Here is a 56519-nt window from a genome sequence, read left to right on the forward strand (position 1 = left end):
CATCCACGCCATGGTCGTAGAAGCAGCTCGCACGACACGCTCGCTCGCCATGAGGGGTGGATTCCGACGTGACCGACACCGCAGGCGCGCCCTCCGCGCCGGCCCGAGCGCTCGGGCCGGGGGTGGGGGCCTCCGCGACCGGTGGGGGGCTGATACGGCGGCGCCGGCGGCGGTGGGTGCGAGGGACCGGGGTCGGGGTCGTGATCGTCCTGCTCGCGGCCGGCGGGGCCGGGTGGGCCGTCTACGCGAAGCTGGACGGGAACATCACGTCGGACAACGCGGCGGCGGCTGAGCTGGCGCGGTACGAGGGGGAGCGGCCGACCTCGCTGGTGCGGGGGGCGCAGAACATTCTGGTGATCGGGTCGGACTCGCGGTCCGGGGACGCGAACCGGCGCTACGGGCGGGATTCGGGGACCGAGCGGTCCGACACCACGATCCTTTTGCATCTGGCGGCGGGGCGGGGCAGTGCCACCGCCGTGTCGCTGCCCCGGGATCTGATGGTGGACGTGCCGAGTTGCCGGCGGCCCGACGGCAGCCGCACCGAGCCCATGTTCACGATGTTCAACTACGCGTTCCAGGTGGGGGGTTCGGCCTGCACGGTCCGGACCGTGGAGCGGCTGACGAACATCCGTGTCGACCATCACATGGTCGTCGACTTCCACGGGTTCAAGGACATGGTCGACGCGGTCGACGGCGTCGAGGTGTGCCTGGCCGAGCCGATCCGCGACAAGGCGGCCAAGCTGAGGCTCCCGGCGGGGCGGGTGACGCTCGACGGCGAGCAGGCCCTCGGGTATGTGCGGGCCCGCAAGTCGCTGGGCAACGGCAGTGACACCGACCGGATGGAACGCCAGCAGCGGTTCCTCGGGGCGTTGGTCCACAAGGTGCAGAGCAATGACGTACTGCTGAATCCGGTGAAGCTCTATCCGGTCCTTGACGCGGCCACTTCTTCGCTGACGACCGACCCTGATCTGGCGAGCTTGCGTGGTTTGTACGAACTCGTCCGCGGACTGCGCGACATCCCCACCGAACGTGTGCAATTCCTTACGGTCCCGAGGGAGTCGTACGTCTACAACGCCAATCGTGACCAGCTCGTGGAACCCGAGGCGGAGAAGTTGTTCGAGCGGCTGCGCACGGACACGCCCCTGGAGGTCGCGGAGAACGTTCCGCGGAACTCGGCGGACTCGGCGCCGAAAAGCCGCAATTCGGCCGAGAACGACGGGGAAAGCGACGAGAGTGGGGGCGAGGAGGGGGACCGCGAGGCGGGCGGTGAGCGGTCCGGCGACCCTTCTGCCGTCAATTCGCCCGCACCCACGTTCAGCGGGAACACGGCAGCCGAGGACACGTGCGCGTAAAGCGTTCCCCAAGGTGACCCACAGGCTCCGGGCAAATGGGCGGATTGCCCAGTTGTAGTGACGTGGAATTAATCACCGGCGTCGCTCAGAGCCGAACAAGGCAGTTAGTGTGAGCGATCCGGTGCATCCGACCAGAGGCCTGTCCTGCGGTCGAGCACTGCGTGACCGAGACCCGAGCGCCTTTGGAGGGGAAAGGCGCCGCGTGGCCCCGACGGAGGGTTCAGACAACCGTGGACGCGCAAGGCCGTGGGCGGGCGGACGACATCGACCCCGCAGACCAGTGGGTGCTCAACCCGAACACCGGCGAATACGAACTGCGACTGACCCCTTCCGCACCGCAATCATCGCGGTCGGCCGTTCCCGGTCCTCGTAGATCGGTCAGCGACAGGGCGGGTGCCCCGCCACGCGGTCGTACGGCGGCCCCCGCGGCCCCTGCGACCCCCGGCCGGGCGGTGCCGCCGCCACGCAGACGGCGGGGCGTGCCCGAGGAGCCGCCGCCGGGGCGCCGCGGCCGCCGGCCGGTCAAGACGAAGTCCAAGGCGAAGAAGATCCTGCTGTGGACCGGCGGCACGATGGCGTTCGTGCTGGTGGCCGCGGCGGGCGCCGGGTACCTCTACATAAAGCACCTCAACGGCAACATCACGTCCGTCGCCGACGACGGCGCGAGCACCGGTGGCTTCCAGAAGGACAAGGCCATCAACATCCTGGTGATCGGCACGGACAAGCGCACCGGCGCGGGCAACGAGGGCTACGGCGACTCCGGCAGCGTCGGCCACGCGGACACCACGATCCTGCTGCACGTCTCCAAGGACCGCTCGAACGCGACCGCGCTCAGCATCCCGCGCGACCTGATCGTCGACGTCCCCGACTGCCCGACCACGCAGGAGGACGGCTCGCAGAAGGTCATCCCGGGCACGACCGACGTCCGCTTCAACACCAGCCTCGGCCAGGACGAACGTACGCCCAGCTGCACGATGCGGACCGTCACCGAACTGACCGGGGTCACCCCCGACAACTTCATCGTCGCCGACTTCAACGCGGTCAAGACCCTGACCACGGCGGTCGGCGGCGTCGACGTGTGTCTCGCCAAGGACATCAACGACCCGGACTCGCACCTCGACCTGAAGAAGGGGACGCAGCACATCTCGGGCGAGACGGCGCTGGCGTTCGTGCGCACCCGGCACGCGGTCGGGTTCGGCGGCGACCTGAGCCGGATCACACTGCAGCAGCAGTTCCTCAGCGCGCTGATGCGCAAGCTGAAGTCCAACGACACGCTGACCAACCCGGCAAAGATGATCAAGCTGGCCGAGGCGGGGACGAAGGCGCTGACCGTCGACTCCCAGTTGGACAGCATCACGAAGCTGAAGGACCTGGGTCTGGAGCTGGGCAAGCTCAACGTCAAGAACCTGACGTTCACCACGGTGCCGGTGATCGACAACCCGGCGGAGAAGGTCAAGGCGACCGTCGTGGTCAACCCGTCGTCGGCTCCCCAGGTCTTCGACATGATCAAGAACGACGTGTCGTTCACCGAGGTCAAGGCGCAGAAGAAGAAGGAGGCCGCCGCCGTGGCCGCCCGTCTGAAGGGCACCAAGGCGGACGCCTCCGAGGTGCGGGTGCGCGTCCTCAACGGCGGTGCGCAGGCGGGCAGCGCGCAGGCGGAGCTGGAGTACCTGCAGAACGAAGAGGGCGTGCTGAAGTCGGAGAACGCGGGCAACGCCGATGCCGAGGTGGCGAAGACGACCCTCGAGTACGCTCCCGATCAGGCCGACCAGGCACGTCGGCTGGCCGCCATCATGGGCCTGTCCGGTTCGGCGATGAAGCCGGGCGAGAGCGTGGACAACTCCCAGGGGCTGCCGACGATGACGCTGACCCTGGGCAAGGACTTCAAGGGCGCGGGCGTGTCGCTCACCGCTCCGACGAAGGCGCCGGAGGGAGTCCAGCAGTCCACCGCGGACAAGGTCGAGTGCGCCAAGTGACCTGAAGGGCCTGCTTTGCGTCTGACAGGGCGCAAAGCAGATCCGTCGATGGCGCGAGGGTGGGGTAACGGAGATGGCGCACAGCAGTGTGCACGGGGAGGGGACGCGACCGGGCGTCCGGCAGGCGAGTGGGGCGGGACGGGAAGACGGCCGTCGTGGGGACGACGGGGACGGCTCCGGCAGACCCTCCGGCGGCGGGCACGGCGGACGGCGCGGCCGACGGCGGCAGGCCAAACGCAGGCACCGAGTGCTGCGATGGTCCGCGACGACCCTCGCGGTGCTGATACTGGGCACGGCCGGCGCCGGATACCTCTACTACCAGCACCTCAACGGCAACATCGAGAAGGGCCAGCGCAGCAGCGGCGACTCCAAGGCGCGCAAGACCGAGCCGAACTCCGCCGGGCAGACGCCGCTGAACATCCTGCTGCTCGGCTCCGACAGCCGTGCGTCCGACGCGAACGTGGCGCTCGGCGGCGGCAAGGACACCCGCGGCAACCCGCCGCTGGCCGACGTGCAGATGCTCATCCACCTCTCCGCGGACCGCAAGAGCGCCGCTGTGGTGAGCATTCCGCGGGACACCCGGGTCGACATCCCCGCGTGCAAGGACCCGGACACCGGCAAGACGTACCCGGCCACCAACGAGATCATCAACACGACGCTGGGCCGCGGCGGAGCCGGCTGCACGCTGGCCACCTGGGAGAACCTCACCGGGATCTACATCGACCACTGGATGACGATCGACTTCGCGGGCGTGGTGAGCATGGCGGACGCCATCGGCGGCGTCGAGGTCTGTGTGAACCAGAACGTGTGGGACCGCCCGCTGCCGGGCGTGCCCGGCGGCTCCGGCCTGAAGATGACGGAAGGCACGAAGAAGGTCAAGGGCAAGCAGGCCCTGCAGTGGCTGCGCACCCGGCATGCCTGGGGCAGCGACCCGCTGCGGGCCCGCGCCCAGCACATGTACATGAACTCGATGATCCGCACCCTGAAGAGCCAGAACGTCTTCACCGACGGCGGCCGGCTGATGGACCTGGCCGAGGCGGCCACCAACTCCCTGACGGTCTCCGAGGAGATCGGCACGGTCAAGGAGCTCTACGACCTCGGCATGCAGCTCAAGACGGTGCCGACGGACCGCATCACCATGACGACGATGCCGACCGTCGAGGACACCGAGAACGCCAACCACCTGCTGCCGGCCGGGGCCGACGCCGAGAAGATGTGGGCGATGCTCCGCGACGACGTGCCCTTCGACGACAAGGGCGCCGAGTCGGACGCCAAGACGGCGAGCCCGGCAAGCACGGCGAGCGCCGGCAAGACCACCGACGACCCCGCCGCGGCCGACGACGAGATCGGCGTCCTGGTGCAGAACGCCACCCGCTCCTCCACCCTCGGTCCGGTCAGCGGCCGGGCGCGAGACATCGCCCGGGAACTCGTGGGCAACGGATTCGCCAAAGCGACGACGGACAACTCGGCGGCGCTCGCCGAGGCGCGGACCCTCGTGCGCTACCCGAGCGCCGAACTGGCGGGCGACGCCCAGGCGGTGGCCAAGTCGCTGGGAATTCCGGTGAGTTCGGTGCAGAAGTCGACGGACGTCTTGGGCGTCACCGTCGTCGTCGGCGCCGACTGGCGTTCCGGCACGGCCTATCCGAAGGAGAAGACGCCCAAGGCCGGGGATCTGCCCAGCAATTCCGACGCCATCAACGGCTCCGACACCGGACAGTGCATGGACGTGTACAAGCCGTATCGCTGGTAGAGCCCTGCCTCGTGGTCGGGCCTCATGGCCGGGCCGCGCGGTCGAACTCCCTTTCAAGGGAAACCGGGGAAACCTTCACTCGTCGCCGAATCGTGCGGATAGTGTGAGCGATCCAGTGGGGAAGGCGCCGCGTGGCCCTGACGGAGGATTCGGACAACCTTGGACGCACCAGGCCGTGAGCGGGCGGAGCACGTCGACCCCGCAGACCAGTGGGTACGCAATCCGAACACCGGCGAATACGAACTGCGGCTGACGCCCTCCGCGCCGAGAGCGGTCGTCCCCCAGCCGCGCAGTGGCCGTACGGCGCCTCCCGCGGCCCCCGGCCGTGAGGTTCCGCCCCCGCGCAGGCGCAGGACCGCCCCCGAGGAACCGCTGCCGGGCAGGCGCGGCCGTCGGCCGGTCAAGACGAAGTCCAAGGCGAAGAAGGTCGTGTTATGGACCGGCGGCAGCATGGCGTTCGTCCTGGTCGCCACCGTGGGCGCCGGCTACTTCTACCTCAAGCACCTTGAGGGCAACGTCAAGACGAAGGACGTCGGCGACGCGGGCGCGAGCAGCTTCAGGAAGGACGAGGCCTTCAACATCCTCGTCATCGGCACCGACAAGCGCACCGGCGAGGGCAACGAGGGCTACGGCGACTCCGGCAGCGTCGGCCACGCCGACACGACGATCCTGCTGCACGTCTCCAAGGACCGCTCCAACGCGACCGCGCTGAGCATCCCGCGTGACCTGATCGTCGACATCCCCGAGTGCCCGACCACGAAGGACGACGGCACCGAGGTGTCCGTGTCGGCGCAGCAGGGCGTCCGCTTCAACAGGAGCCTCGGCGAGAGCGGCCGGGACCCGGGCTGCACCATGCGGACGGTGAAGGAGGCCACCGGCATCCAGCCCGACCACTTCATGATGGCCGACTTCAACGCGGTCAAGACGCTGACCACAGCGGTGGACGGCGTCGAGGTGTGCGTGGCGAAGGCCGTCAACGACAAGGAGTCCAAGCTCGTCCTGCCCAAAGGCGAATCCAAGGTCGAGGGCGAGCAGGCCCTGGCCTTCCTGCGCACCCGCAAGAGCTTCGGCAACAGCGGCGACCTCGACCGCATCAAGGTGCAGCAGCAGTTCCTGGGCTCGCTCATGCGCAAGATGGCCTCCGGCGACACCCTCACCAGCCCCACGAAACTGCTGAAGCTGGCCGAGGCGGCCACCAGCGCACTCACCGTGGACTCCGCCATCGGCAAGGTCGACACGCTCAAGGACATGGCCCTGGAGCTGAAGAAGGTCCCGACGAAGAACATCACCTTCACCACGATCCCCGTGGTGGACAACCCCGCCGAGACGGTCAAGGTGACCGTGGTCGTCGACAAGACCAGAGCACCCCAGGTCTTCGACATGATCCAGAACGACATCTCGTTCACCGAGGTCAAGGCGCAGGAGAGGAAGGAAGCCGCCGCGGTGGCGGCCCGCCTCAAGGGCACCAAGGCCGACGCCTCTCAGGTGCGGGTCCAGATCCTCAACGGCGGGGCCACCTCCGGCAGCGCGCAGAAGCAGCTGGACTGGCTGCAGAACAGCGCGGGCGTCAGCAAGTCGGAGAACGCGGGCAACGCGGACGCCGACCAGGCGAAGACGACCCTCGAGTACGCGCCCGACCAGGCCGACCAGGCCCGCCGGCTGGCGGACATCATGGGCCTGTCCGGCTCGGCCATGAAGCCGGGCGAGAGCGTGACCAACTCCCAGGGACAGCCGACGATGACCCTGATCCTGGGCAAGGACTTCAAGGGCGCGGGTGTGAAGCTCAACGGCGCCTCGGTCGAGCCGCCGGACGTGGAGAAGTCCACGGCCGACAAGGCCGAGTGCGCAAGTTGACCGCTCGTGTGGGCAAGTTGACGAAATAGAGCAACCTGACGGGCCCGTCGTATGTCTCCAGGACGTACGGCGGGCCGCGCCATGGCGCGAGGGCGGGTGGGTCGGGGAGGACTCGAAGTGACGCGGAACAGTGTTCGGGAGGCCGAACCGGCCGCCGAGAAGGTCGGCACCACCGGCGGCAGCCGGCACGGCGGGCGCCGGTCACCACGGGGGCACCGGCTGCTGCGCTGGTCCGCGACGACGCTCGCCGTGCTGATACTGGGCTCGGCCACCGCCGGTTACCTCTACTACCGGCACCTGAACGACAACATCAGGAAGGACGAACTCAACCTCGGCGACAACAAGGTCGCCGAACCGACGCCGAACGCCGCCGGTCAGATTCCGCTGAACATCCTGCTCATCGGCTCCGACGCCCGCGACACCGAGGAGAACCAGCAACTCGGCGGCGCCCGCGAGACGTTCGGCTCGACGCCGCTGGCGGACGTGCAGATGCTGGTGCACCTGTCCGCCGACCGCTCCAACATGTCGGTCGTCAGCATGCCCCGCGACACCCTCGTGAAGATCCCGAAGTGCACCGACCCGGACGACGACGAGGTGTACCCGGCGAGCGACGGCCGCGTCATGACCAACCAGAGCCTCGGCCACGGCGGTCCCGGCTGCACGGTGGCCACCTGGCAGGAGCTCACCGGCATCCACATCGACCACTTCGTGATGGTCGACTTCTCGGGTGTGGTGTCGATGGCGGACGCCGTCGGCGGGGTCCCGGTGTGCGTGGACGCCAACATCCTCTCGCGCGACAGCCAGGGCCACGGCTCCGGTCTGAAGCTGGAGGAGGGCACCACCTCGGTGAAGGGTGAGCAGGCCCTGCAGTGGCTGCGGACGCGTTACGGCTTCGAGGACGGCAGCGACCTCGCCCGCGCCAAGGCCCAGCACATGTACATGAACTCGATGGTCCGGACACTGCGCGAGAACGCCACCCTGAGCAGCCCGAACAAGCTCCGCAAGCTCGCCGAGGAGGCCACCGAGGCGCTCACGGTCGACACGGGCCTCGACACCGTCAAGAAGCTCTACGACCTCAGCAACGAGCTGCGCCAGGTCGAGCCGGAGCGCATCACCATGACCACGATGCCCAACCGCTACGTCGGCGCCCGCGTGGAGCCGACCAAGGACGCCGAGAAGCTGTTCCGCCTCGTCCGGGAGGACATCGCGCTGGACGGCAAGGACGAGAAGAAGGCGACCCCGACTCCCTCGGCGACCGCCTCCGGCGACCCGGCCGCCGACGACGACAAGATCGGCGTCCTCGTCCAGAACGGCACCCGCACCGACACCCTCCGCGCCGCGTCAGGACGTGCGAGCACCGTGACCGGGCTGCTCGTGGAGAAGGGCTTCACCAAGGCGGCCGCGGACACCTCGTCCGCGCTGAGCGAGGATCGTACGGTCGTCCGCTACCCGAGCGCCGAGCTGGAGGGGGACGCCCAGCGCGTCGCCAAGTCCCTCGGGATTCCGGCGAGTTCGGTGGAGCGGTCGACGGACGTCTCCGGGGTCACGGTCGTCGTGGGCGCCGACTGGCGCGAGGGCAGGACGTACAAGGCGCCCGAGGAGGACGACAAGACCCCGGAGTCCGCCGAGGCGCTCAACGGCGCCGACGAAGACGCCTGCATGCATGTGAACCCGGGGTTCACATGGTCCTGATGCCCGGCTGACCCTCAGTGCGCGTCGGCGCCCGCGTGCACCGCGGGGCGCCGGCTCGCGATCACCTTGCGGGCGAGCGAGCGCGGGCTGGTCAGGAAGCCCCAGCCCCACGACATGTGCATGGTGGCGAGGGCGACGGGGATCTGCAGTCGTGCCTTCAGTGGCAGCCCCTTGCCCGCGGGCAGGGACCCGAGGGCGATCGCCGCGAGGTAGCCGCCGGGGATCACCAGGCCCCACGGGGTGAGCAGAGCGCCGATGGCGATTCCCGCGGCGATCGCGCACACCGCGGTCGGCGGGGCGAGGTAGCGCAGGTTGATGGAGCCCTCGTGGTAGCGGGCGACGACGTGCCGCCAGCGGCCGTAGTCCTTGTACTGCCTGGCGAGGGCGCGCACGCTCGGCCGGGGCCGGTACGACACCTTCAGCTCGGGCGAGAACCAGATCAGCCCGCCCGCCTCCCGGATGCGGAAGTTGAGCTCCCAGTCCTGGGCGCGGATGAACTCCACGTTGTAGCCGCCCTGCCGCTCCAGCGCCTCGCGCCGGAACACGCCGAGGTAGACGGTCTCGGCGGCCTGGGCCTCGCCGCCCGTGTGGAAGGCGGCGTTGCCGACGCCGATCCTCGAGGTCATGGCGGCGGCGACCGCGTGCTCCCAGTCGTTCTCGCCCTCGGCGTGCATGATGCCGCCGACGTTCTGCGCGCCGGTCTCCTCCAGGAGCCGTACGGCGGTGGTGATGTAGTTCGGCGAGAGCATGCCGTGGCCGTCGACGCGCACGACGATCGGGTGGCGGGACGCCTTGATCGCGGCGTTCAGCGCGGCCGGCGTACGACCGGTGGGGTTCGGCACGGTGTGCACACGGGGATCTTCCGCGACGAGTTCGGCCGCGATCTCGTCCGTACGGTCCTTGGACGGACCGAGGGCGATCACGACCTCCATCTCGCCGGCGTACTCCTGCGCGAGGATCGCTTGGACGGCTCCGCGCAGGTGCCGCTCCTCGTTGAGGACGGGCATGATCACGGACACGGCGGGGAGCTGCACGTCGGGCTTGGCGTTCATAGGGCGCAAACGTTACCGCGAATGGGGGACACCGATGCGCCCCGCCCGGGGCGGTGCACCGGGCCGCAGATCGTATCGGCCTACGGTGCTCCCGATCCCACGTACGGCCCCTGGGGCCGGTTCGGCGGATCCTGCCGGGGTCGCGGGCTCTGGCACGCCCATCTGCTGCGTTGTCGTCCTGGCCGACTCCCTCCTCCGCCTTGCAGCTGGACGCACCGGACCCCGCTCACCTCGGTTGACAGCAACCGTCCATCCGATCCGGCCCGATCCGCCGGACCGGCCCCAGCGGAGGTGTCCCCCATGCCCACGCCGCCCCGCTCCCCAGCCGCCCGACCCCGGCGCCGCCCGCAATCGCCGCGGTCGGCGCGACCCCCCGTACGACGGAAAAAACCGCGCTGGGCCATGCGGGCGGTGACGACCCTCTCCGTGGTCGTGCTCGCCTCGGCCGGAATCGGCCATGCGGTGATCACCAGCCTCGACGCGGACATCGCCCGGGTCGACCCCTTCAAGGACATGAAGAACCGCCCGAGGGCGGGCCACGGCATGAACGTCCTGCTCGTCGGCACGGACGGCCGCGACAAGATCGCCGAGGCCGAGCGGCAGAAGTACCGGCTCGGCGGCGCCCCCTGCCGCTGCACCGACACGATGATGCTCGTGCACATCTCGGAGGACCGGGAGCGGGCGAGCGTGGTGAGCCTGCCGCGCGACTCGTACGCCGTGACCCCGGAGCACACCGACCGGACCACCGGGAAACGGCACCGGGGCCACCCCATCAAGATCAACGCGGCGTACGCGGAGGGCGGCCCGCAGCTCACCGTCCGGACCGTCGAGAGCATGACCCACGTGAAGATCGACCACTACCTGGAGGTCGACTTCGCCAGCTTCATGAAGACGGTCGACGTGCTCGGCGGGGTCGAGATCTGCGCTGCCGAGCCGCTGAAGGACACGTACACCGGCCTCGACCTCCCGCCCGGCACCCATACCCTCCAGGGCGGCCAGGCCCTCCAGTACGTCCGCTCCCGCCACGTCGACGGCGCCTCCGACCTCGGCCGGATGCAGCGCCAGCAGCGGTTCCTGGCCGCCCTCATCGACCGCACGACGTCCTCCGGGATCCTGCTGAACCCGATGAAGTTCCGTGACATCACCCGGGCCGTGCTGGGCTCCGTACGCGCCGACAAGGGCTTCGGCACGGACGAGCTGCTCGACCTCGGCCGGGCGATGCGCAACTTCTCCCCGTCCTCCTCCGAGTTCACGACGGTGCCGATCGGGCAGATGGGATACGCCGTGAAGGGCGTCGGTTCCACCCTGAAATGGGACGCCCGAAAGGCCGGCCGCCTCTTCCGGTCCCTCCGCGACGACAAGCCCCTGTCCGTGCGCAAGCCGCAGGCCAAGGCCCTCCGCGTGGACGTCGCCCCCCAGCAGATCCGCGTCCAGGTGGAGAACGCCACGGCCACGGCTGGCCTGGGCAAGCGCGTGGACACGGCGCTCGCGGCGACGGGCTTCCGCACGACCCGGCTCCCGGTGAACGCCGCCGACCGCACCCTCAAGCGCACGGTCGTCGCCTACGACCCCCGCTGGGACCGCTCCGCGAAGTCCCTCGCGGCCGCGCTGCCGGGCAGCGAGCTGCGGGCGGTGAAGGGGCTCGGCGCGACGCTGAAGGTGATCGCCGGGGCGGACTTCCGGGAGGTGCGGAAGGTGCGGGCGATGGATCCGCCACAGGGGAAGTCAGGGGTGGTGCGGGGGAACGAGGTGTTGTGTCAGTAGGGGTTCGGTCGTCGCCCTCGCAGGTGCGTTGCCCTACCGCGTCCGGCACGGGGCCTCGGGGCAGCGCTCAGTCCTCGAAGCCCTCGGCCGCCCGCCGTTCCCGCAGCTCCATGATCGCCCGTCGCCGCGCCAGCCGGTGGGTGCGGCGGATCTGGGCCTCCTGGTAACGCCGCTTGTCGCGCTCGGTCTCCGGGAGCACCGGCGGCACCCGGCGCGGTTTGCCGTCGGCGTCGACGGCGGCGAAGACGAGGTAGGCGGAGCCCACCTGGGTGGCCGGGTTCGACTCGTTCCACCGCTCGGCCAGCACGCGCACCCCGACCTCCATCGAGGTCCGGCCGGTCCAGTTGACCTGGGCCTTCACATGGACGAGGTCGCCGACCCGGACCGGTTCCAGGAACGCCATCTCGTCCATGGACGCGGTGACCGCCGGCCCGCCGCTGTGCCGGCCGGCCACGGCGCCGGCCGCGTCGTCGACCAGTTTCATGATCACGCCGCCGTGCACGGTGCCCAGGAGGTTCGTGTCGGCGTTGGTCATGATGTGGCTGAGCGTGGTCCGGGACGCCGAGGTCGGCTTGCCCGGGATATCCGGAGTCTCCGATTCCGCGGCGGAGGCCTGATCTGTCATGGCCTCCACCTTATGCCGAGGTGACAAGCCGGGATTTTGTGTCAGCTTCGCAACAGCAGTGCCCTTATTTTCCGACGAACCTTGTGAGGGACATGGCAGTGCCCTGCACACTGGGGCCCATGAACGATTGGCCCGAGGCATGGTCCGACGACAACCGCGGCAGCCGGTACGGACGCGGCAGCGCAGGCTCACAGCCCGAGAGCGCCCGTGTCATGCGGCAGGTCCGCCGCGGCCAGGCGGCTCCGCCCGGGCAGGGCGGGTACGGGGGCCCCGGCGCCCCGGCCCCGCCGTACGGCGGTGTCCCGCAGCAGCCGTCGTACGTCAACGGCGGTGACGACACCGTCTACGACGACGGGTACGACAGCGGCTACAACACGGGCCACGTCTACGGCGGCGGTGGCCCCGGCGGTCCCGCCGACGGCGGCCGTGGCCCGCGCCCCGCGCCGAACTGGCGCCGGCGGATCAAGCTGACCACGATCACCGTGCTGGTGGTGCTGGTCGCGACGACCGTCGGCACGTACTTCTGGGCCGACTCCAAGCTCAACCGCGAGGTCGACCTGTCCAAGGTCATCGACCGGCCGGAGACGGGCGAGGGCACGAACTACCTGATCGTCGGCTCCGACAGCCGTGCCGGGCTGTCCGACGAGCAGAAGAAGAACCTGCACACCGGGTCCGCCGAGGGCAAGCGCACCGACTCGATGATGCTGCTGCACGTCGGCAGCAACGGCGACACGCTGATATCCCTGCCGCGTGACTCGGACGTGGAGATCCCGACGTACAAGGGCTCCGACTCCGGCAAGACGTACCAGGGCACGGGCCGGCACGTGAAGCTGAACGCGGCCTACGCGGAGGACGGCCCCGAGCTCCTCGTCCGCACCGTCGAGTACAACACCGGCCTGCACATCGACCACTACGTGGAGATCGGCTTCGCCGGCTTCGCGAACATCGTGGACGCGGTCGGCGGCGTCGAGATCGAGATCCCGAAGGGCGGCATGAAGGACACCAAGTCCGGCGCCGACTTCGAGGCGGGCAAGCAGACCCTGAACGGCGAGCAGGCGCTCGCCTTCGTCCGTACCCGGTACGCGCTGGCGGGCTCCGACCTGGACCGTACGAAGAACCAGCAGAAGTTCCTCAACGCCCTCGCCAACCAGGTCGCGACCCCGAGCACGATCCTCAACCCCTTCAAGCTGTACCCGACCATGGGCTCGGGCCTGGACTCGCTGATCGTCGACAAGGACATGGGTCTGTACGACCTGGCCTCGATGTTCTGGGCGATGAAGGGCGTCAACGGCGGCGACGGCACGTCGATGAACATGCCGATCTCCGGCTCCTCCGGGGGCAACCTCGTCTGGGACAAGGCGAAGGTGAAGACCCTGGTCGAGGAGCTGAACAACGACGAGAAGGTCACGGTCTCGAGTGAGTGACCCTTCCCGACCCGGCAGAGCACCGTTCGACGCGGTGCTCTGCGACGTCGACAACGTGATCCGCTTCTACGACCCCTCCCGGCTGCACGCCCTGGAGCGTGCCGCCGGGCTGGCCGAGGGCACCACCATGAAGGTCGCCTTCGCCCCGGAAACGGTTCTGCCCCTCGTCCTGGGCCGGATCGACGGCCAGGAGTGGGTGCGTGCGATCGCCGAGCCCCTGACCGGCCAGGTCCCCGAGCAGACGGCCTGGGAGCTGGGCACGGCCCTCCTGGAATCCCCCTTCCGGGCGGACGACGAGGTCGCCTCCCTCCTCCGCCGCGCCCGTATCCGCGTCCCCCTCGTCCTGGTCACCAACGCCACCCTCCGCCTGGAGGACGACCTCACCACCCTCGGCCTGACCGACCTCGCGGACCACGTCGTGAACAGCGCCCGAGTCGGCCTGGTCAAGCCGGACCCGCGCATCTACCACCTCGCCGCGTCCCTGGCCGGCGTCCGCCCCGACCGCTGCCTGTTCGTCGACGACAGCGAGGAGAACGTGGCGGCGGCGGCAGCCCTGGGGATGCGGTCGGTGCACTTCCGCGAGGCCGCGGATCTGGAACGCGCCCTGGAGCCGCTGTTCGCCTAGGCGGGCGCACACCTCTCCACCGGCCCCGCCCCACCCCGCCCAAGACGGACCAAGGGCACCCGGCCGGGTGCCCTTGAAGCCCTCAGGCCGACGTCACATCGTGGCGCCCGCCATCGCACGGCAGGTCTGGGCGCAGCGGCGGCAGGCCTCTGCGCAGGCCGTCATCTGGGGGTCGTCGGGCATCGACATGCAGGCCTCGGCGCACATGTCGCAGGCCTTGGCGCACAGGGCGCACATGTCGGCATGCATCGGGGAGCGGCGCATCATCATGTCCGAGCAGATGCGGGTCGTCTCGGAACAGTCGATGAGGGCCCGCATGATCTGCATCTGGGCCTGTCCGCCCTTCTGCATACAGGAGCTCATCGTCTCCTCACATGCACTGTGACAGGACATGCACGCCTCGATGCACTCCTGCATCTCCTTGCTCAGCTGGGTCGTGGTGGGCTGCTGCATGGTTCCTCCTCCGGTGGCGGGAACCGCGGGGTCGGCACCCGCACTTCCGTCCTACGCCTGCCCGGGCGGGTTCGCCACGGGGCGGACCGGAGGAAAAAATCCTTCGTCGCGCGTCGCCCTCCGCCCGAAGACCGGGCGGAGGGCGACGGGACACCACGGACCGAGCGTGCGTTACGGCAGGTTCCGCGCCATCACGATGCGCTGGACCTGGTTCGTGCCTTCACAAATCTGCGTGCCTTATAGGCCATACGGCTCTGACCTGCACGGACACCCACCTTGGCAAAGCCCTCCCCAGCATTTCCCCATGATCGTCAGGAGTCTGCCCAGGCCGGCGCGGTACCGGCGGCAGCCTCTCAGACCGGTCGGAGGAGCGGCAGGCTCCGGGGAGGTTACGCGGTTTCCCGTTCCGTCAACCGTGATCGCTTGACCCGCGCGCCCTGGCCTCGGGAGCATCAACCCAGATGCGGGGTACTGGCAGCACGGGAGAGGGGAACCCAGACCATGAAGGTCACCAAGCTGGTCAGCACGTGCGACATCAAGGACTGCCCGACGATCTACGCGACGGATCGCTGCACGCTCTTGGTTCAGGGGGAGACTCCGACCGACCACGGGCTTCAGATTCCCGCTCACGAAACCCTGGTCGAGATCCCGATGGAACTGATCCAGAAGGCCATCCGTGACAACCTCATCTAGGACCCTCGGCGACCTCTTCGACACGTTCCAGCGTGAGGCGTTCCGGCTCGAAACCCTCGACGACTACAGCAAGTCGGGGAACGTCGACGCCTATCACGCGTTCCTGGCCGGGGAGCCACAGCCGGACGACTACAACGCGGGCTGGGTCGAAGAACTCCGCTCACACACGGGAAAAGGGAAACGAGTCTACCGGGTTCACATTCTGCGCCGCCCGCTCACGGACTATCTTAGGTTCGAACTCGGGTGGGGATACCCGAAGAACATGTCCGGGGGTGAGGAGTTCTTAATTCTGGACATCACCGACAGGCCGAACCCCCTGCAGAACGCGCCTGACTTCTGGCTCTTCGACTCAGAGTCCGTGGCCGTGATGAACTACGACGGCGCCGGGAAGTACCTGGGCTCGGAAGTCCTGTCATCGGAACGAACGGCGGAATTCGCCGGGCACCGTGACGCGGCACTCACCCACGCGGAACCGTTCACGGAATGGTGGGCCAAGTACGGGGCGTGAACAGAGCACAGCTTGGGGCCGCGCTGCGGGCCCTGCGAGTAACTTCCGGAAAGGAGGCCAAAGCGGTGGCCCGCAGCGCCCTCATGTCTCCGTCCAAACTGTCCAAGATTGAAAACGCGAAGCTCGCGGCCAGCGCGACGGACGTAGAGCGCATCCTGACCGCCATCGGTGTCTCGGATGAGGTCAAGGCGGAGTACACCGAGGCTGCGCGGGCATCGGCAACGGAGGCAACGGCATGGCGCCTGTTGAAGCGCATCGGAGTCCACAAGGGTCAGCAATCCGCCAAGGCCCTTGAAGCCCAGATGTCCACGCTTCGGCTGTTCCAACCGGCCCTGGTGCCGGGCTTGCTCCAGACGCCGGAGTACATCCGTGCCGTTCTCCAACGGCACAATCTGAGCGAGGACTCTCTCTCCCGGACGATCAACGGCAGGCTTGAACGTCAAGCGGTCCTCTACGACAGCGCCAAGTCGCTGCGCTTCATAATCACAGAGCCTGTCCTGCGGTGGCGCATTGTCCCGCCACAGATGATGGCGGCACAGCTCGACCGAATCTTTTCCATTTCTCGCCTGCCTCATGTGGACATCCGCATAGTCCCGTTGAGGATTCAGCAGCGCGACATTGCGAATCATGCGTTCGTCATCCGCGACGACCGAATGGTCACGGTTGAGACCGTCCACGCTGAGGTAGTCGTAACAGATCCACGGGACATTGGTCTCTACGTCGAGAAGTTCGAGGGATTCGAACGAGTGGCATTGTCTGGTGACCAAATGCGGGGCCTGGTCGAAGGTATCCGCGACGACTTTTTGCGGGAACAGGAAACAGGCTAGAGCCGCATCCGTGGCCCGTCGAAGATGGCGCCATGGAGAGCGAAGAGAGAACTTCCGATCCTGGAACCCACACGACAGCACGGACGTGCCTGCCGGAGCCACCTCGCGAGCCGTCACCCAAACCCGGTTGCGCTGACTGCCTGTCCATATCGGTAGCCCGCGAGAACGCCCGCTCCACGTTCGACTACAGCGCCGTATCCGACGCCAACGTACGGATGCGCCAGCACCACGCAGAGGCGCACGCGTCATGAGCAAGGGAACGGGCTCAAGGCTCTTCGCCGACCGCCCACTGATGACCATGCGGGTCTCTCGCGACTCAGGGCAGACCTGGGGGCCGGAGCAAGCCGTTGCCACGACGGACGATCTTCCGCCGCTGCTCACAAGCGCTTGGCCGCCATGCGAGTGCTGGCGCTGCACGGAACGCGGCCAAGGTTCCAGGCGCTGAAGTCTCTCCCTCCCCTCCATGAACTCCCGCCCGACATGGGCGGCGGCGGTCACCCATGGCCGCGATCAGTTGAGCAGGAAGCAGCGATGCAGAACGGAACCGACCTGTACGCGCTCGACGTCGACGGGGCCTCCTTCGTGAAGGCGTGCGGCGGCCCTTGCACTGAGGGATGCGTGACCCTGGCCCGCATCGGTGACGACGCGTGGGCCCTGGGTGACAGCAAGCGGCCGGACGCGCAGCCGCTTCGGTTCACCACGGCGGAGCTGGACGCGGCCGGTATCGACCCGGCGCGCTTCGGCCTGTCCGTCTGACCCTCCCTCCCCCCTCAGGCCGGTCCCGGTTCCCCGTGGAACCGGGACCGGCCACCTTCGACCCTTCACAACCGAACAGGAACGACTGGTGCACCATCACGGCTATCTGTGGGTTGGGCCAAAAGAGCGTTTCGATCAGGAGGCTTTACGGCGGCCTCCGCATCCTGATCCGCCTCCGGCCGGAAGCAGGCCCGAACTGATCCAGCGGTACCGCGAGGTGGCGGCGGAGTTCCCCACTGTTGATCTGCCGCCCCTGGAAACCGCGTACTGGCTCATCAAGCCGCGTTCGTTGGTTCGTGGCACGTGGGATGAGGCAAAGCAAGCGGCGGCCTGGCTCGGGGAACAGTTGGCCGAGCATGCGCACCGGTTCGCCTCCGAGAGGAACCGTGACACCACCCGTCTGACCATGCTCGTCAACTCCGCTGCTGAGCGGCTGGACTCGGGGGACGATGTGTCGCTCGGCTTCTACCTTGAACGCCCCTCGTATCTCTCCCTGGCTTTGGTGGCGTGTTCGCCGAACCGCTCGATGCCGGAACTGGCCTGCCCTGTCCGGTAGTCGAAGCAACAAGCCCCGACTATTTCGCCGGGGCTTTATTTGGTTCGTTAGAGCAGTGCGCGGAAGGGGTTGGCGTCTCCGAACGGTTCCGACCGCTTCGGTTCGGACGCGGGCTCCGGGGGCTGCGTGGGTTCCGGGCGGTAAGCGTCCAGGCGGACAACCGTTGGGCGGTTCTGCTCACGCTCCGCGCTGGCCGGCTGCGGCACAGAGTCAAAAGAAGGGAGAGAAGCTCGCCGTAATGGTCGGGTTCCTCCGCGCCGGGACGCTCCTGCATGAGGGACTCCGGGTCTCGACGGCTCAACTCCGGATCGAAACTGGGCAATGCCGCCACGATGGGAACCCAACTCAAAGAAACCATCCCGGTATGCGCCGCCGCTATTCTCTCAAACTCCGCCTCTTCCCGCTCCGGCCAGAGCCCCGGCCACTCCTTCCAGCCTCACCTCCGACCGCTTCCAGAAGTGCATCCGCCTGGCACTCCAGCTTCTCCCTGGCACCCTCGCCATACGGCGGAATGGTCTTGGTCACGTGATCCTCTCGGCAAACAAAAAGGCCCCCGCGTTTGGCCTTTCCGGAACGGAATCTGTTCGGCCTTCCAGTTCCCGTACACCCACGACCGGGGCTTGTCCAGGTAACCGGCCACGTCGTCAACGGTCATCAACTTGGCAAGCGCCATTCGTCCTCCAAGAAACAAGAAAGCCCCCGAAGACCCTCGGGGGCTCAATGCATATGAAGTTCCAGGGAATTCAGCCGCTTTGGCTACCCGCTTCGGCCATTTCCTCAAGTACCGCTTTTGACTTGCCCGTCAACTCCCCTCCCGCCTTACCGGCAACTGTGGTCAGGAAGCCATCCCTTCTGGCCCGCTTCAGGTGGTCCTTCACCGTCTCAGGCCGACGACCGATGAGCCGGGATAGCCACGGCACAGGCGCAGGAGCCCCGAAATCAGCCATGGCGGTGTACGTGGCTGCAAGCAAGGTCAAGTACCGCTCTGAGACCCCTTCGCCCTCCAGAGCGAGCCCTGCCGCCTCCCCCATCCCATTCAGCCTCCCTGCCACCTCGTCCAACGTTCGCTGGGCTTCGGGCGCCTGCTTGGCCAAGTTCAGGGCTGCGGCCACGTCGAGCCTGCGCAGGACAGTGGTCGAGATACCCCGCGCCACTTCACGAGCAGGGGCATCCTCGGCCGCCTCGATGGTGATCCGCTGCGGCCCCCCGTTGATCGGCCCTACGGGCCACCACATTCGGACCACCCACGCGCCTTGCTGCTGAGTGATCTCGAACCCGCTGTCATCCGCTTCCATGTCCCTCAATGTAGCACACCCAGGGTGACCCACCCTGTGTTGACAACCCAGGGTGACCCATGAGCAAACTTGAGAAGCCGGGGAGCGACCGGCGCGACAGCGGGACAGTCCCGCACGTCGGCAGCAGCAGGAGGGGGCCGCCTCAGTGGCGAGAGCATGGGTTGCACGGTCCAAGGACGACCCGAAGAAGTGGACGACGTTCTGGTACGACCCGGACGGCAAGCAGCGACAGAAGACGTTCGAGACCAAGAAGCGGGCCGACGACCAGCGCAAGCGCAAAGAACAGGAGCTTGACGCCGGGACCTACCTGGACGACCGGCTGGGCAAGCAGCCCGTGACGTCCGTGTGGGAGCAGTGGACGAATCAAAGGAAGCTGGAGAACAGCACCAAGAAGCAGTACCGGTCGATCCAGAGGACGACCCTTGAGCCGTTCTTCAAGGCCCGTTCCATCGTGTCCTTGAAGGTCGCTGACGTTGAGCAGTGGCTCCTGTGGATGGAGCAGGATCGGAAGCTCTCGGCCCGCACTCGGCGTCAGCGGTTCTCGTTCTTCTCCGGGATGATGGACTGGGCCGTCGTCAACGAGATTATCGGCCGGAACCCGTGCAAGAAAGTCAAGGGTGCCGGGAGCCGGGCCAAAGAGATCAGGGAGCACAAGAGCACCGCGCGGCGACTCGCGACGCGGGAAGTCCTGGCGATGCTGGATGCCGCTCCTCCGCGATACCGCGCAATGCTGTGGCTCATGGCCGGGTGCGGTCTGCGGCTGGGTGAGGCCATGGCGGTATCCCGCGATCAGATCGACTTCAAGGCCGAGACGCTTCGCGTCGACTTCCAGATTGCGGAGGACGGAGACACCGAGTCGGGGAAGAACAGCGCCATCCAGCGTCGGCACATCAAGGCTCGTGACGAAGGGGAGCCAGGGCGAACCGTCCCCCTCCCGCCGAACGTCGCCTTCGAGCTTCGGCGACACATCAAGAACCACGGGGTATGGGGGCCGGAACGACTCCTCTTCCCCAACGTGACGCGGACCGGGTACCTCTACGCGTCGTACTTCTACCCGAAGATCTGGATGGAGGCTCTGGGCAAGGGCCAGGTGAAGTACTGCAAGGCTCACTCTCTCCGGCACTACTACGGGTCGCGGCTGTTGTACGCCGGAGTCCCCGAGAACGACGTGGCCGACTGGATGGGCCACAGCAGCACGGATGTACTGAGGGAGCACTACCACTACATCTTCGAAGGGGCTGAGCAGCGCGGCAGGGCCGCCATCGCGACGATGCTGACGCCCGGCGCGGACGACCCCACGGAGGCGTCAGAGGTCGCCTGATCGACGTACGGCAACAGCCCCCGGCATCACGCCGGGGGCTGTGTTGTTTGTGCAGGTCAGCGGCCGTTTCCAGTCCGGCATCCGCCCAGGATTCCCCCAGCATGACGCCCTGGAACGGTCCTGATCGGGCAGCAACGGACAGAAAGCCAAAGCAGTCCTCTCGAACCCTCGAAACAGCCTCTGACCTGCAAAAACACTGCTAGGGAAGGTTCCTTGCCATCACGATGCGCTGAACCTGGTTCGTGCCTTCATAAATCTGCGTGATCTTCGCATCGCGCATCATGCGCTCCACGGGGTAGTCCCGCGTGTAGCCGTACCCGCCCAGCAGCTGCACCGCGTCCGTCGTGACCTCCATCGCCACGTCCGACGCGAAGCACTTCGCCGCCGCGCCCTGGAAGGTGAGGTCGGCGTCGCCGCGCTCGGACTTGGCCGCCGCCTGGTACGTCAGGGCGCGGGCGGCCTCGATCTTCATGGCCATGTCCGCGAGCATGAACTGGATGCCCTGGAAGTCGGCGATGGGCTTGCCGAACTGCTTGCGCTCCTGGACGTAGCCCTTGGCGTAGTCGAGAGCACCCTGGGCGATGCCCAGAGCCTGCGCGGCGATCGTGATGCGGGTGTGGTCCAGGGTCTTCATCGCCGTGGCGAAACCGGTGCCCTCCTCGCCGATCATGCGGTCCGCCGGGATGCGGACGTTGTCCAGGTAGACCTCGCGGGTCGGGCTGCCCTTGATGCCGAGCTTCTTCTCCGGGGCGCCGAAGGAGACCCCGGGATCCGACTTCTCGACCACGAAGGCCGAGATGCCCTTGCTGCGCTTGGTGGGGTCGGTCACGGCCATCACCGTGTAGTACTCCGACACCCCCGCGTTCGTGATCCAGCGCTTCACGCCGTTCAGCACGTAGTGGTCGCCGTCGCGGACCGCCTTCGTCTTCATGCCGGCCGCGTCCGAGCCCGCGTCCGGCTCGGAGAGGCAGTACGAGAACATCCCGTCGCCCTTGGCGAGGGGGGTCATGTACTTCTTCTTCAGGTCCTCGGAGCCGGAGAGGATCACCGGCAACGAACCCAGCTTGTTCACGGCCGGGATCAGGGAAGAGGACGCGCAGACCCGCGCCACCTCCTCGATCACGATCACCGTGGCCAGCGCGTCCGCGCCCGCGCCGCCGTACTCCTCGGGTACGTGCACGGCGTGCAGGTCGCCTGCGACCAGGGCCTCCAGCGCCTCCTGCGGGAAGCGGGACTCCTCGTCCACCACGGCGGCGTACGGCGCGATCTTCGCCTCGGCCATGGAGCGGACGGCGTCGCGGAGCATGTCGTGCTCCTCGGACGGGCGGTACAGGTCGAAGTCAGCCGATCCGGCCAAGGTGACTCACGCTCCAAAGACGCTGTGATGCTGGCGCTAATTACCGTTAAGTAACCCAAATTTTAGGGGCCTGCTCACGGGAGGGATACGTGAGCTTGGCGACAGGGCAAAAGACAGCAGGAAAGTTGCCCGTCGGGGGCCCTTCCCATGCCCCGACTATGCTCTTCCCGCGCACCCGACACACCCCCGGCCGTCCCCCTGGAGCACCGCATGAGCCTCAAGATCACCGTGATCGGCACCGGCTACCTCGGCGCCACGCACGCCGCCGCCATGGCCGAGCTCGGGTTCGAGGTGCTGGGGCTGGACGTCGTACCGGAGAAGATCGAGATGCTGCAGCGGGGCGAGGTCCCGATGTACGAGCCGGGGCTCGAGGAACTGCTGCGCAAGCACGTCGCCGGTATCGAGGGGTCGAGCGGGCGGCTGCGGTTCACCATGGACTTCGCCGAGGTGGCGGCGTTCGGTGACATCCACTTCGTCTGCGTGAACACCCCGCAGCGGCACGGCGAGTACGCCTGCGACATGTCGTACGTCGACGCCGCCATCGCCTCGCTCGCGCCCCATCTCACGGGTCCCGCCCTGGTCGTCGGCAAGTCCACCGTCCCCGTCGGCTCCGCCGACCGGCTGGCCCGCTATCTCGCCGAGAACTCCCCGGTCGGCGAGGACGCCGAGCTGGCCTGGAACCCGGAGTTCCTGCGTGAGGGCTTCGCCGTCCAGGACACGCTGCGCCCGGACCGGATCGTGGTGGGCGTGCGCAGCGAGCGGGCGGAGAAGCTGCTGCGCGAGGTGTACGCGACGCCGGTCTCCGCGGGCACGCCCTTCGTGGTCACCGACTTCCCGACCGCCGAGCTGGTGAAGACGTCCGCGAACTCCTTCCTCGCCACCAAGATCTCCTTCATCAACGCGATGGCGGAGGTGTGCGAGGCCGCGGACGGGGATGTGGCCAAGCTGGCCGAAGCCATCGGGTACGACGACCGGATCGGGAAGAAGTTCCTGCGGGCCGGGATCGGGTTCGGGGGCGGCTGCCTGCCGAAGGACATCCGCGCCTTCATGGCCCGCGCCGGTGAGCTGGGTGCCGATCAGGCGCTGACCTTCCTGCGTGAGATCGACTCGATCAACATGCGCCAGCGCGGGCAGATGGTGGAGCTGGCCCGGGAGGTGCTGGGCGGCGGTTCCTTCCTGGGCAAGCGGGTCGCCGTGCTCGGCGCCACCTTCAAGCCCGACTCGGACGACGTCCGCGACTCGCCCGCGCTGAACGTCGCCGGGCAGATCCACCTCCAGGGCGGCCAGGTGACGGTGTACGACCCGAAGGGCATGGGCAACGCCCGCCGGCTCTTCCCGACCCTCGGGTACGCCGACTCCGCGGTCGAGGCCGTCCGGGGCGCCGACGTCGTGCTCCATCTCACCGAGTGGCGCGAGTTCCGCGAGCTGGACCCGGCGGTGCTCGGCGAGGTCGCGGCGGACCGGGTGATCCTGGACGGGCGCAACGCCCTCGACCCGGAGCTGTGGCGGCGGGCCGGGTGGCGGTACCGGGCGATGGGGCGGCCGACGGCCTGAAGGATTCCCGTCGCCCTTTTGGCCGCGCGCGGTCGAAGAGCCGCCGGGCCGAGTTCCGTGAATTCCCGACGGGTTTGACGGAGCTCCGGGAATTCCCGCAGGTTCGGTGGAGGCCCGGCAGCACGGACTACCTCACCGACAACTGCTGACGCGATCCACGACACAGGGACGCCGCTCCGGCCGGGGCTCAGCCGGCCGGAGCGGCGCGCTCCCCATTCTCCACACCTTCGCCACGCTTCGGGAACCGCATTCCAAGGAGTCCGGGATGACGACCGTCACCCTGCGCACCGTCCCTCCCCCTCCGGAGTCGCGCGCCGGCACCGGCCGACTGCTGCCCCTGCCCGGCCGGTACACGGTCGCCCCCGGCCGCTCGCTCGTCGAACTCACCGCCTGGTAAGGCCCGTTGCCGACCCGGCGCCGCCGCGTCCGGCTCGCCGGGGCGTCCCTCGTCGTGTCCGACCCCCGGTCCGACATCGATACGGGGACCCTTCTCACCGAAGCCGAACACCCCCTCTTCCGCTTCGAGTTCGACGACCCCCATCTCAAGGCCGCGCTCGCCTCGGAGCGGATCGGCGAGTCCCACGGCCGTCTCCAGCTCGCCGGCGACCTCGATCTGAACGGCGTCGCCTTCCCCGTCCTGCTGCGGCTGCGCGTGGTCGAGCGGGCCGACGACCGGCTGCTCGTCGTGGGCACCGCCCGGCTGCCGTACCGGCTACTGTGCCGCGCCACCGGGTTCGCTGCCGGTCGGGTCCCGGGCGGCGGCGTCCCGCGGGGAGGAGGCGGAGGTGGAGGCGTAGGTCAGTCCTTGGCCCGGTAGCGGCGCATCTTCGCGCGGGCGCCGCACACCTGCATCGAGCACCAGCGGCCGCGGCCGGCCGGGCTGCGGTCGTAGTACGCCCAGTGGCAGTCGACGGCCTCGCAGGCCTTCAGCCGGATCCAGGTGCCCTCGACGAGGGCCTGGGCGACGGCTGCCGCGACCCGGGAGAGCAGCGGGCCCTCGTCCGCCGGGGCGAGGGCGGCCGAGCCGTCGCCCGGGTCGACCGTCACCACCAGGGGTGCCCGCGCGAGCAGCTCGCCCAGCGGGGTCACCGTGCGGTGCGCCGGGTGGCCCGCGTGGGCGAGCAGGGCCGCGCGCAGGGACTCGCGCAGCTCACGGGCCTGCTCCAGCTCGTCCTGTGCGATGCCGAACCGCGCCCGGCCCTCCACCCCGTCCAGCGAGTCGGCGCCCGACTCGATGTCCAGCGTGTTCACCAGGGACTGGACCAGGGCCAGGCCGCCGGGCGCGGGCGATCTCTCACTCATGCCTGCGACGTTACTGCCAAAAGGGGTGCATGCAGTAACCGTTACTGGTTACTCTGCTCTAGAGGTAACCGAAGGCAGGTAACTCCGATTTCGAGGAGGAAGTCATGGCTCTCGCCAAGCTGGGTGCCGTCGTCCTGGACTGTCCCGACCCGCGCACCCTCGCCGGTTTCTACGCCGACGTGCTCGGCGGCACCGTGGTGGACGAGGGAGAGTGGGTGGACCTGAAGCTGTCCGACGGCCAGACGCTGGCCTTCCAGGCCGCCCCGGGGTACGTACCGCCGAAGTGGCCCGCGGCCGACCAGTCGCAGCAGTTCCATCTGGACCTGACCGTCGAGGACCTGGACGCCGCCGAGGCCGAGGTGCTGAGGCTCGGCGCGAAGCCGCTGGAGGTGGAGGACCGTTCGCGGAGCTTCCGGGTTTACGCGGACCCGGCAGGGCACCCGTTCTGTCTCTGCGCCGGCTGATCGCCGACCGGGTCGAGCCGGGAGGATTCTCATGGCACCCGTGGCACGCTTCCGTTCCGTGGTCGTCGACTGCCCCGACCCGCACGCGCTCGCCGCGTTCTACGCCCAGGTGGGCGGCGGCACGCCGGAGGCAGAGGACGACGACTGGGTCGTACTCCGGATTCCCGACGGGCCGCGGCTCGCCTTCCAGCGGGCCTCCGGGTTCACCCCGCCACAGTGGCCGCGCGCGGACCGCAACTCGCAGCAGTTCCACCTCGACTTCGACGGCGGGTCCACCTGGGAGGAGATCGACACGGCCGAGGAGAAGGTGCTGGCCCTGGGGGCACGCGTCCTGGACCGGGAGGACTTCGAGAAGAAGGACTTCCGGGTGTACGCCGATCCGGCGGGCCACCCCTTCTGCCTCTGCCGGATCGACCCGTTGTAGATCCTCTATCCGTCCAGGTCGGCGATCTTCGCCGTCGACGGCTCCCGGCGCTGCTGGGCCGCGCGGGCGGTGAAGTCGGCGCCGCGCAGGACGCGCTGGAGGTTGCCCCAGGCCAGCAGGGCGATGTCTTCCTCGGGCCAGGCGCGGCGCAGGAGTTCGGCGATGAGGTGCGGGTAGCAGGAGGCGTCGCCGAGCTCCTGCGGGTGGGCGGTGCCGGCGTCGTAGGTGCCGGACAGGCCCACGCACTCCGCGCCCGCGACCTCGCGCACATGGTCGAGGTGGTCGGCGACGTCCCGGACGGTCGGGCCGGTCTGCTCGGCGGTCAGCGGCACCATGCACAGCCCCTTGGCCTCGCCCAGTTCCGCAAGGAGGTCGTCGGGGAGGTTGGCCGGGTGCGGGCGCAGGGCACGGGCGGCGGAACGGGTGCACAGGACCGGCGCCTTGGAGACCGCGAGGACGCGTCGGACGGTGTCGGCGGAGGCACCGGAGAGATCGGCGAGGACGCCGAGGCGGTTCATCTCTCGCAGCACCTCCTCGCCGAACCGGGTCAGTCCGGCCTCGCTCGCCCAGGACGCGCCGGTCAGGGTGAGGGCGCGCAGGCCCAGGGCGTGCAGGGAGCGCAGGATGCCGAGGGAGTCGCCGAGTGCGGCGGCTCCGGCGGGGCCGAGCAGCACGGAGACGCGGCCGCAGTTGCGCACGTCGGTGGTCTGGCCGGCGGTGTAGGCGAGGCGCAGGCCCTCGGGGTGGTTGCGCACGACCGTCTTGACCAGGTCGAGCTGTTCCAGGGTGGCACCGACGGCCCGGTCGCCGTCGAGGCCCCCGGGCAGGTGCAGCGACCACATCAGCGCACCGACATGGCCCTCGCGCAGCCGCGGCACATCCGTGTCGACGGCGGTCTCGCCGAGTTCCAGGTCGTACCAGGGCAGGTGGCGCAGCGCCCAGGGGAGCCCGCTGTAGCCGTCGGCGACGGGGTACGCGTCGAGGATCGCGCGGGCCCGCTCCAGCGGTGAGGTGCCGGGGTCGGCGACGGGGGTGTACGGCTCCGCCGGGACGGGCTCCGGGAGCGGCTCGGGCAGGTCGTCGAACTCGCCGACCTCTTTGGTGGTGTGCAGTTCGTCCTGGAGGTCTGCCATGGCCGGCTCCGTCCTGATCGCAGTACGGTCACCGTTGCACGGAGCCGGAGGGCCTTCCTGGTGGGCGGGGCGTTCGGAGTACGGGGTGCGGGCACCTTTGGCCAGGGATCTTCGTCCTTCAGTACGTGAACGTTCAAAGACCGGTCCGGGTCCTCGTCGTGGACGCCGACCCAGGTGCCCGCCCCCTGATGGCAACGCTCGGCGAACTCGGCTTCGAGGTGTACGCGGCCAGCCGCGGCCGGTTCGCGATACCCGTCGGCCGCTCCGTACGACCCGACCTGGTCGTCCTCGACATGGCCCTGCCGGACGACGACGCCGTCGAGACGTACGGCGGACTGCGCGCCGCCGGCGTCCACGCGCCCGTGCTGTTCCTGACCGCCGGCGACGACACCGTGACCGGGGCGCAGGCGCGCCGCGTGATGACCGACGCGGACGACCACGTCGCCAAGCCGTTCGAGCTCGCCGAAGTGGTCGCGCGCGTCCGTGACCTGCTGGCCCGCGACCGGGCCGACGAGAGCCGGCTGCTGCGTCACGGGGACCTCGCGGTGGACGCGGGGCGCCGCGAGGTCTGGCGGGACGGAACCCGGGTCGAGCTCTCGACCCGGGAGTTCGAACTGCTCGGCTACCTGCTGGACAACGCGGGCCAGGTCCTGACGAAGAGCCAGATCCTGGACCGGGTCTGGGGAGCGCCGTTCCGTGCCGGGACCGTCGAGACATACGTCTACTACCTGCGCCGCAAACTGAATGACGACGACCAGTCGCTGATCAGGACGGTGCGCGGTGTCGGCTACACCATGCCCCGCGGCTGACGCACGGCTCAGCGCCCCTGTGCCACCTCGATCACCTCGTCGAGCGTCTCCCTGGAGCGGACCAGGTCGGCGATCATCCGGTCGATGCGCTCGCGTTCCTCGGTGAGGTAGGCGACGAGTTTCGGCGTGGCGACGACGGAGGGACCGCCGTCGGCGTCCCGCATACAGGGCAGCAGCTGCGCGATCTTCGAGCTGTGCAGTCCGGCCGCGAACAGCTCCTGGATCCGGACGACCCGGTCGACGGCCGCCTCGGGAAAGTCGCGGTGCCCGCCGGCCGTACGCCCGGCGGCCAGCAGCCCCTGCTGCTCGTAGTAACGCAACGACCGCTCGCTCACGCCGGTACGCCGGGCCAGTTCACCGATCCGCACGGTTGCCTCCCTCGGCACTGGGACTTGCAGCGGCACTGGGACTCGTATCGGCACTCAGCCGTCGAGCGACTCGATCGTCGCGTTGGACGGCCCTCGCGCGGCCTGGAGGCCACGCGCCACGTCCTCCGCCGCGCCCAGCACCCGTACCGCGTTCTGCCAGGTCAGCTTGGCCAGGTCGGACTTCGACCAGCCGCGGTCGAGCAGTTCGGCGATCAGGTTCGGATAGCCGGAGACGTCGCTCAGGCCGTCCGGGGTGAAGGCGGTGCCGTCGTAGTCGCCGCCGATGCCCAGGTGGTCGATGCCCGCGACCTCGCGCATGTGGTCGAGGTGGTCCGCCACCGTCGAGACCGTCGCGACGGGACGCGGGTTCCGCTCCTCGAAGGCACGGTGCACCTTCATCGCCTCGGGGGTGGTGGCGAGGTGGTGGAAGCCGTGGGCGCGCATGTTCTCGTCGGCAGCCGAGGTCCAGTCGACGGCGGCCTGGAGCACGAACTTCGGCACGAACGTCACCATCGCCATGCCGCCGTTGGCGGGCAGCCGCTCCAGGACGTCGTCCGGGATGTTGCGCGGATGGTCGCACACGGCCCGCGACGAGGAGTGGGAGAAGATCACCGGCGCGGACGTGACGTCCAGCGCGTCCCGCATGGTCGTGGCGGCGACGTGCGAGAGGTCGACCAGCATGCCCTCCCGGTTCATCTCCCGCACGACCTCCCGGCCGAAGGCCGACAGCCCGTCGACACCGGGCTTGTCGGTCGCGGAGTCCGCCCACGCCACGTTGTCGTTGTGCGTGAGGGTCATGTAGCGGACCCCGAGGGCGTACAACCCCCGAAGCGTGGCGAGGGAGTTGGCAATCGAGTGGCCGCCCTCCGCACCCATCAGCGAGGCGATACGGCCTTCGGCGCGCGCCGCCTCCATGTCCGCGGCCGTCAGCGCGGGCCGCAGGTCGCCCGGGTGACGCGCCAGCAACTGCCGTACGCAGTCGATCTGTTCCAGCGTCGCCGGCACCGCGTCGGGCAGGTCCGAGCGGACGTACACCGACCAGTACTGCGCGCCCACCCCGCCCTCGCGCAGGCGGGGGATGTCGGTGTGCAGGTGGGCACCCTGGTCGGTGGCGATGTCGCGGGCGTCGAGGTCGTAGCGGACCTGTTCACGCAGCGCCCAGGGCAGGTCGTTGTGCCCGTCGACCACGGGGAACTCCCGCAGCAGCTCCCGGGCTTCCTCCAGCGAAGGGGAGGTCATGGCCGTCACTTCCCGAAACCGAAGCCGTTGCCCGCTCCCTCGACCTTGGCGCGCAGGCGCTTGCCCTTCTCGGTGGCCTGGTCGTTCAGTTCCTGCTGGAACTCCCGCATCCGGCCGAGGAGTTCCTCGTCGTGGGCGGCGAGGATGCGCGCGGCGAGCAGACCCGCGTTGCGGGCGCCGGCGACGGAGACGGTCGCGACGGGCACGCCGGCCGGCATCTGCACGATCGACAGCAGCGAGTCCATGCCGTCCAGGTACTTCAGCGGCACGGGCACGCCGATCACCGGCAGCGGGGTGACCGAGGCGAGCATGCCCGGGAGGTGGGCGGCGCCCCCGGCGCCCGCGATGATCACCTTCAGGCCGCGCTCGGCGGCCTGCTCGCCGTACGCGATCATCTCGCGCGGCATGCGGTGTGCGGAGACGACGTCGACCTCGTAGTCGATCTCGAACTCGTCGAGGGCCTGGGCCGCGGCCTCCATGACGGGCCAGTCGGAGTCCGAACCCATCACGATGCCAACAACGGGGCTCATTCGGTGATCGTGCCTCTCAGGTAGCCGGCAGCGTGACGGGCGCGCTCCAGCACGTCGTCCAGGTCGTCGCCGTAGGTGTTGACGTGGCCGACCTTGCGGCCGGGCTTCACGTCCTTGCCGTACATGTGGATCTTCAGCTGGGGGTCGCGGGCCATGCAGTGCAGGTACGCGGAGTACATGTCCGGGTAGTCGCCGCCGAGGACGTTGACCATGACCGTCCACCTGGTGCGCGGGCGCGGGTCGCCGAGGGGGAGGTCCAGCACGGCCCGTACGTGGTTGGCGAACTGGCTGGTGATCGCGCCGTCCATCGACCAGTGGCCCGAGTTGTGCGGGCGCATCGCGAGCTCGTTGACGAGGATGCGGCCGTCGCGGGTCTGGAACAGCTCGACGGCGAGGTGACCGACGACGTCCAGCTCCTTGGCGATCGACAGGGCCATCTGCTCGGCCTTCAGTGCCAGCGCCTCGTCGAGGTCGGGGGCGGGCGCGATGACGGTGTCGCAGACGCCGTTCACCTGCTGTGACTCGACGACCGGGTAGGCGACGGCCTGGCCGTGCGGCGACCGTACGACGTTCGCGGCCAGCTCCCTCACGAAGTCGACCTTCTCCTCGGCGAGGACGGGAACGCCCGCGCGGAAGGGGTCCTCGGCCTCCGCCACGGTGTCGACGACCCACACGCCCTTGCCGTCGTAGCCGCCACGGACGGTCTTGAGGACGACGGGGAAGCCGTCGCCCTCCTCCGCGAAGGCGGCCACGTCGGCCGGGTCGCTCACGATCCGGTGCCGTGGGCACGGCACCCCGATCGCGTCGAGCTTCGCCCGCATCACGCCCTTGTCCTGGGCGTGCACGAGCGCGTCGGGGCCCGGGCGGACGGGGATGCCGTCCGCCTCCAGAGCCCTGAGGTGCTCGGTGGGGACGTGTTCGTGATCGAAGGTGATCACGTCACAGCCCCGCGCGAACTCGCGCAGCGTGTCGAGGTCGCGATAGTCGCCGACGACGACATCGCTCACGACCTGCGCCGCGGAATCCTGGGGAGTGTCACTGAGGAGCTTGAACCTGATGCCGAGCGGGATGCCTGCCTCGTGTGTCATACGAGCGAGCTGACCGCCGCCGACCATGCCGACTACCGGGAACGTCACGCCCCTAGGGTATCGGCCACGCCGCAGTGGCCTGTTTCACCGTCCACGGGCAGTTCCTTTGCCCGGCTATGAGCTCGTCCACAGGCGATCACGAAGGGGGGTGGTTAGCATGGCTGGGTTGACGAATCCGACAGACGGGGGCCTGGACAGCCATGGAAAGTGGTTTCTCGGGGTCCCGTACGGCGCCCCCGGCGCCCCGCAGTGCGGCGCGACAGCGCGTCGACCGGCTTGTGCGCGAGGTCGCCAAGTTCGGTGCGGTGGGCGGGGCGGGGGTCCTGGTCAATCTCCTCGTGTTCAACCTGGTGCGGCACACCACCGACCTCCAGGTCGTGCGGGCCAGTGTCATAGCGACGGTCGTGGCGATCGTCTTCAACTACGTCGGGTTCCGCTACTTCGCCTACCGTGACCGCGACAAGACCGGCCGCACCAAGGAACTCACCTTGTTCCTGCTGTTCAGCCTGGTCGGGCTGGTCATCGAGAACGGCCTGCTCTACGTGGCGACGTACGGCTTCGACTGGGACAGCCCGCTGCAGAGCAACATCTTCAAGTTCGTCGGCATCGGCATCGCCACGCTCTTCCGCTTCTGGTCGTACCGCACCTGGGTGTTCCGCACACTTCCGGCCAAGGAAGCGCTGGCCGACGCGGAGTCGATTCTGGCCACGGCGGCGAAGAAGCCGCGCTCCAGGCAGCGCGTGCCGTAGGCCTGCCTGTCCCAGGGGTCTGCCCCGGCCGCGTGTCCTAGCGGACCGTCGGCTCCTCGTCCGGCATTGACGACTTCCGCAGCGGCGTACGCGACAGGAACAGTCCGAACACCGGCGGCTGGGTCTGGAGCATCTCCAGGCGGCCCCCGTCGGCCTCCGCGAGGTCCCGGGCGACCGCGAGGCCGATGCCCGTGGAGTTGCGGCCGCTGATCGCGCGCTCGAAGATGCGGGCGCCCAGGTCGGCGGGGACACCCGGTCCCTCGTCGGTGACCTCGATGACCGCCTGGTTGCCGGTGACCCGGGTGCGCAGCGCGACCGTGCCGCCACCGTGCATCAGGGAGTTCTCGATCAGCGCGGCCAGCACCTGTGCGACCGCCCCCGGCGTACCGACCGCCCGAAGGTGCCGCTTGCCGGAGCTGACGATGGCACGGCCGACACCGCGGTAGGCGGGCCGCCACTCGGCGAGCTGCTGCTGGATGACCTCGTCGAGGTCGAAGGTGACGGCGGAACCGGTGCGCGGGTCACGGGAGTTCGTGAGCAGCCGCTCGACCACGTCCGTGAGGCGCTCGACCTGCGTGAGCGCGATGGTGGCCTCGTCCTTCACCGTGTCCGGGTCGTCGGTGAGGGTGATCTCCTCCAGGCGCATCGACAGCGCGGTCAGCGGCGTACGCAGCTGGTGGGAGGCGTCGGCGGCCAGTCGGCGTTCCGCCGTCAGCATCCGCGCGATGCGCTCGGCGGAGGAGTCGAGGACGTCGGCGACCCGGTCCAGCTCGGGGACGCCGTACCGCTTGTGGCGGGGGCGCGGGTCGCCCGACCCGAGGCGTTCGGCGGTCTCCGCGAGGTCGGTGAGCGGCGAGGCGAGCTTGTTGGCCTGGCGGATCGCCAGCACCACCGCGGCGATCACCGCGAGCAGCGCCACGAGCCCGATGATCAGCAGCGTACGGCCGACCTCCCGGGTCACCGACGACCGCGGCTCCTGGACGACGACGGTCTCGCCCTCCTCGCCCTCGGCCTCCCCCCGGATGACGTCACCGGTGGGCTGGTTGCCGACCTCGATGACCGGCTCCCCCGGAATCCGGATCACGGCATAGCGGTCCGCCGTGATCTGGTCCTTGAGAACCTCGGCATCGACGCTCCCGGCGCCGAGCAGCCTGCTGTCCACGATGCTGGCCAGCCGGGCCGCCTCCAGCTCCACCCGTTCCTGGGCGCTGTTGCTGATGGTGCGGGTCTCGACGATGACGAGGGACACCCCGAAAACCGCGATGACCACGAGCACGACGGCGAGGGTGGACTGGATCAGACGGCGGCGCATGTCCTCTTACCTGTTCGACGCCTGCCGGGCGGGTGCGGGCTCAACTCTTCTCGAAGCGGAAGCCGACCCCGCGCACGGTGGCGATGTACCGAGGGTTGGCCGCGTCGTCGCCCAGCTTCTTGCGCAGCCAGGAGATGTGCATGTCGAGGGTCTTGGTCGACGACCACCACGTGGTGTCCCAGACCTCCCGCATCAGCTGGTCCCGCGTGACGACCCGGCCCGCGTCCCGCACCAGCACCCGCAGCAGGTCGAACTCCTTGGCGGTGAGCTGGAGTTCCTCGTCGCCCATCCACGCCCGGTGCGACTCCACGTCGATCCGCACACCGTGCGTGGCCGGCGGCTGCGCCGGCTCGGAGGCACCGCGCCGCAGCAGCGCCCGGACGCGGGCGAGCAGTTCGGCGAGCCGGAAGGGCTTGGTGACGTAGTCGTCGGCGCCGGCGTCGAGACCGACGACGGTGTCCACCTCGTCGGCGCGCGCGGTCAGGATGAGGATCGGGACGGCGAGGCCCTCGGCGCGCAGCCGGCGGGCCACCTCCAGGCCGTCCATACCGGGCAGACCGAGGTCCAGCACGACCAGGTCGATGCCGCCCTGGATGCCGGCGTCGAGCGCGGTGGGGCCGTCCTCGCGCACCTCGACCTCGTAGCCTTCCCGGCGCAGTGCGCGGGCCAGCGGCTCCGAGATGGACGCGTCGTCCTCGGCGAGCAGTACACGGGTCATGAGGTGATGGTAGACCGCCCGTGACCAGTGCTGGGGTGTGATCGGCGGTGAGTGATTCTTACCTTTGGGCGTACTGGCACGAACCTCTGTGTGTGGGGTGTGAACTGTGTAGGGACCTTCGAAAAGGTGTGTACGGTTCCCCTGTCACCTGTGATTCGGGTCTCAAGTCCTTCCATTTCAGGCAGTGTCCTGACGTATGGTGAATGGGCGCCTGCAGCACCGTGGGGACCTTTGGCGAGGATTTGACGCTGAAGGTCTCTTTTGCGTGTACCCCCACCCCATACCGGGCGCGTCCCGAGCAGCAAGGAACGACCATGGCGTCCAGCCTGACGAAGGACTCGGTGACTCCGGGCACCCCCGGTTCCGAGACCTCCTTCTTCGGCCACCCCCGCGGACTGGCCACTCTCTTCATGACCGAGATGTGGGAGCGATTCTCCTACTACGGCATGAGGGCCCTTCTCCCGCTGTACCTGGTCGCCCCGGGCGGCCTGCACCTGAACGCGGCGACGGCGACGGCGATCTACTCCGTGTACGTGTCGCTGGTGTACCTGCTCGCCATGCCGGGCGGCTGGTTCGGCGACCGCGTCTGGGGTCCGCGCAAGACCGTCGCCGTCGCCGGCGCGGTCATCATGCTCGGCCACCTCACGCTGGCCCTGCCGTCGTCCGGGACGTTCTACGCCGGCCTCGGCCTGGTCGCGATCGGCTCGGGCCTGCTGAAGGCCAACATCTCGACGATGGTCGGCCACCTGTACTCCGGCCCGGACGACCCGCGCCGTGACGGTGGCTTCACCGTCTTCTACATGGGCATCAACCTCGGTGCGTTCGCGGCGCCGCTGATCATCGGCACCATCGGCGAGAACGTCAACTGGCACCTGGGCTTCGCGCTCGCCGCGCTCGGCATGGCGCTGGGACTCGTGCAGTTCCTCATCGGCAGCCGCCACCTGGCGGAGCGCTCCAGCGTCGTCCCCACGCCGCTGTCCGCCGAGGAGAAGTCCTCGACGCTGCGCAAGGCCGCGATCTGGGCCGGCATCGCCGTCGTCTTCTACGCGATCGTCGGCTTCACCGGCCACTACACGCTGAACTGGATCCTGGTCCCGCTGACCCTGCTCGGAGTGATCATCCCGGTGATGGTCCTCACCCGCATCAAGCGCGACAGGGACCTGGACCGCACCGAGCAGAAGTCGATGTCCGCGTACATCTGGTTCTTCGTGGCCGCGGCCGTGTTCTGGATGATCTACGACCAGGGCGGCTCGACCCTGTCGATCTTCGCCGACTCCTCCGCCGAGAACACCGTCTTCGGCTGGGAGTTCCCGGTCTCCTGGTACCAGTCGGTCAACCCGGTCCTGATCATGGCGCTGGCCCCGGTCTTCGCCTGGTTCTGGCTCGCGCTGAACCGGCGCGGCAAGGAGCCGAGCACGATCGTGAAGTTCTCCTCGGGTCTGGTCCTGGTCGGCGCGTCCTTCTTCCTCTTCCTGGCCCCGCTGTCGATCGCCGAGGGCGGTCACAAGGCGGCCGCGATGTGGCTGGTGGCGATCTACTTCGTCCAGACCGTCGGCGAGCTGCTGCTCTCCCCGGTCGGCCTGTCGGTCACCACGAAGATGGCTCCCGCCAAGTACGCCTCCCAGATGATGGGCGTCTGGTTCCTCGCCGTCACCGCCGGCGACGCCACGACCGGCCTCCTCTCCATCGCCGGCGTCGACCTCAACAAGACCGGCGTCGTGGCCCTGGAGGCCACCCTCGCCGTGATCGCCGGTGCGGCGGTCTGGATGTACCGCAACAGGGTCAAGGAGCTCATGGGCAGCGTCCGCTAGAGACCTGACCGACCCGGCCTTGCCGACGGAGGGCCGCCGCACCACACGGTGCGGCGGCCCTCCGGGTTTTAGACGCATCGGTACATAAAAATGAGAACGCCAATTGCGGCGGGCGCTCAACACCGTTACCGTCTGGGAATTCGACCCAAGGCCCGCACGCCGGGTCCACCTCAGGAGATGTCATGGACATGAAATACAGGTGGCCGAGAAAGGTCCGCCAGGGCCTGTTAACCGCGGCCACGCTGACCTTCTCGCTGCTGCTCGGAACCACTTCGGCGGTCGCCGCGCCCGCAGCGGCGAGCCCCACCGTCACCGGTCCGGTGACCGGCGGAAACGGCGCCGTCGTGTTGCAGGGAACGACGTTCGGCCTCGGCAGCGTGGGATACACGCAATCCGAGTTCCTCCTGTCCGGAAACGCCGCGTCCTACGTACCGGAAGCGCCCCTCGACTCCGACGGGCGCTGGCAGGTGACCCCCGCGAGCACCGCGCCGTACACCACCCGGCTCGTCGTGAACCGGCCGGTCGATCCGGCCCGCTTCAACGGAACCGTCGTCGTGGAATGGCTGAACGTCTCCGCCGGCCTCGACGCGGCACCGGAGTGGATCTACGCCCACAACGAGCTGATCCGCGAGGGCTACGCCTGGGTCGGCGTATCCGCGCAGGCCGTCGGGGCGAACGCCACCCGGACCACGGATCCGGTGCGTTACGCGGCCCTGTCCCACCCCGGCGACAGCTACTCCTACGACATCTACTCGCAGGCCGGCCAGGCCGTACGGGACTCCGCCGCCACGGTCCTCGACGGGCTTCGCCCACGCACCGTGCTGGCCAATGGCGAGTCGCAGTCAGCGTTCCGCCTCACCACGTACATCAACGCGATCCATCCCCTGGTGTCCGTGTACGACGGTTTCCTCGTGCACAGCCGCCGGGACATCGGCGCGCCGCTGTCGCAGGCACCCCAGGCGGACGTCCCGACTCCGCCGGTCGTCCGGTTCCGCCCTGACCTGGACGCGCCGGTACTCACCGTGCAGACCGAGAACGACGTGATGACCCTCGGTTCCCTGTCGGCCCGGCAGGCCGACTCGTCCCGCCTCCGGCTCTGGGAGGCGGCCGGCACCGCGCACGCCGACGCCTACATCGGCCTCGGTGCGGGTGACGACGGCAGCGGGACCGCGGGCCTCCAGGGGCTGAACGCCATGCTGAATCCCCCGACCCGGACCGGCTGCGGCTCGCCGATCAACACCGGCCAGGCGCACTATGTCCTGGACGCCGCCGAGCACGCGTTGAACCGATGGGCCACCACCGGTGTCGCCCCGGCCAAGGCACCCCGGCTGCAGGTGGGCACCTCCGGTTCCGCACCCGTCTTCGTCCTCGATGCCCACGGCAACGTCAAGGGCGGCCTCCGCACACCGGCGGTCGACGTGCCGGTAGCCACTCTGTCCGGCCTCGGGCAGTCCGGGGCGTCGTTCTGCTTCCTGTTCGGCACGACCACCCCCTTCGGCGCCGAGAAGCTGGCGACTCTGTATCCCAGCCATGCCGCGTTCGTCGCGAAGTGGTCGGCGAGCACCGCTCAGGGTGCCGCCGCGGGATTCATCCGCCCGGCCGACGCGGCCGAGCTGGTCAGGGCAGCCGCCGACTCCGGCATCGGCGGCTGACCCCGCCCCCGCCCGCCGACCCCGATGGGCCGCACCGCATGCTCGACCGTGCGGTGCGGCCCGTTCTCTCGCGCGGAGGCGGGTGTGCGGACCGCCTCGGACAGACCCCGGGCAGACCCCGGGCAGACCCCGGGCAGACCCCGGGCAGACCCCGGGCAGACCTCGGACAGACCCCGGACAGACCCCGGACAGCCTCGGACGGACCTCGGGCAGAGAAGGCGGAGCCGACAGAGCAGCTCAGCGCAGGCGCCGCCTCCCCGGCATGAACGTGAACACCGCGCCGCCCAGCAGGATCGCCGTGCCGGCGACCAGGCCCAGGGCCTTGAGTGCACCGTTGTCCTCGGCGCCGGTCTCGGCCAGGCCGCCGCCCGTCGACGAGCTCGAGCCGCCCGCCGTGCCCGAAGCCGCGGAACCACCGGCCGCGCCGCTCGCCTGCTGCGTGGTGTCCAGGGTGAGGGAGACCATCGACTCGGTCGGCGTGCAGGTCGTGGTCGTGCCGAGGGCGTTGATCGTCAGGACACCCGGCGACAGGGTCGACTCGCCCGTGGCGCCCGGCTTGTAGGTACCGGTGAGGTCCGGGATCTCGATCGGGTCGCCGGACTTGATGTCCTCGGCGTTCGTGGGGCCCTCCACATGGACGGTGCCCTTGTCGGCGCCGCCGAGGGCCACCTCCATCGACGGCTTGACCGAGCCCTTGGGGATGTCGGCCGGGCTGTCCATCACCGACTTCTTGAACTGGACGGTGAGGTCGTAGCTCCCGCCGTTCTTCTTGGCGTCGATCTGCACCGGCGAGGTCGCGTCCTTGTCCCCGATGGGCGTCTTGCAGGCGTACGGCACCTGGACCTCCTTGCCGGTGAAGTCCGTCTGGCCGTCACCGCCGCCGGTCCCACCGCCGCCCGTGTCCGTGCCCTGGCTCTCGGTGGCCGAGGCGCTCGGTGTCGCCGTCGGGGTCGCGGACGCGCTGTCCGTCGGATCCGGCGACTGAGTGGGCGTCGAAGTCCCGTCCCCCGCCGCCACGTTGATGGTCGCCGCCGGCTGGACGGCCTGAGTCGGCGCGCACTTCGTGTCCGTCGACATGACGTTGATGTCGTACGCGTCCGGCGTCAGCGTCACCTCCCCCGGCGCCGTCAGCTTCAGCGTGCCCTTCATGTCGGACAGCACCATCTCGCCGCCCTTGGGAATGGCGGGGTTCTCGCGCGGTCCCTGCATCGCGACGTCGGCGGTCTGCGCACCGGCCGCCTTGAGGGTGCCGGACGGCTGGACGGAGTCGGCCGGCAGGTCGATCAGGTCCGGGTTCTTCGAGGCGGCCTGCACGAACTTCCACACCACCTCGACCTCGTCGCCGACCGTCGCCGTGGCCGGCGCGGTGATCTCCACCTCGGTGGTGCCGTCGACAGGGGGCAGTCCGGCGGCCGCGGGCGGCACGCACCGGGTCGCGTACGCCACCTCGGCGGCCTGGGCGGGCACGGCGGCGACGCCGAGCACCAGGGCGACGCCCGCCGCCCCCGCCCCCACTCTTCGTACACCGAGTACGCCGACCGGTGTGACTCTCCTTCGCATGCTCACGGGGGTCCCTTCCTGGTGGGAGTCGTTGGACTCGTCGGGTTGTCGTCGTGCGGTGCGGAGAGCCGACCGGCCGTCCCCGGATCGGCGTCCGGGGTGAACCACGGCAGGGTCGAAGCGGCGGGGGGCGGCTGGGCCGAGGGGGACCTCAGCCCCGGCAACCCCGGCAGCCGCAGGGCGAGTTCGGGCATCCGAAGTCCTGGGCGGCCACCGCGGGCCCCGCCCGGGCGTCGCGGCCGTACCCGGTCCACCACCGCCATCCCGGCGCGGAACACCGCGGCCGGCACGACCAGGCAGACCAGAACCCAGAACAGGGTCACGCCCCAGGGCCGCCCCACGCCCCAGGGCTGCTCGGCGAGGACCTTCCCGCCGTATTTCAGCGACACCGTGTAGTCGCCGTGCGCGCCGCCCGTCAGCTCGACGGGCAGCTCGATCCGTGCCTTCTTCCCCGGCCGGATCGTGCCGCGCCACTGCTGTTCCTCCCACTGCGGGGCGAACACGCCGTGGGAGGTACCGACCTGGAAGACGGGGTTCTTGACGGCGGACGTGCCGACGTTGCCGACGGTGAAGACCAGGGTGCGGGCGGGCGGTGCCCCGAACCAGGTCAGCAGCCCGCTCGACCCGTCGAGCCGGGTGTCGGTGAGGACCGACAGCCGTCCGCCCGACGGCTCGGCGGGCAGCGGTTCGACCGCGTGCCCGGCGACCTGGAAGATCGCGTCGGCCTCGGCCTTCGCCCCCTCCACCGTCGCCACGTGCACCACGCACGGACATGGCACCGGCGGCTCGGCGACCGGCAGCTTCCGGCTGAACCGCCCCTCGGCGTCGGTGGTCACGGCCCGGCCGTCCGCGTTGGCGCAGGAGTTGGTGCCGCCGACCACACCCCGCGACGGTACGGACTGCCCGCAGACCAGGATCATCAGCAGCGCCCGCGCCCGCCAGCCGTCCCCGGTGACGGTGATCGAACCCCCCGTCCCCGCCTGCGACTTGGACAACCTCACACTCGGCCCGTCCGCTGCCGCACCCGTGCCCGTGCCCGCCGAGGACAGCAGGAGCAGCGCGAGCACCATGACCAGCACCGGAATCCGCCGCACCTTGCCGCTCACGTCATCGCTCCCGTCAACTCGACGTCCGTACGCGGAGATTCGGCCGGCTCGCCGCTACGGCGCCCAAGCCGTCGTACGACGACGAAGGCGCCGAGCAGAGCCGCCGCCGCACCCCCGGCCCCCGCCACCGCACCCCACGGCACGAACCGCGCCGAGGCCTCCCCCGTGTCGTGCGCCCCGTCCGCCGCCGTCACCGTCAGCCGTACGTCGACCGCGTCCAGGGCGGGCCGGTCGGGCCACCGCTCGAAGAGGCGGACGCGGCGGCCCGGCGGCAGTTCGACGGGGAGGGTGCGAGGGGCGCGGTCCAGGACCGGACCGAACAGGCCGTCCGCGCGCACGGCGAGCTTCGGCACGAGGGCCGTCGTGCCGCGGTTGACCAGCTCGTACGTGATGCGGTCGCCGTGGACGGCCACGTCCTCGACGGTCAGCGCGGACAACCGCGGCACGGTGACGCGCAGTTGGAGACCGACGCGCCGGGTGCCGCCGTCCGCGTCGCGCGCGACGATCTCGGCCCTGCGGTCTCCGGGCGGGACTCTCACCGTGAAGGGGACGTCGGCGCGGGTACGGGCGGGGACGCGTACGGCGGTCTCGGCGAAGGCGACCGGGACGCCGGTGCCGTGAAGCCGTACGGTGATCGCCCCGGCGCCCCGGTTCGTCACGGACACCGTGTCCTGCAGGACGCTCCCGGGGGTGCCCTCGCCGTAGAAGGACGGGCGCCCGCCGCCGGAGGGCGCGAGGGACCACCCGTCGGCGGCGGCGGCCGTGGGGACGGGGCTCAGCAGGACCAGCAGCGACAGACACAGGACACGGGTGGCGGACGGCATCGGCGGCTCCGTCAAGGAGGGGCGGCGCGCTGGGGGTGCCCCCAGTCGTTGAGCACTGGGGGAGCCTCGTCGGGTGGCCGGGCGAGGGGCGGGCGTACGGCTGCATCCGTCAGCGGCGCGCCGCCTGGTTCCTCCGCGTCAGCCACAGCGCGCCCGCCGCGCCCGCGAGCAGCACCGTGCCGCCCAGGGTGCCGAGGGCGATCGCGGAGTCCTCGGGGCCGGTCTGCGGCAGGTCGGTTCCGGAGTCGCCCGAGTCGGAGCCGCTCTGCGGGACGCCACCGCCCGCCGCCGTGACGTCCAGGCTCAGCGACGGCCCGGGACTGTTCGTCGGCGTGCAAGTCGTCGTCGTACCCAGCGCCTTGATGGTGAGCACACCCGCGGTGAAGGTGACCTTGCCGGTCTTCTTCGGTGTGTACGTGCCCGACAGGTCGTTGATCTTGATGGGAGTGTTCGCGGGGATCGCGGCCTGGTTGGCGGGACCGGTCACCGCGAGGGTCCCGCTGTCGGCGCCGCCCAGTTTGACGGTGGCACTCGGGTTCATCGCACCCTTGCCCAGTTCGACGGGGCTGGAGGAGACGCCCTTCTGCCACGACATGGTGACCTTGTAGCCACCGCCGCTCTTGACGGCCTCGATGTCGATGGGCGAGACGGCGCTCTTGTCGCCGATCGGCGTCTTGCACTGGTAGTTGACGTCGACGACCTCGGCGTGGGCTGCGGGGGCGGCCATCAGCACCGCCGAGCCGGCCAGGGCCGCGGCGGACGCGAGCGCGGCGGTTCGTTTCTGGTACGTCCGGTTCGACACCTCGGGGCCTCATTCCTGACGGCACATCAGATCGGCCGTCAAGGTACGCCCGGGGTCGTGGAGAGGGAAGACAAAGTGCGCGTCGGATCTGTGGTGATCCGACGCGTGCGACGTGACGTACGAAGAGCGATTCGAACCGCGGGTAACCCCTGTTGGCGGGTTACGCGGGTGCCCCCAGCTCGGCCCAGACCCGCTTGCCCGAGACCCCGGGGGTGCGAACGACCCCCCAGTCCAGGCACAGCCGCTGCACGATGAACATGCCGTGGCCGCCGGGGCGGCCGGCGCGATGCGGGGTGCGCGGGGACGGCTGGCCGGTGCCCTTGTCGGAGACCTCGACCCGGATCACCTTCCTGTCGCAGGTGATCCACATCTCGTCCGGGCCCTCGGCGTGCAGACAGGCGTTGGTGACCAGTTCGGAGACCACGAGCAGCACGTCCTCGGCGGCGGCCCGCTGGTCGGCGGTCGCGGCGGGCAGCCAGCCCCACGCGTACAGCGCCTGGCGGGTGAAGTCACGGGCGAGCGGGACGACACCGCTCTCGCCTTCGAAACTCAGCCTGCGGACCTGACGCCCACGCCCCCCCGACGACACGACCACATCCCCGTCTGACGCCCCGGACTCGGGCGCGCCCCTCTCGGACGCCCCGGTCTCGGGCGCGCCCCTCTCGGACGCTCCGGAAGCGCCGCTGGGCTCCGGGCGGCGGTCGCCCGGCGGGTAAGGCCGGGTGGTGCTCATCAGCGCTTCACCTCACCGATTCACCAGTTCACGATTCAAAAGTCCCGCGCAGTCCGTCCCTGCGCAGTCGGTCACCGAACAGTCAGTACGGGAGTCTCCTGCCCGACCGGACCGGTAGAACACCCCTGCATTCGGCACGAAAGCCGTGACACCTGAAAGGCGCTGGTCACAGGGGGACGAGCGAGGCACGGTCACCATGGTCGGGCAGGCCCCGCCGGCTCAGCCGGTCTCGCCCGACTCGTCGGCCAAGGCCGCATCCAGGGTGTCATGGACAGTGAAGACAGCATCGGCCCCCGTGATCTCGAAGACGCGTGCCACCACGGGCAGCATCCCCGCCAGATGCACCCCACCCCCGGCAGCCTCGGCCTTCAGTCGTGCGCCCAGCAGAACGTTCAGCCCGGTGGAGTCGCAGAACTCCAGACGCGAGCAGTCGACCACCAGTCGACTGAACCCCTTGTCAAGGCAGTCCTCGAGTGGCTCACGCAACAAATCGGCGGTGTGGTGATCCAACTCACCCGCCGGGGTCACAACGGCGCTGGAGCCCGTTTCCCGAACCTCGACCAGAAGCCGGCCCGACTGTGCGCTGCCGACTGTCCCGCGGTCCATGCCGTCTTCTCTCCCGACGTCGTGGCTGCTGACTGACGCCCCCGAACACTACGCCTTCTCCACACCCTCCGACACCCGAACAACCGCCCACAAACGGACATAACCGCACATAATGCACTTGCGGTGGCCTCGGGAAACCGGGTAGGGCTAGTAGGGACACGTACTCGACACGGCCGGCTTTGGAGGCGCCGCACACCGCAGTGCACAAACTGGCTTCGGCAGCCATATGCCGAGAACGATGGAGGACATCATGTCACCCCGGCTCGACGCATCGCATACCCATGAAGCGACGTCGACATCCCCCCCGGAACATCTGGATCCCATCGAGCAGGACGACGTACTCGCAGGGCTCCCGGAGATCCCCCCTTATGACGAGGTGGGGCCGATGGACGCACGGGCTCTGTCGAAGACCCTCTTCGCGCGCCTCGAGTCGCTGGAGGAGGGCACCCACGAGTACTCGTACGTCCGCAACACGCTCGTCGAACTCAACCTCGCCCTGGTCAAGTTCGCCGCCTCCCGCTTTCGCTCCCGCAGTGAGCCGATGGAGGACATCATCCAGGTCGGCACGATCGGCCTGATCAAGGCGATCGACCGCTTCGAACTCAGCCGTGGTGTGGAGTTCCCCACCTTCGCGATGCCAACCATCGTGGGCGAGATCAAGCGCTTCTTCCGCGACACGTCGTGGTCCGTGCGCGTACCGCGTCGGCTTCAGGAACTCCGGCTCGACCTGGCCAAGGCCGGCGACGAGCTGGCCCAGAAGCTGGACCGCGCGCCCACCGTGGGCGAACTCGCGGAGCGCCTGGGCCTGTCCAAGGACGAGGTCGTCGAGGGCATGGCGGCCTCGAACGCGTACACCGCCTCCTCCCTGGACGCCCAGCCCGAGGAGGACGACTCCGAAGGCGCCCTCGCGGATCGCATCGGCTACGAGGACCACGGGCTCGAAGGCATCGAGTACGTCGAGTCGTTGAAGCCGCTCATCGCGGAACTCCCCTCCCGCGACCGCACGATCCTCTCCCTGCGCTTCGTCGCGGGCATGACCCAGTCCGAGATCGGCGACGAACTCGGCATCTCGCAGATGCACGTGTCCCGGCTGCTGTCGCGGACGCTGGTGCGGCTGCGGAAGGGGCTGACGGTCGAGGAGTGACGGCGGGCGCCGCCGCGCGCCGTCGACGGTGACTGCGCGACCCGGCCCGTGTGGGCCGGGTTGCGGCCGTTGCGCTCAGGCGGATCGTCGGTGACTCTTCGACGGCTGTTCGACGGCTCTTCGGCGAATCTTCGGCGGATCTTCGACGGCTGAAAGCTTGCTGTTACCCGGGGGAACCCCTTTCCTCACGGGGATCTCGTCCATCACTATGGTCACCCTTCACAGACTGGCTGGTACGTCAGGACGGGCGGGGTTGGCTTCGCGGGGGCGAGGAGGCGGGTGGATGGCTGGGGTCGACGGGACCGACGGCGACGAGGGCGACGAGGGCGGGCGTGGCCCGTACGCCGCCGCCTCCGACGCACGCCTCACCGAACTCCTGCGCGCCGACACGACCACCGCGTACCTGGCCCTCCAGGAACTCCGCGCCCGCCACCGCACACCGGTCCTCGCCTACGCCCGCCTGTACGCGACCAGCGATTCCGTCGCAGGGCAGTTGACCGGGGCGGTCTTCGCCCTCGCTGCCCGGGAGACGGCACGCGGCATCGACCCCGGCGTCCCGTGGCGGCACCGTCTCCTGCTGCTGACGGGACGGGTGGCCGCGTCCTGGCCCACGGACCAACGCGCGGCCGGCCTCGACGCGAGCCTGCTGCTGGTCCTGAACACGACGGCTGCGGATGTCCCCGTCCCGCCTCTCCTCGCCCCGTTCCAGTCGCTGCCGTCCCGGGCGCAGGGGCTGATCTGGTACGGCGTGGTGGAGCGGGAAACGCCGGAGCGAACGGCCGCCTACCTCGGCCTCACCCGCGAGGACGTGACGTACGGCACCGACCAGGCCCTCCAGTCCATGGCCCAGGCCTGCCTGCGCGCCCGCCTCGCGGCCTCCGAGGACCCTCGCTGCGGCGACTTCCGCCGGCTCATCGAGGAGTCCGTACGCCCGGACAACCCACGCGAGAGCCCCGACCTGCACGCCCACATGGCGCACTGCTCCCACTGCACGACGGCGTACGAGGAACTGACCGCCCTGCGGGACGCGCCGCGCACGGTGCTGGCGGAGGGGCTGCTGCCGTGGGCGGGGACGGCGTATGCGGCGCGCGAGAGACGGGCCCGAAGCGTGGAGCCCCTTGCCCCGTCCGGCACTTGGCAGCCGTCCCGCCGCCTGGTGCTGACCTCGGCGGCGCTCGGTGTGGCGGTGGCACCGCTGTTGGTGTTCCTGCTGACGCAGGGTGGCGGTTCGCCGTCGCAGGAGTCGGCAGGCGCCGCGGTGACCACGCCGTCGGACCCCCCTCCGGTGACGGTGACGGCGACGGTCTCGGCGACGCCGTCTCCATCGGCGGCGAACAAGTCGCCGTCGCCTTCCCCGACGACGACGAGGAGTTCGACCCCGACGAGGACGGCCTCGGCGAGCCCCGCACCGTCGCGGTCGCCGTTCCGCCCGCCGGGTGGGACGTACGCCCAAGTGGTGAACGTCGCCACGGGCCGCTGCCTGGACGTCTCCGGCTCCTTCGAGAACCGCACGGACGTCGTCACGGCCCCGTGCGACGCGTCCCCCTCCCAGCGCTGGCGCGTCGACGCCGGTCGAGGTGTCGTGCAATCGTCCGCCGACCCCGACTTCTGCCTCGACAGCCGAGGTGGCGTCGACAAGGGCGTCGGCATCTGGGAGTGCGACTCGGTGGAGGGCCGCAACGGCGACAACCTCAGGTTCACGGTGGACGACGACGGGGTGATCCGCCCGGCTGTCGCGATCGCGACGGCGCTCACGCCGGTGAGCGGCGGGCTGTCGTTGGAGCCGTTGAGCGGAGGCGGGGAGCAGGTGTGGCGGGCGGGAGCGGGCTGACTTTTGACCTCGCCACGGCGAGAGAGGCCAGGGCCCGATGTAAGGATTCCGGCGGCAGTGCCCGGTGATCTCCCTCAGCTACCTGCACCGAATCTTCGAGCAGTCGCAGGGCGAAACGGTCGCGGCCTGGATCCGACAGCCGACGGCTGGAGAGCGCCCGCCGCGACCTGGCGGCCCCCTCGCTGCACAAGACCCCGATCCACGCCGTCGCCGCCTGCTGGGGAATCCCCCGCGCCTCCGACTTCACCCGCGCCTTCCGAGCCGCCTACGGCCTCCCGCCCAAGGAATACCGGCTGCAGGCACTCTCCGCGCGGAAGTAGACGCAACGCCAAGCAAGTGTGGACGGAGTGCCAACACAGCCGGACAACGTCCAGGCATTCTCGATCATGCGCAGGTCATCGACTTGGCGACCACCCTTGGGTCGTCTGCCGTCGCTGCGGCCCTGCTTTCGTGAGTTGCGAGTTCTTCGGGGGTACCCACGAAAGCAGGGCCGCAGTCAGGCGGAGGGCGTTCGAAGCTCAGACCTCGCGCACGCCCCGCCGCCACACCCCACTCACCAGTGGCACCCCCGGCCGATACGCCAGATGCACATGGCTCGGCGCATCGAGAAGCGTCAGGTCGGCGTACGCCCCCGGCGTGAGATGGCCGACGTCCGTGCGGCGCAGGGCCCGCGCTCCGCCCGCCGTCGCCGACCACACCGCCTCGTCCGGCGTCATCCCCATGTCGCGTACCGCGAGCGCGATGCAGAAGGGCACGGACGAGGTGAAGGACGAGCCCGGGTTGCAGTCGGTCGACAGAGCGACCGTGACCCCCGCGTCGAGGAGGCGGCGGGCGTTCGGCCATTCGGCACGGGTGGAGAACTCGGCGCCGGGGAGCAACGTGGCGACCGTACGGCCGCTCGCCAGCGCATCGACATCCGCGTCCGTCAGGTGCGTGCAGTGGTCGGCGCTGGCGGCGTCCAGTTCGACGGCCAGCTGCACGCCGGGACCGTACGACAGCTGGTTGGCGTGGATGCGCGGGTGCAGTCCCTTCGCCTTGCCCGCCGTGAGGATCGCGCGGGCCTGGTCGCCGTCGAAGGCGCCCTTCTCGCAGAAGACGTCGATCCAACGGGCGTACGGGGCACAGGCGTCGAGCATCTCGCCGGTGACGAGGGCGACGTACGCGGCGGGGTCGTCGGCGTAGTCGGGGGAGACGATGTGGGCGCCGAGGTAGGTGACCTCGTCGGTGTGGGCGGCGGCGATGCGCAGGGCGCGGGACTCGTCGGCGACGGTCAGGCCGTAGCCGGACTTCGTTTCGAAGGTGGTCGTGCCCTGGCGGAGGGCTTCGGCGAGGTAGCGGGTGAGGTTGCGTTCGAGGGCGTCGTCGCTCGCGGCGCGGGTCGCGGCGACCGTCGTGCGGATGCCGCCCGCGCTGTACGAGCGCCCCGACATCCGGGCGTTGAACTCCGCCGTCCGGTCGCCCGCGAAGACCAGGTGGGAGTGGGAGTCGACGAAGCCCGGGAGGACCGCGCGTCCGGCGGCGTCGACGCGATTGTCAGTGGCGGGTGCTTTGCTTGATTCACCGGTCCAAGCGATGCGGTCGCCGTCGATGACGACGGCCGCGTCCTGGATCAGACCGAGGGGGGAACCGTCACCGAGGGAGGGGTCGTTGGTGACCAGCGTGGCGATGTTGGTGATGACAGTGCTGCTGCTCATCGTGTCCTCGTGGGCTGTGGCGTGGGGTTCGGTGGGATTCAAGGGCGCAGGGCTTCCACGGCGGCCGCCAGCGCCTGCGGCACATCCGGTACGAGCGCGTGCGTCCCGTCGCGTACGACGTGCCGCCCGCCCACGATCGTGTGCCGCACGTCCGCTGCCGTCGCCGCGAATACGGCCGTCTCGGCGCCGAGCCTGGGCAGCGGCCCCGCTGTTCTGACCGAGTCGAGCGCGATCGTCGTGAGGTCGGCGAGCGCGCCGGGCTCGATGGTGCCCGCCTCGTCCCAGCCGAGGGCGGCGTGCCCGTCGGCGGAGGCGGCCCGCAGCAGGGCGGCGGCCGTCCAGTGGCCGCGGGTGCGGGTTCGCAGGCGCTCGTCGAGCTCCATCGCGCGTGCCTCTTCGAGCAGGTCGATGACGGCGTGGCTGTCGGAGCCGAGGGAGAGCGGGGAGCCCGCCTGCTGGAGGGCGGCTGCGGGGCCGATGCCGTCGGCCAGGTCGCGCTCCGTCGTGGGGCACATGCAGGTGCCGGTCCCCGAGTCGCCGAGCAGGGCGATGTCCTCGTCCGTGAGGTGCGTGTTGTGGACACCGGTGGTGCGCGGCCCGAGGACGCCGTGCTCGGCGAGGAGCCGCGCCGGCGTGCAGCCGTGCGCCTCCCGGCAGGCGTCGTTCTCGGCCGTCTGCTCGGACAGGTGCACATGGAGCGGGGCCCTCCGCTCCTCGGCCCACTGCGCCACTGTCGCCAACTGCCGGGCGGGCACGGCCCGTACGGAGTGAATGGCGGCCCCGATCCGCGCGTGATCCCGGTCCTTGAGAACTGAACAGCGTTCCGCCCAGGCGTCCGCGCTCCCGTCGGAGAAGCGGAGCTGGTGGGCGTTGGGCGGCTGTCCGAAGCCGGAGGAGAGGTAGGCGGTGTCGAGGAGGGTGATGCGAATACCGGCTTCGGACGCGGCGTCGACGAGGGCCTCGCCCATCGCGTTCGGGTCGGCGTACGGGGTGCCGCCCGGGGCGTGGTGCAGGTAGTGGAACTCGCCCACGGCCGTCACGCCGGCCAGCGCCATCTCCGCGTACACCGCGCGGGCGAGCGCGTGGTAGGTCTCCGGGGTCAGCCGGTCGGCGACGGAGTACATGACCTCGCGCCAGGTCCAGAAGGTGCCGGAGCCGACCTGGACGGTGCCGCGCAGGGCGCGGTGAAAGGCGTGCGAGTGGGCGTTCGCCAGGCCCGGGAGGGTCAGCCCGCGGAGGATCCCGGCGCCGGGGGGCGGGGTGGGGGCGTCCGTGCGTACGGCGGTGATGCGGCCGTCCGTGACCTCGACGACGACTCCCGGCTCGACGTGGGTGTCGAGCCAGGCGTGCTCCAGCCAGTACGTACGAGTCTGCTCCGTCGGCGTCACGTGCAGGCCAGCCCTTCCAGTACGTCGGCGAGTGCTCTCACCCCGGCCACGCAGTCGTCCTCCGCCGCGTACTCCGCCGGGGAGTGCGAGACGCCGGTGGGGTTGCGCACGAACAGCATGGCGGTCGGGATGCTCCCGGAGAGGATTCCGGCGTCGTGTCCGGCACCGGTACCCAGGACGGGCACCTTCAGGTCGGTGTCCTTGCCCAGGATGCGGGCGAGTTCGTCGCGCAGGGCGTGGTCGAACTCGACGACGGGCGTGAAGGACTCACGGACGACGTCGAGGTCGACGCCGTGTGCGGCGGCGTACTCACGGGCGGCCTTCTCGACCCCACCGATCACACGGTCCAGGCTCTCCTGGTCGGCGGCGCGGGAGTCGAGCCAGCCGCGCACCAGGGAGGGGATGGCGTTGACGCCGTTCGGCTCGACGGCGATCTTGCCGAAGGTGGCTACGGCACCGGCGAGTCGGGCCTCCCGGCGGGCGGCGAGCACGGTTTCGGCGTACGACAGCATGGGGTCGCGCCGGTCGACCAGCCGGGTCGTCCCCGCATGGTTGGCCTCGCCCCGGAAGTCGAACCGCCACCGTCCGTGCGGCCAGATGGCGCCGGCGATGCCGACCCGGTCGCCGCTGAGGTCGAGCGCCCGCCCCTGCTCGACGTGCAGCTCGACGAAGGCGCCGATGCGGGCGAGCCGCTCCGGGTCCGGCCCGATGGTCTCGGGGTCGTACCCGGCGGCCTCCATGGCCTGCGGCAGCGTGACCCCGTCGCCGTCGGTCAGCCTGTGTGCCCGCTCGACGGTGAGCTGCCCGGCGGCAAGACGCGACCCGACACAGGCGAGCCCGAACCGGGCGCCCTCCTCGTCCCCGAAGTTCACGATGGCGAGGGGCTTGGCGAAGGTGACCTGCCGCGCCCGGAGTTCATCAAGGGCGGCGAAGGAGGACACGACCCCGAGTGGCCCGTCGAAGGCCCCGCCATCGGGCACGGAGTCGAGATGCGACCCGGTGACGACGGCATCCCCGGCACCGGGATCCCCCAGCCAGGCCCACTGGTTCCCGTTCCGGTCCAGCTCGTAGGTCAGTCCACGTGCCTCGGCCTGCGCCTTGAACCAGGCCCTGCACTCGGCGTCTGCGCCGGTCCAGGCGAAGCGGCGGTAGCCGCCGGAGTCCGGGTGCCGGCCGATGGGGTGCAGCTCGCGCCACATCTCCTGGAAGGAACCGCCGGCCGGACCCGCGGACGGCGGCGAGACCTCAGCACCCACCGGGGAGTTGCCGCCACGCCCGCCCTCACGCTGGATCACGCGTCGTCACCTTCGCGCATCGGGACGCGGACGCCCCGCTCGTCGGCCACCGACTCCGCGATGTCGTACCCCGCGTCCACGTGCCGGATGACCCCCATACCGGGGTCGTTGGTCAGAACCCGGCGGATCTTCTCCCCGCCCAGCTTCGTACCGTCGGCCACCGTCACCTGCCCGGCGTGGATGGACCGCCCCATGCCGACGCCACCGCCGTGGTGGAGGGACACCCAGGACGCACCGGACGCCACGTTCACCATCGCGTTCAGCAGCGGCCAGTCGGCGATCGCGTCGGAGCCGTCGAGCATGGCTTCCGTCTCGCGGTACGGCGAGGCCACCGAACCGCAGTCGAGGTGGTCGCGGCCGATGGCCAGGGGCGCGGCCAGCTCGCCACTCGCGACCATGTCGTTGAACCGCTCGCCGGCCTTGTCGCGCTCGCCGTAGCCGAGCCAGCAGATACGGGCGGGCAGGCCCTGGAAGTGGACGCGCTCTCCGGCCATCTTGATCCAGCGGTGCAGGGACTCGTTCTCGGGGAAGAGGTCGAGGATCGCCTTGTCGGTCTTCGCGATGTCGGCCGGGTCGCCGGACAGCGCGGCCCAGCGGAAGGGGCCCTTGCCCTCGCAGAACAGGGGGCGGATGTAGGCGGGGACGAAGCCGGGGAAGGCGAACGCGCGGTCGTACCGGGCGAGTTGGGCCTCGCCGCGGATCGAGTTGCCGTAGTCGAAGACCTCCGCACCGGCGTCCATGAAGCCGACCATGGCCTCGACATGACGCGCCATCGACTCGCGGGCGCGGGTGGTGAAGCCCGCCGGGTCCTTGGCCGCGGCCGACGCCATGTCGTCGAAGTCGACGCCCACCGGGAGGTACGCCAGCGGGTCGTGCGCCGAGGTCTGGTCGGTGACGATGTCGACGGGGGCGCCCTCGGCGAGCATGCGCGGGAGCAGCTCGGCGGCGTTGCCGAGCAGGCCGATGGAGAGGGGGCGGCGGGCGTCGCGGGCCTCGACGGCCAGCTGGAGGGCGTGCTCCGGGGAATCGGCCTTGACGTCGAGGTAGCGGTGCTCGATGCGGCGCTCGATGGCGCGCGGGTCGCAGTCGATACAGATCGCGACACCGTCGTTCATGGTGACGGCGAGCGGCTGAGCGCCGCCCATGCCGCCGAGGCCGGCGGTGAGGGTGATCGTCCCGGCGAGGGTGCCGCCGAACTTCTTCGCGGCGACGGCGGAGAAGGTCTCGTAGGTGCCCTGGAGGATGCCCTGGGTGCCGATGTAGATCCAGGAGCCGGCGGTCATCTGCCCGTACATGGTCAGGCCGAGGGCCTCCAGGCGCCGGAACTCCTCCCAGTTGGCCCAGTCGCCGACGAGGTTGGAGTTGGCGATGAGGACGCGCGGGGCCCACTCGTGGGTCTGCATGACGCCGACGGGGCGGCCGGACTGGACGAGCATCGTCTCGTCCTGCTTGAGGGTACGCAGCGTGCGGACCATGGCGTCGAAGGAGCGCCAGTCGCGGGCCGCCTTGCCCGTGCCGCCGTAGACGACGAGCTTGTCGGGGTGCTCGGCGACCTCCGGGTCGAGGTTGTTCTGCAGCATCCGCAGAGCGGCTTCCTGCTGCCATCCCAGGGCGCTCAGTTCCGTACCGCGCGGCGCTCGTACGGGGCGGGGTCCTGACATGGTCTGCCTCCTGGCTCCTGGTGGATTGCTCCCAGCGGATTTCTTACTGTCGATATTCACATCCTGGCGTTCTGAATAGAACTAGTCAATACGTTCCTGCGTCGGCGTGGGTGGGGCACGGATGTTTCGCTGGACTCATAGGCGCGGGAATCGACGGGAAACGACAGGACGGGGGACGTTGTGGACAAGGGCAACAGCAGCGCGGGTGGACCGGGCGGCGACACCGACGGAGAGCGGGCCGTCCGCCGGGACGAGGCCGTTCGCGCGGCCGTGGAGCAGGGGCTGCTCGGACCCGGCTCCCCCATAGTCGGCCTGCTGGACGTCACCGGCATCCGGGAGTCCGCGGCGGCGCTGCGCGCGGCCTTCGACGAGGTCACGGCGCCCGGCACGCCCGTGCTGCACGCCTTCGCGGTGAAGGCGACCCCACTGGTGCCGGTGCTGCGGCTGCTGCGGGAGGAGGGCATCGGCGCGGAGGTGGCGAGCCCGGGCGAACTGGCGCTGGCACGGGCGGCGGGACTGCCACCCGGGCGGACGGTCCTGGACTCGCCCGCCAAGACTCCGGCCGAGCTGCGGGAGGCCCTGGCGCTGGGGATCGCCGTCAACGCCGACAACCCGCAGGAGCTGGATCGCATCGACGGTCTGATGAGGTCGGCGGCCAGTCGCTCCCCCATCGGGATCCGAGTGAACCCGCAGGTCGGGGCAGGGGCCATCGAAGCGCTCTCCACCGCCACGGCGACCTCGAAGTTCGGGGTGGCCCTGCGCGACGAGGGGGCGCGCGAGTGGGTGGTGCGGGCGTACGCCGAGCGCCCCTGGCTGTCCCGGCTGCACGCGCACACCGGGTCGCAGGGCGTCCCGCTGTCACTGATGGCCGAGGGCGTGGCTGCGACGTACGCGCTCGCGGAGGAGATCAACCGGCGGATCGGGCGTCCGCAGATCGACACGATCGACATCGGCGGCGGGCTGCCGGTGAACTTCGCGTCGGACGTGACGACACCGACGTACGCGGACTACGCGCGGGTGCTGAAGGAGTCCGTGCCGGGGCTGTTCGACGGGCGGTACGGGCTGGTGACCGAGTTCGGGCGGTCGCTGCTGGCGAAGCACGGGACGGTGGTGGCGCGGGTCGAGTACGCCAAGAGCGCGGGCGGACGACCGGTCGCGGTGACGCACGCGGGCGTGCAGGTGGCGACACGGACGGTGTACGCGCCGGGGGCGTGGCCGCTCAGGATCGCCGCGTACGACGGCAAGGGGCGGCCCAAGGAGGGGCCCGAGGTGGTGCAGGACGTCGCCGGGCCGGCGTGCTTCGCGGGCGACCTGCTCGCCCAGGCGTATCCACTGCCGCTCCTCGAGCAGGGCGACTACGCGGCGGCGCTGGACACGGGCGCGTACTACTTCGCGCACCACTACGCGTACAACTCCCTCACCCGGCCCGGAATTTACGGTTTCGCGCCGGACGGGGCCGGGGGCACCGACTTCGCGACCGTGCGGGAGACGCAGACCGTCGAGGAGATCGTGGCCGAGTCGGGAGGGGCGCACGCCGCCGCGCTCACCACCCTCCGCACACCCGGGCGCCGTTGACGCACCCCGGTGGATCTGGTGATCAACTGTCCTGAGCACAGGGCCAGTTGACCCACCTTAGTCACTCGCCGCATGTTCCACCGGAAAATGCCAGAACCCTCACCCGCCGCGCACACGTTGCGTAGCTTCGGCGTCACTCAGCCGAACCCCAGGCGGGAGGGGAACCACGGTGCCCGGAATCGACGAGTGCCTGCTCGAAGCCATGCGACTGCCCGGTGCCCGGGGCGCCGCACTGGTCGACTGGACGAGCGGGCTGGCCCTGGGCGCCGTCGGGGAGTCCCCGGGCGGCGACCAGGAGACAGCCGCGGTGGAGGCCGCGGAGCTCGCCCGGCTCGCCGCCGAGCAGCACGCCTTCGCACCTGACGACTACGACGAACACGACGATCACGACGAAGGAGGAAATGACGACGGCGCCGATCCGCCCGTCGAGGACCTGATCATCAGCAACCGGGACAGCTACCACGTGCTGCGGTTCGTGCGGACGTCCTTCGACAGCAGCGTGTGTCTGCACCTGTGGCTGGCCCGCACGGAGGGCAACCTCGCGCTGGCCCGCATCCGGCTCGGCGAGATGGCCGGACGGCTGGTGCTGGGATGACCGCCGTGCAGACCACCCCGCCGCCACGGCTGCCGATGCGGGACAAGACGGCGGCCCGGGACCGGGGCTGGGGCGGCGTCTCGCCGATGCTGACCCGGCTCGCCGCCGAGCGGGCCACGGGCGTCCTGGTCCGCGAGCGCGGCACGCTCCATCTCGCCGAGGGCCGAGTGGTGCACGCCGACAGCCCGGCCGCCCCCGGCCTCGACGTCCTGCTCACCGCCCGCGGCACCCTCGACGCCGACGCCTGGCGGCAGGCGCTGGCCGAGACCGGCGACCGGCACCGCGCCGGCCACCTCCTGGTCGACGGCGGGCACCTCGCCCAGGGCGTGCTGGAGCTGTGCCGGCTGACCGCGCTGTACGACGCCGCGTACTTCGCCCTCGCGCCCAGCAGCACGCCGGGCCGCTTCCGCTACGGCACCGAGGCCGGAGAGGATGCCGGGCCCGCGCCCACGTGCGGGTGCCCCATACCCGTGGCCGCCCTGGAGCGCGAGACCCTGCGCCGCCGGGACCTCCTGCACCGCATCTGGCCCGATCCGGCGACCGACGAGGCCCCGCTGACCCGGGCACACCGCGCCGTGCCCCCGGTTGCCACCTCCCGCCAGCGGGCCGTCCTCGCCGAACTGGACGACGTACGCACGGCGGCGGACATCGCGCGGGAACTGGGCCGCCCCGCGTTCCACACGCTCGTGGACGTACGGCGGCTGGCGGCGGCCGGCGTCGTGTCGCCCCGTCCACCGGCCCCCGTCGAAGCGCCCGACCCACCAAAAGCACCGGACCCGCTCGCAGGAATCCCGGCCGATGTCACCGACCCCCACGTCACGCTGCTGAAGAGGCTCAGGGATGCGCTGGAGGCCCTTTGAGTGGCAGCGGCCACAACAACGGACCCGCGCCGAGAGGAGAAGCCTGATGGCAGCGGAGGCCGACATCCTGGAGGAGTTGCGCCGGCTCAGAGCCCGCGTGCCCCAGCTCACCGGCGCCCTCGCGGCCGGCACCGACGGTCTCGTCCTCGCCCAGGACACCCCCGGCGTCGACCCGCAGAACGTGGCCGCGCTCACCACGACCGCCCGCGGCCTCGCCGCCCAACTGGCCGACGCGACCGGCCAGGGGGACTTCCGCGAGCTGCTCGTACGCGGGGTGTACGGCTACGTGGCCACGTACGCGGCGGGCCGAGGCGCCGTCCTGACCCTGCTCGCCCAGGACCGCGTCAACGTCGGCCGCCTGCACCTGGAGGGGCGGCGGGCGGGCGCCCGTATCGGGGAGCTCGTCGACGCCGCGGCGGCACCCGAGACCGCCGCGGCCACCCCGGCCAAGCCCCCCGCGAAAGCCCCCGCCAAGACCACCACCGCCGCGCGGACCAGAACCCCGCGCACACCACGCACCACCACCACGACCAGCAACGCCCGCACCACAACCGAAAGTTGAAAGGAACCGAGGGAACAGTCATGGCCAACACCGAAACCACACTCAAAGAAGCACTCGCCTCCATCGAGGGCGCCACCGGCGTCGCGCTCGTCGACTACACCAGCGGCATGGCGCTGGGCACGATGGGCGGCAGCAAGAGCTTCGACCTCAATGTCGCCGCCGCCGGCAACACCGACGTGGTCCGCTCCAAGATGCGCACCATGGAGCACCTCGGGCTCAAGGGCCAGATCGAGGACATCCTGATCACGCTGTCCGACCAGTACCACCTGCTACGGCTGATCAGCGGCCGCGGCGGAAACGGTCTCTTCCTCTACCTGGTGCTGGACGCCAAGCGGGCCAACCTGGCGATGGCCCGCCACCAGCTGAAGAAGATCGAAGAGGACCTGGAGGTCTGAGGAGTCCGGCTAGACGAGGGCCGCGGTGCGGCGGCGTGCTCCCCCCGGGGCCGCGTCGCCCGCCGCGATACCCGTGCTGCGGTAGGCCTTGACCGTCTTGCCGGCCGGACGGCCGCCGTTCGCGGCGAGCCAGTCGACGCGCACCCACAGCAGCGCGTCCTCGGCCCGCTCGCGCCGTCCGAGCCAGGCGGCCTTCAGTCGCAGCCCGGTACCGCAGCCTGCGAGCAGCATGCCGCCCGCGGCGGGCACGGCGAACGCGCTGCCCAGCGCGGCGGCGAAGGCGAGCAGCAGCCACCAGCGGTGTCCCCGGCGCCAGTTGCGCGCACTCACCGCACGGTCCTGGAGCACGTCGTGCTTCCCGGCACGCACGGCCGAGCGCGCCAGCCCGACGAACCGCTTACGGCCGCGGCAGGCCACCACGGCCGCGGCGACGAGGAACAGGACCGCCCCGGCCATCACCCCGATCCGTCGGCCCGTGATGCCCGGCACCAGCACGCCGATGCCCGCCGCGACCACGCCGAGCCACCACATCGGCGCGGCTCCGGCCCGTACGACGACGGCCACCCGGGCCAGACCCTGACCTCCGCGACCTTCGCGAACTCCGCGTGACACGATCCGCCTCCTCGTCGCTCAGCACGTTTTCTGGTCGCGCAGATTAGCGAGCGAACGTGAGACGAGTCTTAGAGCACGCCCAAGTCATTTCCCGGAACCCGCCGAATCACTTCCTGGAACGCGCCGAGGTCACCGTCACTCGACGAACAGCCCCCGAGCCGCCGCCCTCGCGTCGAACTCCTCCAGCCGCGCCTGCGCGTCCGGCAGGTCGTCGCACATCGCCTCCAGCAGTACCCGGCCCAG

General features: G+C 70.0%; 55 protein-coding genes and 1 pseudogene (1 of these 56 running past the window's edge). 31 read left to right on the forward strand and 25 right to left on the reverse strand.

Annotated elements, in window-relative coordinates:
* Positions 1 to 68: 68 nt before the first annotated feature.
* The 5 genes from ADK57_RS23070 to ADK57_RS23090 all read left to right on the forward strand — a co-directional run bounded on the left by ADK57_RS23070 (position 69) and on the right by ADK57_RS23090 (position 8624).
* Positions 69 to 1352, forward strand: coding sequence for an LCP family protein (locus ADK57_RS23070; RefSeq protein WP_078973295.1), 1284 nt, complete (start codon positions 69 to 71; stop codon positions 1350 to 1352).
* Between the two features lie 230 nt (positions 1353 to 1582).
* Complete coding sequence (locus ADK57_RS23075) at positions 1583 to 3328, forward strand: LCP family protein (protein WP_078973288.1); 1746 nt, start codon at positions 1583 to 1585, stop codon at positions 3326 to 3328.
* Between the two features lie 73 nt (positions 3329 to 3401).
* Entirely contained in the window at positions 3402 to 5078 is a 1677-nt protein-coding gene (locus ADK57_RS23080; protein WP_199830661.1) for an LCP family protein, read from the forward strand.
* 159 nt (positions 5079 to 5237) lie between these two features.
* Positions 5238 to 6932 carry an LCP family protein gene (locus ADK57_RS23085; RefSeq protein ID WP_053751426.1) on the forward strand — a complete coding sequence of 565 codons (1695 nt, stop codon included), beginning with the start codon at positions 5238 to 5240 and terminating at the stop codon, positions 6930 to 6932.
* An 81-nt stretch (positions 6933 to 7013) separates the two neighbouring features.
* The gene (locus tag ADK57_RS23090; protein ID WP_053751427.1) at positions 7014 to 8624 is read left to right on the forward strand and encodes an LCP family protein; all 1611 of its coding nucleotides are present in this window, start codon (positions 7014 to 7016) and stop codon (positions 8622 to 8624) included.
* A 14-nt stretch (positions 8625 to 8638) separates the two neighbouring features.
* Here ADK57_RS23090 and ADK57_RS23095 read toward each other — a convergent pair whose 3' ends face one another.
* Entirely contained in the window at positions 8639 to 9676 is a 1038-nt protein-coding gene (locus ADK57_RS23095) for a glycosyltransferase family 2 protein (RefSeq protein ID WP_053751428.1), read from the reverse strand.
* A gap of 300 nt (positions 9677 to 9976) precedes the next feature.
* On the opposite strand from ADK57_RS23095, the gene ADK57_RS23100 reads away from it, so the two are divergent.
* Entirely contained in the window at positions 9977 to 11440 is a 1464-nt protein-coding gene (locus tag ADK57_RS23100; protein WP_078973289.1) for an LCP family protein, read from the forward strand.
* A gap of 67 nt (positions 11441 to 11507) precedes the next feature.
* Here ADK57_RS23100 and ADK57_RS23105 read toward each other — a convergent pair whose 3' ends face one another.
* A complete protein-coding gene (locus ADK57_RS23105) occupies positions 11508 to 12065 on the reverse strand; it encodes an acyl-CoA thioesterase (RefSeq protein ID WP_053751430.1) in 558 nt (185 codons plus the stop codon).
* Positions 12066 to 12184: 119 nt separating this feature from the next.
* Here ADK57_RS23105 and ADK57_RS23110 point away from each other — a divergent pair, with 119 nt between their 5' ends.
* Both ADK57_RS23110 and ADK57_RS23115 read left to right on the forward strand, forming a co-directional pair.
* The gene (locus ADK57_RS23110; protein WP_053751431.1) at positions 12185 to 13489 is read left to right on the forward strand and encodes an LCP family protein; all 1305 of its coding nucleotides are present in this window, start codon (positions 12185 to 12187) and stop codon (positions 13487 to 13489) included.
* A complete protein-coding gene (locus ADK57_RS23115; RefSeq protein WP_053751432.1) occupies positions 13482 to 14114 on the forward strand; it encodes an HAD family hydrolase in 633 nt (210 codons plus the stop codon). Before ADK57_RS23110 ends, ADK57_RS23115 begins: the two co-directional genes overlap by 8 nt.
* 93 nt (positions 14115 to 14207) lie before the next feature.
* Here the strand turns inward: ADK57_RS23115 and ADK57_RS23120 are convergent, their stop codons facing one another.
* Positions 14208 to 14567 (reverse strand): four-helix bundle copper-binding protein, encoded by a 360-nt coding sequence (locus ADK57_RS23120; RefSeq protein ID WP_053751433.1) that lies wholly within the window; start codon positions 14565 to 14567, stop codon positions 14208 to 14210.
* Between the two features lie 501 nt (positions 14568 to 15068).
* On the opposite strand from ADK57_RS23120, the gene ADK57_RS23125 reads away from it, so the two are divergent.
* From ADK57_RS23125 to ADK57_RS23145, 5 genes are all read left to right on the forward strand, one after another.
* On the forward strand, positions 15069 to 15260 hold the full coding sequence (locus tag ADK57_RS23125) for a hypothetical protein (RefSeq protein WP_053751434.1): 192 nt from the start codon (positions 15069 to 15071) through the stop codon (positions 15258 to 15260).
* Positions 15244 to 15768: a DUF6879 family protein gene (locus ADK57_RS23130; protein WP_053751435.1), complete on the forward strand. Its 525-nt coding sequence runs from the start codon at positions 15244 to 15246 to the stop codon at positions 15766 to 15768. Before ADK57_RS23125 ends, ADK57_RS23130 begins: the two co-directional genes overlap by 17 nt.
* The gene (locus ADK57_RS23135; protein WP_063785993.1) at positions 15765 to 16595 is read left to right on the forward strand and encodes a helix-turn-helix domain-containing protein; all 831 of its coding nucleotides are present in this window, start codon (positions 15765 to 15767) and stop codon (positions 16593 to 16595) included. The genes ADK57_RS23130 and ADK57_RS23135 overlap by 4 nt, the downstream gene beginning before the upstream one ends.
* A gap of 531 nt (positions 16596 to 17126) precedes the next feature.
* Positions 17127 to 17351 (forward strand): DUF397 domain-containing protein, encoded by a 225-nt coding sequence (locus ADK57_RS23140; RefSeq protein ID WP_053751436.1) that lies wholly within the window; start codon positions 17127 to 17129, stop codon positions 17349 to 17351.
* Between the two features lie 88 nt (positions 17352 to 17439).
* The gene (locus ADK57_RS23145) at positions 17440 to 17907 is read left to right on the forward strand and encodes a hypothetical protein (RefSeq protein WP_053751437.1); all 468 of its coding nucleotides are present in this window, start codon (positions 17440 to 17442) and stop codon (positions 17905 to 17907) included.
* A gap of 743 nt (positions 17908 to 18650) precedes the next feature.
* Here the strand turns inward: ADK57_RS23145 and ADK57_RS23150 are convergent.
* Positions 18651 to 19202 carry a hypothetical protein gene (locus ADK57_RS23150; protein WP_053751438.1) on the reverse strand — a complete coding sequence of 184 codons (552 nt, stop codon included), beginning with the start codon at positions 19200 to 19202 and terminating at the stop codon, positions 18651 to 18653.
* 145 nt (positions 19203 to 19347) lie between these two features.
* Here ADK57_RS23150 and ADK57_RS23155 point away from each other — a divergent pair, with 145 nt between their 5' ends.
* Entirely contained in the window at positions 19348 to 20523 is a 1176-nt protein-coding gene (locus ADK57_RS23155; protein ID WP_053751439.1) for a tyrosine-type recombinase/integrase, read from the forward strand.
* Between the two features lie 199 nt (positions 20524 to 20722).
* Here ADK57_RS23155 and ADK57_RS23160 read toward each other — a convergent pair whose 3' ends face one another.
* Positions 20723 to 21880, reverse strand: coding sequence for an acyl-CoA dehydrogenase (locus ADK57_RS23160; RefSeq protein WP_107091623.1), 1158 nt, complete (start codon positions 21878 to 21880; stop codon positions 20723 to 20725).
* A gap of 210 nt (positions 21881 to 22090) precedes the next feature.
* Here ADK57_RS23160 and ADK57_RS23165 point away from each other — a divergent pair, with 210 nt between their 5' ends.
* The 3 genes from ADK57_RS23165 (at position 22091) to ADK57_RS23170 (ending at position 24251) form a co-directional block, all read left to right on the forward strand.
* On the forward strand, positions 22091 to 23434 hold the full coding sequence (locus ADK57_RS23165; protein WP_053751440.1) for a UDP-glucose dehydrogenase family protein: 1344 nt from the start codon (positions 22091 to 22093) through the stop codon (positions 23432 to 23434).
* A gap of 265 nt (positions 23435 to 23699) precedes the next feature.
* Positions 23700 to 23831 (forward strand): hypothetical protein, encoded by a 132-nt coding sequence (locus ADK57_RS52030; protein WP_267890778.1) that lies wholly within the window; start codon positions 23700 to 23702, stop codon positions 23829 to 23831.
* A gap of 6 nt (positions 23832 to 23837) precedes the next feature.
* Positions 23838 to 24251 (forward strand): hypothetical protein, encoded by a 414-nt coding sequence (locus ADK57_RS23170; RefSeq protein WP_063785991.1) that lies wholly within the window; start codon positions 23838 to 23840, stop codon positions 24249 to 24251.
* Here the strand turns inward: ADK57_RS23170 and ADK57_RS23175 are convergent.
* The gene (locus ADK57_RS23175) at positions 24233 to 24736 is read right to left on the reverse strand and encodes a CGNR zinc finger domain-containing protein (protein WP_053751441.1); all 504 of its coding nucleotides are present in this window, start codon (positions 24734 to 24736) and stop codon (positions 24233 to 24235) included. The two genes, ADK57_RS23170 and ADK57_RS23175, sit on opposite strands and share 19 nt — an antisense overlap.
* A 104-nt stretch (positions 24737 to 24840) precedes the next feature.
* Between ADK57_RS23175 and ADK57_RS23180 the strand changes: the two genes are divergently transcribed.
* Positions 24841 to 25200: a VOC family protein gene (locus tag ADK57_RS23180; RefSeq protein ID WP_053751442.1), complete on the forward strand. Its 360-nt coding sequence runs from the start codon at positions 24841 to 24843 to the stop codon at positions 25198 to 25200.
* 31 nt (positions 25201 to 25231) lie between these two features.
* Positions 25232 to 25624 (forward strand): VOC family protein, encoded by a 393-nt coding sequence (locus ADK57_RS23185; protein WP_053751443.1) that lies wholly within the window; start codon positions 25232 to 25234, stop codon positions 25622 to 25624.
* 5 nt (positions 25625 to 25629) lie between these two features.
* On the opposite strand, the gene ADK57_RS23190 is transcribed toward ADK57_RS23185, so the two are convergent.
* Complete coding sequence (locus ADK57_RS23190; protein ID WP_053751444.1) at positions 25630 to 26757, reverse strand: dipeptidase; 1128 nt, start codon at positions 26755 to 26757, stop codon at positions 25630 to 25632.
* 158 nt (positions 26758 to 26915) lie between these two features.
* Here ADK57_RS23190 and ADK57_RS23195 point away from each other — a divergent pair, with 158 nt between their 5' ends.
* Positions 26916 to 27566 carry a response regulator transcription factor gene (locus ADK57_RS23195; protein ID WP_267890779.1) on the forward strand — a complete coding sequence of 217 codons (651 nt, stop codon included), beginning with the start codon at positions 26916 to 26918 and terminating at the stop codon, positions 27564 to 27566.
* 8 nt (positions 27567 to 27574) lie between these two features.
* Here ADK57_RS23195 and ADK57_RS23200 read toward each other — a convergent pair whose 3' ends face one another.
* The 4 genes from ADK57_RS23200 to ADK57_RS23215 are packed head-to-tail and all read right to left on the reverse strand — an operon-like array spanning position 27575 to position 30839.
* Positions 27575 to 27934, reverse strand: a complete 360-nt coding sequence (locus ADK57_RS23200) for a MerR family transcriptional regulator (protein WP_053751446.1) — start codon at positions 27932 to 27934, stop codon at positions 27575 to 27577.
* A gap of 54 nt (positions 27935 to 27988) precedes the next feature.
* Entirely contained in the window at positions 27989 to 29173 is a 1185-nt protein-coding gene (locus ADK57_RS23205) for a dipeptidase (RefSeq protein ID WP_053751500.1), read from the reverse strand.
* Between the two features lie 5 nt (positions 29174 to 29178).
* Positions 29179 to 29703, reverse strand: coding sequence for a 5-(carboxyamino)imidazole ribonucleotide mutase (purE, locus tag ADK57_RS23210; RefSeq protein WP_078973292.1), 525 nt, complete (start codon positions 29701 to 29703; stop codon positions 29179 to 29181).
* Positions 29700 to 30839 carry a 5-(carboxyamino)imidazole ribonucleotide synthase gene (locus tag ADK57_RS23215; RefSeq protein WP_053751448.1) on the reverse strand — a complete coding sequence of 380 codons (1140 nt, stop codon included), beginning with the start codon at positions 30837 to 30839 and terminating at the stop codon, positions 29700 to 29702. Before ADK57_RS23215 ends, purE begins: the two co-directional genes overlap by 4 nt.
* Before the next feature lie 152 nt (positions 30840 to 30991).
* Between ADK57_RS23215 and ADK57_RS23220 the strand changes: the two genes are divergently transcribed.
* The gene (locus ADK57_RS23220; RefSeq protein ID WP_053751449.1) at positions 30992 to 31540 is read left to right on the forward strand and encodes a GtrA family protein; all 549 of its coding nucleotides are present in this window, start codon (positions 30992 to 30994) and stop codon (positions 31538 to 31540) included.
* A gap of 37 nt (positions 31541 to 31577) precedes the next feature.
* On the opposite strand, the gene ADK57_RS23225 is transcribed toward ADK57_RS23220, so the two are convergent.
* Together ADK57_RS23225 and ADK57_RS23230 are read right to left on the reverse strand one after the other, a co-directional pair.
* Complete coding sequence (locus tag ADK57_RS23225; RefSeq protein ID WP_053751450.1) at positions 31578 to 32852, reverse strand: ATP-binding protein; 1275 nt, start codon at positions 32850 to 32852, stop codon at positions 31578 to 31580.
* A gap of 40 nt (positions 32853 to 32892) precedes the next feature.
* Positions 32893 to 33570 (reverse strand): response regulator transcription factor, encoded by a 678-nt coding sequence (locus ADK57_RS23230; protein ID WP_053751451.1) that lies wholly within the window; start codon positions 33568 to 33570, stop codon positions 32893 to 32895.
* Positions 33571 to 33884: 314 nt separating this feature from the next.
* On the opposite strand from ADK57_RS23230, the gene ADK57_RS23235 reads away from it, so the two are divergent.
* Positions 33885 to 35381: an oligopeptide:H+ symporter gene (locus ADK57_RS23235; protein WP_053751452.1), complete on the forward strand. Its 1497-nt coding sequence runs from the start codon at positions 33885 to 33887 to the stop codon at positions 35379 to 35381.
* A 182-nt stretch (positions 35382 to 35563) separates the two neighbouring features.
* On the forward strand, positions 35564 to 37033 hold the full coding sequence (locus ADK57_RS23240; RefSeq protein WP_063785992.1) for an alpha/beta hydrolase domain-containing protein: 1470 nt from the start codon (positions 35564 to 35566) through the stop codon (positions 37031 to 37033).
* A gap of 237 nt (positions 37034 to 37270) precedes the next feature.
* Here ADK57_RS23240 and ADK57_RS23245 read toward each other — a convergent pair whose 3' ends face one another.
* From ADK57_RS23245 to ADK57_RS23270, 6 genes are all read right to left on the reverse strand, one after another.
* Positions 37271 to 38593, reverse strand: a complete 1323-nt coding sequence (locus ADK57_RS23245; RefSeq protein WP_420711885.1) for a hypothetical protein — start codon at positions 38591 to 38593, stop codon at positions 37271 to 37273.
* Positions 38594 to 38595: 2 nt separating this feature from the next.
* Positions 38596 to 39663: a hypothetical protein gene (locus ADK57_RS23250; protein WP_053751502.1), complete on the reverse strand. Its 1068-nt coding sequence runs from the start codon at positions 39661 to 39663 to the stop codon at positions 38596 to 38598.
* A gap of 32 nt (positions 39664 to 39695) precedes the next feature.
* Entirely contained in the window at positions 39696 to 40523 is an 828-nt protein-coding gene (locus tag ADK57_RS23255; RefSeq protein WP_053751454.1) for a hypothetical protein, read from the reverse strand.
* 109 nt (positions 40524 to 40632) lie between these two features.
* The gene (locus ADK57_RS23260) at positions 40633 to 41325 is read right to left on the reverse strand and encodes an LPXTG cell wall anchor domain-containing protein (RefSeq protein WP_053751455.1); all 693 of its coding nucleotides are present in this window, start codon (positions 41323 to 41325) and stop codon (positions 40633 to 40635) included.
* 160 nt (positions 41326 to 41485) lie between these two features.
* A complete protein-coding gene (locus tag ADK57_RS23265; RefSeq protein WP_053751456.1) occupies positions 41486 to 42058 on the reverse strand; it encodes an ATP-binding protein in 573 nt (190 codons plus the stop codon).
* Positions 42059 to 42277: 219 nt separating this feature from the next.
* Positions 42278 to 42664 carry an STAS domain-containing protein gene (locus ADK57_RS23270; protein ID WP_053751457.1) on the reverse strand — a complete coding sequence of 129 codons (387 nt, stop codon included), beginning with the start codon at positions 42662 to 42664 and terminating at the stop codon, positions 42278 to 42280.
* Between the two features lie 238 nt (positions 42665 to 42902).
* On the opposite strand from ADK57_RS23270, the gene ADK57_RS23275 reads away from it, so the two are divergent.
* The 3 genes and pseudogenes from ADK57_RS23275 to ADK57_RS47780 all read left to right on the forward strand — a co-directional run.
* Positions 42903 to 43808, forward strand: a complete 906-nt coding sequence (locus ADK57_RS23275) for an RNA polymerase sigma factor SigF (RefSeq protein WP_053751458.1) — start codon at positions 42903 to 42905, stop codon at positions 43806 to 43808.
* A gap of 283 nt (positions 43809 to 44091) precedes the next feature.
* A complete protein-coding gene (locus tag ADK57_RS23280; RefSeq protein ID WP_053751459.1) occupies positions 44092 to 45639 on the forward strand; it encodes an RICIN domain-containing protein in 1548 nt (515 codons plus the stop codon).
* 67 nt (positions 45640 to 45706) lie between these two features.
* Positions 45707 to 45959: pseudogene (locus tag ADK57_RS47780) on the forward strand (helix-turn-helix transcriptional regulator); the annotation flags it as partial.
* Positions 45960 to 46157: 198 nt separating this feature from the next.
* On the opposite strand, the gene hutI reads toward ADK57_RS47780, so the two are convergent.
* The 4 genes from hutI to hutU form a co-directional block, all read right to left on the reverse strand.
* A complete protein-coding gene (gene hutI, locus ADK57_RS23285) occupies positions 46158 to 47333 on the reverse strand; it encodes an imidazolonepropionase (RefSeq protein ID WP_053751460.1) in 1176 nt (391 codons plus the stop codon).
* Positions 47334 to 47371: 38 nt separating this feature from the next.
* Positions 47372 to 48721, reverse strand: coding sequence for a formimidoylglutamate deiminase (locus ADK57_RS23290; protein ID WP_053751461.1), 1350 nt, complete (start codon positions 48719 to 48721; stop codon positions 47372 to 47374).
* Positions 48718 to 49920, reverse strand: a complete 1203-nt coding sequence (locus tag ADK57_RS23295; RefSeq protein WP_107091628.1) for an allantoate amidohydrolase — start codon at positions 49918 to 49920, stop codon at positions 48718 to 48720. The genes ADK57_RS23290 and ADK57_RS23295 overlap by 4 nt, the downstream gene beginning before the upstream one ends.
* Positions 49921 to 50012: 92 nt before the next feature.
* Entirely contained in the window at positions 50013 to 51677 is a 1665-nt protein-coding gene (gene hutU, locus ADK57_RS23300) for a urocanate hydratase (protein ID WP_053751462.1), read from the reverse strand.
* Between the two features lie 180 nt (positions 51678 to 51857).
* On the opposite strand from hutU, the gene ADK57_RS23305 reads away from it, so the two are divergent.
* From ADK57_RS23305 to ADK57_RS23325, 5 genes are all read left to right on the forward strand, one after another.
* Positions 51858 to 53252 (forward strand): hypothetical protein, encoded by a 1395-nt coding sequence (locus tag ADK57_RS23305; RefSeq protein WP_053751463.1) that lies wholly within the window; start codon positions 51858 to 51860, stop codon positions 53250 to 53252.
* A gap of 169 nt (positions 53253 to 53421) precedes the next feature.
* A complete protein-coding gene (locus ADK57_RS23310; protein ID WP_053751464.1) occupies positions 53422 to 53847 on the forward strand; it encodes a hypothetical protein in 426 nt (141 codons plus the stop codon).
* Complete coding sequence (locus tag ADK57_RS23315; protein WP_053751465.1) at positions 53844 to 54707, forward strand: hypothetical protein; 864 nt, start codon at positions 53844 to 53846, stop codon at positions 54705 to 54707. Before ADK57_RS23310 ends, ADK57_RS23315 begins: the two co-directional genes overlap by 4 nt.
* Before the next feature lie 46 nt (positions 54708 to 54753).
* The gene (locus ADK57_RS23320; protein WP_199830663.1) at positions 54754 to 55269 is read left to right on the forward strand and encodes a roadblock/LC7 domain-containing protein; all 516 of its coding nucleotides are present in this window, start codon (positions 54754 to 54756) and stop codon (positions 55267 to 55269) included.
* 20 nt (positions 55270 to 55289) lie between these two features.
* On the forward strand, positions 55290 to 55664 hold the full coding sequence (locus tag ADK57_RS23325) for a hypothetical protein (RefSeq protein WP_053751466.1): 375 nt from the start codon (positions 55290 to 55292) through the stop codon (positions 55662 to 55664).
* 9 nt (positions 55665 to 55673) lie between these two features.
* Here the strand turns inward: ADK57_RS23325 and ADK57_RS23330 are convergent, their stop codons facing one another.
* Positions 55674 to 56195, reverse strand: a complete 522-nt coding sequence (locus ADK57_RS23330) for a hypothetical protein (RefSeq protein WP_234390390.1) — start codon at positions 56193 to 56195, stop codon at positions 55674 to 55676.
* Positions 56196 to 56411: 216 nt separating this feature from the next.
* Positions 56412 to 56519: the 3' portion of a MurR/RpiR family transcriptional regulator gene (locus tag ADK57_RS23335; RefSeq protein WP_234390387.1), read on the reverse strand. The gene runs 843 nt beyond the window's last position; 108 of the gene's 951 nt are visible here — the last part of the coding sequence; the start codon falls outside the window, past its right edge — the gene reads right to left on this strand; the stop codon is at positions 56412 to 56414.

Source organism: Streptomyces sp. MMG1533 (assembly GCF_001279775.1).
GTDB lineage: Bacteria > Actinomycetota > Actinomycetes > Streptomycetales > Streptomycetaceae > Streptomyces.

Coding starts and splice junctions, on each gene's coding strand:
- ADK57_RS23080 (WP_199830661.1), top strand. CDS start 3,402: ATGGCGCACAGCAGTGTGCACGGGGAGGGGACGCGACCGGGCGTCCGG.
- ADK57_RS23090 (WP_053751427.1), top strand. CDS start 7,014: ATGGCGCGAGGGCGGGTGGGTCGGGGAGGACTCGAAGTGACGCGGAAC.
- ADK57_RS23095 (WP_053751428.1), bottom strand. CDS start 9,676: ATGAACGCCAAGCCCGACGTGCAGCTCCCCGCCGTGTCCGTGATCATG.
- ADK57_RS23100 (WP_078973289.1), top strand. CDS start 9,977: ATGCCCACGCCGCCCCGCTCCCCAGCCGCCCGACCCCGGCGCCGCCCG.
- ADK57_RS23105 (WP_053751430.1), bottom strand. CDS start 12,065: ATGACAGATCAGGCCTCCGCCGCGGAATCGGAGACTCCGGATATCCCG.
- ADK57_RS23110 (WP_053751431.1), top strand. CDS start 12,185: ATGAACGATTGGCCCGAGGCATGGTCCGACGACAACCGCGGCAGCCGG.
- ADK57_RS23120 (WP_053751433.1), bottom strand. CDS start 14,567: ATGCAGCAGCCCACCACGACCCAGCTGAGCAAGGAGATGCAGGAGTGC.
- ADK57_RS23125 (WP_053751434.1), top strand. CDS start 15,069: ATGAAGGTCACCAAGCTGGTCAGCACGTGCGACATCAAGGACTGCCCG.
- ADK57_RS23140 (WP_053751436.1), top strand. CDS start 17,127: ATGCAGAACGGAACCGACCTGTACGCGCTCGACGTCGACGGGGCCTCC.
- ADK57_RS23150 (WP_053751438.1), bottom strand. CDS start 19,202: ATGGAAGCGGATGACAGCGGGTTCGAGATCACTCAGCAGCAAGGCGCG.
- ADK57_RS23165 (WP_053751440.1), top strand. CDS start 22,091: ATGAGCCTCAAGATCACCGTGATCGGCACCGGCTACCTCGGCGCCACG.
- ADK57_RS52030 (WP_267890778.1), top strand. CDS start 23,700: ATGACGACCGTCACCCTGCGCACCGTCCCTCCCCCTCCGGAGTCGCGC.
- ADK57_RS23175 (WP_053751441.1), bottom strand. CDS start 24,736: ATGAGTGAGAGATCGCCCGCGCCCGGCGGCCTGGCCCTGGTCCAGTCC.
- ADK57_RS23180 (WP_053751442.1), top strand. CDS start 24,841: ATGGCTCTCGCCAAGCTGGGTGCCGTCGTCCTGGACTGTCCCGACCCG.
- ADK57_RS23185 (WP_053751443.1), top strand. CDS start 25,232: ATGGCACCCGTGGCACGCTTCCGTTCCGTGGTCGTCGACTGCCCCGAC.
- ADK57_RS23190 (WP_053751444.1), bottom strand. CDS start 26,757: ATGGCAGACCTCCAGGACGAACTGCACACCACCAAAGAGGTCGGCGAG.
- ADK57_RS23205 (WP_053751500.1), bottom strand. CDS start 29,173: ATGACCTCCCCTTCGCTGGAGGAAGCCCGGGAGCTGCTGCGGGAGTTC.
- purE (WP_078973292.1), bottom strand. CDS start 29,703: ATGAGCCCCGTTGTTGGCATCGTGATGGGTTCGGACTCCGACTGGCCC.
- ADK57_RS23220 (WP_053751449.1), top strand. CDS start 30,992: ATGGAAAGTGGTTTCTCGGGGTCCCGTACGGCGCCCCCGGCGCCCCGC.
- ADK57_RS23225 (WP_053751450.1), bottom strand. CDS start 32,852: ATGCGCCGCCGTCTGATCCAGTCCACCCTCGCCGTCGTGCTCGTGGTC.
- ADK57_RS23230 (WP_053751451.1), bottom strand. CDS start 33,570: ATGACCCGTGTACTGCTCGCCGAGGACGACGCGTCCATCTCGGAGCCG.
- ADK57_RS23235 (WP_053751452.1), top strand. CDS start 33,885: ATGGCGTCCAGCCTGACGAAGGACTCGGTGACTCCGGGCACCCCCGGT.
- ADK57_RS23240 (WP_063785992.1), top strand. CDS start 35,564: ATGGACATGAAATACAGGTGGCCGAGAAAGGTCCGCCAGGGCCTGTTA.
- ADK57_RS23245 (WP_420711885.1), bottom strand. CDS start 38,593: ATGCGAAGGAGAGTCACACCGGTCGGCGTACTCGGTGTACGAAGAGTG.
- ADK57_RS23250 (WP_053751502.1), bottom strand. CDS start 39,663: ATGGTGCTCGCGCTGCTCCTGCTGTCCTCGGCGGGCACGGGCACGGGT.
- ADK57_RS23255 (WP_053751454.1), bottom strand. CDS start 40,523: ATGCCGTCCGCCACCCGTGTCCTGTGTCTGTCGCTGCTGGTCCTGCTG.
- ADK57_RS23265 (WP_053751456.1), bottom strand. CDS start 42,058: ATGAGCACCACCCGGCCTTACCCGCCGGGCGACCGCCGCCCGGAGCCC.
- ADK57_RS23270 (WP_053751457.1), bottom strand. CDS start 42,664: ATGGACCGCGGGACAGTCGGCAGCGCACAGTCGGGCCGGCTTCTGGTC.
- ADK57_RS23275 (WP_053751458.1), top strand. CDS start 42,903: ATGGAGGACATCATGTCACCCCGGCTCGACGCATCGCATACCCATGAA.
- ADK57_RS23280 (WP_053751459.1), top strand. CDS start 44,092: ATGGCTGGGGTCGACGGGACCGACGGCGACGAGGGCGACGAGGGCGGG.
- hutI (WP_053751460.1), bottom strand. CDS start 47,333: ATGAGCAGCAGCACTGTCATCACCAACATCGCCACGCTGGTCACCAAC.
- ADK57_RS23295 (WP_107091628.1), bottom strand. CDS start 49,920: ATGTGGCGCGAGCTGCACCCCATCGGCCGGCACCCGGACTCCGGCGGC.
- hutU (WP_053751462.1), bottom strand. CDS start 51,677: ATGTCAGGACCCCGCCCCGTACGAGCGCCGCGCGGTACGGAACTGAGC.
- ADK57_RS23315 (WP_053751465.1), top strand. CDS start 53,844: ATGACCGCCGTGCAGACCACCCCGCCGCCACGGCTGCCGATGCGGGAC.
- ADK57_RS23320 (WP_199830663.1), top strand. CDS start 54,754: ATGGCAGCGGAGGCCGACATCCTGGAGGAGTTGCGCCGGCTCAGAGCC.
- ADK57_RS23325 (WP_053751466.1), top strand. CDS start 55,290: ATGGCCAACACCGAAACCACACTCAAAGAAGCACTCGCCTCCATCGAG.
- ADK57_RS23330 (WP_234390390.1), bottom strand. CDS start 56,195: ATGTGGTGGCTCGGCGTGGTCGCGGCGGGCATCGGCGTGCTGGTGCCG.